Below are 57,535 nucleotides of genomic sequence, written 5' to 3' on the forward strand. Positions count from 1 at the left end.
CAAAAAAGGTCTAATCATTTTGATTAGGCCTTTTTTTTATCTTGTTTTGTTTGGATAGAACGGTTAGAACTTCTTCAAATTCAAGTAAACCCTGCATAAGAAGCTAAAATTAAAAACGTTTGTTTCCACACACGAGTCATGTGGAGTGTATCTCGCAACTCATTTTAAAAGAAGACAACTAACCCTTTGGGCGTTGCCTTTTTACGTTTTTTGCAATGGATTAACGAAGCTGTATTGAATACGGACACTACCGTCATGCTCACAAGTGACCTTTTCAACGAGTGAGTGCAGGTGTAGTTCTTTAAGAAGTTGGTTCTTTTTTACGTTTAATTTGTTCAATAACGAATTCATAAAACTGTCTTCTCGCATAGAATTGAATAGAGCTTTGAGATCTTCAAGGATAATGTGCTTTAACTCTTTTTCTTTTACAGCAACGTTGTTTACACAAAAGGTTTCACCATGTCTAATGTTGCCGCCGCAACGATAGCCTTTTTGATTAGGTTTGAACCACATACCTTTTTGACACTCTTCACAGTACAGTACATTTGTGAATAAATGCTTCTTAGGGGCAGTTGCGGTTCTTGTTCGGGTTGCCATCATCTCTTGAACAGCTTTAAACGTTTCTTTTGGAATGATCGCTTCATGTGTATCTTCCATAATAATTAAGTCCTCTGGGTTTATTTCACGCCTTTTGGCAGATGTAACTGTTATCGTCTCTGTTTTGCTTTGAACAAGGTCGCCACAGTAGTGATTGTTATTTAAGAGCACTTTAATACTTGAAGCGTGCCACAAAGGTGAAGCATTTGATTTATTAGCCACTTGAGAAGGAGTAGGAACTTTCTCCGAAGTTAAGTCTCTAGCAATGGAATCCATACCCTTTCCGCTTAAATATTCCTCAAAGATACGTTTAACAATTTTAGGTGTATCGTCATTTCTTAACTTTTAGTATACCTTCTTCCGATAGATAACCGTACGGAGGATTTGAACCGACAAATAGACCACGTTGCGCTTTGACTCTTTTTGCTTGTTTGTTACGACGACTGCTGTTTGCTGATTCGTTTTCATATAACCAAGCAAACAAACCGAAGTTTTGAACGTTCCCTGTTAAAGTATTTATTGAGTTATCTAAACACACAATATGGACGTTGCTAAACTAACAAATATCTCTTAGTTCATACGAGAGCCTTCCATTACGAGCTAAACGAGATAACTCTTTTGCCAAGATTACATCGAACCCGAACAGATGGTACGGTGCGATGGGCAAGTTGTCCGTTGAACACTCGGAAGATTATTTTAGACCCATGATAACCCTCGGTGCCACAGAATATAAAAACATAAGTTGTATCGTTGTTCGGACCATAGAAGGTCTTTCTCCAAGCAGATCTTTTTCTGCCAAGTCCCACGTAAACCGGCTCCCGAGCTCGAGACCGTCTAGGATTCGATCCCCGGCTTCTAGAAAATCGGGGCCCCATTCCTTTCGGCCCTTGAAGATGCCACCCAGCCAGCTACGGCCCTTGTGTGCCAGTGGGGATCCGAAACTGGCATTAGGTTCTTTAGACGGCTACGCCTCTTTGAATAGGCTGGGAGCCAGGAACGGATGATCAACATCCCCGTTGAATGGACGATGGCATCAAACTCTTCGTCTCTTCTCCTCCAAAGCAAAATATACTACTAATTACTACGTCCGGATTCGTCAGTTGCTCTGCTTGAAATGGCGTTATAGATGTCGTTTCATTCCCATGTACCAACAAATGGTATTCTGCGTGTTAAAGGAGTTTCCATGGAAAAGCTCTTCTAATATCCACGCTGATAAAGGCACCGGATCGATCCGGTGCCTTTATCTTATGCTTTTATCGACTATATCTCATTGGCGCCTGATCATTAGCCGCAACTTTCAGAACATCGTTTGCCACCTGTCTGCCTAAAGCTAAACCGACATCGATGTCAGAACGAAAGTGGACTCCGACCAACAAGCGGGAGAAGCCCGATTCTAGAGCCTTCGCTTCTATGACGTCCGCATCCTGCGGGAAGAATTGCTTTAAAACGCCGCTGGCTGCCCCGGCCACGCATGAATGACCGGACGGGTATGCGGGATGCTGTGGAACAGCAATGGCAGCCGTCAAATTTGGATCAAGGTCCGTAGGCTGAGGCCTGAGATAATCATACTTATTATTCCAGCAGGCGATCGTTGCAATGTTCACCGCTTCACTTACACTTACGAGCGCATGAATCCGGGCAGAAGCAGGGGGGCTTATCTTGTATAATTTCCCCATGTCATCGGTCAAATCATCCCAATGGGTTAAAGGACCTTTCTGACCGCTAACCCAGTAATTGATTATATCCAAGTCGCTCTGCGTCCGATTGGCTGCCATCTGCTCCAACTCGGCAAGCTCATTCTTGGTTTGTTGGCTGTCGTTGGCTGGCGGATCGGGGACCCTATAAGTCACGAATTTGCAACGCAAGGCGCTCGTGACGCCTACTAACATACTTTCGCGCTCTTAGGGCAGCACCCTCACGAAACCGAACATGCGATCATTGACAAAATGGGGAAAGACCCCGCAGATCACCAGATACGTTCCCGGTTTGGCGAAATGCACTACTTCCACACGGTCGCGTGGTTGCAGGCTCGGATCCAGTCCTCTGTATATTCTTCTATTGGGATCGTTGATCAGCAGCGGCGCTGGTACCGCCGTCGGAGGAACAGTTAATGACGTATTGATGTCCTCAGGCTGAGTCCCATCATCGTAAACGTTTATGATATGGAACCCTGCGACGATGAAATTGACCGTGCCACCCGCCTTAATAGTGGCTACATTGGGTATCAATTCGTGATGGTTCGCTGTTGCCGGTGAGACGTTGGGGAATCTGTCGACAGGCGTCATCCACTCGCCGAAGCTGACGGTGGCATTGCTGAGCGGGCTGTTGGAAGCATTCTTTGGACTCAAAATAACATCCTCTCCTTTGAATATTGGATAATAAAGCATGCTACATTTGTATGAAGTACCGCATGTACTTTATTCCTTGAAACAATGTCTGTTTCTGAAGCAGATGATTTCGAAAGAAATTTATTGCCAATCTGATACTCGGACTTAACAAATTGTATGTGGTGGAAGTGGAAGATAATAAAGGTATTTTAGGTGAGCAAAATTTCTACTCAGTTTGATTCGTGGAATGACATGCAACAAAAAGCAGTTTTTGAATGGACCGCTGATAAGTTAGGATTCTAAAATAATAAATCATTTTTCATTAGAGCAGGACCAAAAAGTTTAAATTGGTTTTGCTCTTTTTTGTGATAGTTAATTATTAATAGCCTATTAGTTTATAAAGGTATACTTTTAGGACATATCTTAACTTTGGAGAGTTTGAGCAAGGATCAACTCCATTTAATAAAAGTCAATTATGATAAATGGTTTAATGCAAGTTTATCTTTAATGTTAATTAGCAGCCTTTAGGCTGTTTTTTCTTTAGAAATAGTTATTATACTTTATGTGGTAACTATTTCTTGTTTTTTTATAAATGGTGTTGTTGTCTAACAATTATAACTCACTGTATAGTAAGTTATAATTATACGATGGTAAAATTCAACGTCTATTGAAGTAACGAGTTTAGTTCAAGAACAAATTGTGGTAAATTATAAAAAATATTACTTGGAGGTATAAATTGTGAGAACAATGCAAGCACATTCAACATTTAAATTAATAGAAGCAAATGAGGTACCTTATAGTGAGGCAAACGGAGGACCTAAACTAACAAAGGGAAACTTTGAAATGGAATATATCGGAGAGCTTCAAGGTAAAGGTGAGTTACAAGAGATAAAATGTTATATGACAGATGGTTCAGCCACAGTGTATGGATTTGAACGAATTACAGGTAATATTGGTGATAAAGTAGGGAGTTTTGTTTTGGAGCACGTCGGGAAATACGAAAATGGTGTACTCACATCGAAGAGGACTGTTGTAAAAGGTTCTGGAACGGGAGAATTAACTGGTGTCTTAGGTGATATAAATTTTGAGTCTGGAAGTGCTGAAGAGTTCAAAATCACCTTAAATTACTATTTTGAGTAAGAACTTCCTTTATTGTAACGGGATGCGTTAATAAAATTATGATTTGCAATGTTGCACATAGCTTACTATTAAAGCAAAAAAAAGCTCTTCGGAAAAGTTTGAAATGAGAGATAAAAAGTAGCGGGAACAAACTATTTCTACTAGGAGTGTTGAAAGGATTAAAAACAAGAAATACCTTTACTGATCGATAGCTATCTTTTTAGTTATCATTATCCACAATTTGCCATTCCCACATGGTAGGCCATTAGCCGAGGCTATTTTGGTAAGTCTAAATGTCCTATATCGTTTTTTGGGAGGATTCCATTATGTGGGGATTTTTTCTCTCCTTCTAGTAATCGTTAGTTTGTTCTTACTGTCAAGCTCGTTGAAAAAATATAGAGGGCGATTTGTTCTCATCGGATTTGTAGTTATAATGGGTGGTCCAGTCTTTTTAGTTAGTATCTTTCAACAAACAGTGGCAACGGGCATTTATGCTATTTCTTATGATCGCCAGGCAAGTAACCTGTAATTTTACGATGTTTGACGATGAAACATTAGTAGGTTCTTGTAAGCTTCCATTTGTAAATCATAGTAGAAAACCAGTTGAATTCACAGTTGAGTTTTATGATCAATTTCGTTTTGAGGATGCCCCCCAATGCTCACTCTAATGAATCATCACGGGATACATGAAATTACTCTTTCTGGGAAGCAAAGAAAAACTGTTTTTCTAGAAACCGAGATTGACATCTTAACATTGGAAAACCATATTTGGGGCGGAACAGCTAACAGCGTTAACATCATTCTGAAGTCTGGGAAAAGTAGATTTCTAGCATATCAACAACTTCCCATTTTGTTTTTCATATTATTACTGCTAAGAATTTATTTTTTTTCATTATTACCACCTCATTAGATAACCTTCCCAAAAATAGAGTAATTATCTAATTGTGCTAAACTGCATCGTTAACACAATAAACAATAGGAGCTGCCATCGACAACTCCTTGTTCCACTTTTGAATCCGTTTGTTTAAATCCTTTTCTTCACAAGCAGTTATTCCTGGACTAGTTTACTATTTTATAACTCTCAGGAAGGGGAATAAGTTTTAATATTCCAGTAGGGTGCAAAGCTTATTGCATTAACGGGAGCTTTAATTCATGGGAGAGCGATGAAGACCGATTAGTACCAAAAAAAGGTCGCTTACTATTATTACATAGTAAAGCGACAAATAAGATATTTCTATATTCAAAAACAGTAATGAATCAATTGACTAGAATTCAGTTATTAATTTCGGATAAGGTAATCAAACGCTCCTAAAGCAGCAGTCGCCCCAGATCCCATTGAAATAATGATTTGATTATAAGCACTATCTGTACAATCACCTGCAGCAAACAATCCAGGTACAGTAGTAGATCCATGCTTATCGACAATGATCTCACCAATACGATTACGTTTAACAATTCCTTCTAACCAATCCGTATTTGGTACAAGCCCGATTTGGACAAACACACCTTGTAAATCGATATGTTTTTCTACTTCTGTGTCACGTTCAATATACGTAATTCCGTTTACACTATCTGTACCGGTAATTTCTTTTGTTTGAACGTTTTTCAAAACAGTTACGTTAGGAAGACTGTAGAGTCGCTTTTGCAATACATCATCAGCTTTTAGCTCCGGCATAAACTCAAGAACAGTCACATGCTTTACAATGCCAGCAAGATCAATGGCTGCCTCAATACCAGAATTACCACCGCCGATAACGGCTACATGTTTCCCTTCAAACAATGGCCCATCACAATGAGGGCAGTAGGCTACCCCTTTATTTTTGAACTCGTGCTCACCAGGGACACCAACATTACGCCATCTGGCACCTGTTGATATGATGACGCTTTTACTCTTTAGAACAGCACCATTTTCGAGCTCAAGTTCAAAAAGATCCTTTTTCTCTATACTTTTGGCACGTTGCAGATTCATGACATCAATATCGTAATCCTTTACATGCTCTTCAAGGCTGGCCGCAAGTTTTTGTCCCTCTGTTTGTTTCGTACCGATAAAGTTCTCAATCGTCATCGTATCTAGTACTTGACCACCGAAACGTTCGGCAACTATCCCTGTACGGATTCCTTTTCGAGAGGCATAAATGGCTGCACTTGCACCGGCTGGACCGCCTCCAACAACAAGGACATCATACGGATCTTTATTAGAAAGCTCAGATGCATCCGGACCAGTACCCATTTTGGTAAGGATTTCTTCGAGTGTCATACGGCCACCGCCAAAGAATTCAGCATTTAAATAGACAGCTGGTACGGACATGACATTCTTGCTATCGACTTCATCTTTGTATGCTGCCCCATCAATCATCGTGTGAGTAATGCCGGGGTTAAGAACACTCATCGTGTTTAATGCTTGTACCACGTCAGGGCAGTTATGACAGCTTAAGCTGACATACGTTTCAAAGTGATATTCACCGCTAATGTTTTTTATTTGATCAATTAACTGCTGATCAACTTTAGGTGGTCTGCCACTAACTTGCAGGAGAGCTAACACTAATGAAGTAAACTCGTGCCCCAATGGAACACCTGCAAAGATAACACCTGTATCTTCCCCGGCTCGGTTCACACTAAAACTTGGTGTTCTTGTCAGTTCTGCTTCCTGAACAGTAATGTTTGGTGACATAGAAGCCAGCTCGTTGACGAGAGCCAGCATCTCAGTAGATGTTTTATCGGAACCTGCACTAACTTTAAGTACTACATCGCCTTCCATTAATTGAAGGTATTGGTTTAATTGCGCCTTAATATCTGCGTCAAGCACCATTTATCGCACTCCTTAGATTTTTCCGACAAGGTCAATACTTGGCTTAAGTGTTTCGCCGCCTTCTTGCCATTTAGCAGGGCAAACCTCGCCTGGATTATTTCGAACGTATTGTGCTGCTTTAACTTTGTTAACTAGAATACTTGCATCACGTCCGATGCCTCCTGCATTTATTTCAACAGCTTGGATAACACCATCTGGATCGATGATAAACGTACCACGGTCAGCAAGGCCTGACTCTTCGTTTAATACTTCGAAATTACGAGAAATCTTTTGCGAAGGGTCACCGATCATCGCATACGTAATTTTTCCGATTGCTTCTGAGTGATCGTGCCATGCTTTGTGAGTAAAGTGAGTATCTGTTGAAATAGAGTACACTTCAACTCCTAGTTCCTGTAGAGCAGCATATTCGTTTTGTAGATCCTCAAGTTCAGTAGGGCACACGAATGTGAAGTCTGCTGGATAAAAGCAAAAAATACTCCACTGACCTTTTAGGTCTTCGCTCGTAACATCGATAAACTCACCGTTTTTGTAAGCTTTTGCGTTGAATGGTAATACTTCTTGTCCAATTAATGCCATAATTCATCTTCCTCCTAAATGTTATATAGAATTTTACGATTTTAAACTAAATGATAATTCCCAATGCACAGGAACAAGAACTGATTTGCTCCTGTGCTTCGGTATTAGCGTTGACATGAATATATTACCATTATAAAAAAATCTTATCAAGAAATTAAGAAAAACTTATATAATTTCATAATTAATATAAATAATAGAAATAAAAAAGTGAACTGTTTTAATCGTTCAGTTCACTTGAAGACTATAATTGGATTATCACTTTTTACGTATCAAAAGGAGGCTGCCTATATATCAAACCGGATCTTAACTATGAATTAGCATATGTCATGACAAAATGTAAGACAGTTTCCTTGTCCGTCGGGTTGCTATATGCGTGTTTTCTACCACCATCAAACTTGATCGAATCGTATTGATATAAGTGATAGAAATCATCGTCTATTTGTATTTTTAATTCACCTTCCATCACCGTTACATATTCGATTACACCTGACTGATGAGCACCGGGAGAGTACGTACTATTCGGCTTTAAAAAAGCTCGGTGAATTTCCAACGACCCATAATTGGCGGCATCGAACATTGGTTCAAGGGTACATGCTTCATTCGTGCTCAATATTTTATTGCCTTTGTTTTTTCGTGAAATAATGACTTCTTGTTTCTCTTGAAGTAACGCTGAGATTGGGATGGTTAAGCCATTTGCAATTTTCCAAATGACTGTGAGGGATGGGTTCCCTTCACCTCTTTCTATATTGCCTAACGTTAATTTGCTAACGCCAGTGATATTGGCTAAATCTTGAAGACTCATCCCTTTTTCTTTTCTTATTTTCCGAAGTGTTTCCCCAATTTGTTTCGCTATTTTTTCTGCATCATTAAAGTTTGTCATTACGTAGCCCCCTCTATATTATGTTATACCATGATGATTGGATAAAAAATAATAAAATTACGATAATTTTCATCCCTTTTTCTACTTTTCTGATATAATATAATAATTCAAAAATATATTTTATTATACTAAGAGTTTAGAAGGATGTGTGATAGATGAAGGAAATAGGTATCGGCATCTTAGCATCAGTCTTTTTTGCGGTTACATTTATTTTAAATCGCTCGATGGAGTTGGCAGGAGGAAGTTGGTTTTGGAGTTCGTCATTGCGATTTGTTTTTATGCTGCCATTTTTATTTCTAATCGTTCTTTATAGAAGAAATGCAAGGCAAGTCATTGAGGAAATGAGAAAACATCCGTTTCAATGGTTATGCTGGAGTTTTTTCGGGTTTGTCTTGTTTTACGGTCCTTTAACCTATGCAGCCGCTTATGGTCCAGGCTGGTTAGTGGCTGGGACGTGGCAATTAACGATTGTTGCGGGGGTTTTACTTGGCCCTTTGTTTTATCAAACTATCCAAACGAAAGAAGGACCATTAAAAGTAAGAAATAAGCTGCAAACGAGAGCGCTTTTCATTTCGTTTCTTATTTTATGTGGGGTAGCTCTGATCCAGGTTCAGAACGCTAACCAATTAACATTAACTGAAGTCATGGTTGGTGTGTTACCCGTTATGATTGCAGCATTTGCTTATCCATTAGGAAACCGCAAAATGATGGAAGTGTGCGGGGGGAGGTTGGATACGTTTCAAAGGGTATTTGGTATGACATTAGCAAGTATGCCATTTTGGATCGTCATTGGTGCTTTTGGATTTATTAAGGTAGGCGCCCCTTCATCGGATCAATTGCTGCAAACATTCATCGTTGCGATTAGTTCAGGGGTTATTGCAACAACGCTATTCTTTATTGCGACCGATCGTGTCAGGGGGCATCAAGGGAAGTTAGCGGCTGTAGAGGCTACACAATCAACGCAAGTGTTGTTTGTTATTATCGGTGAGGTTGTTTTGTTATCAACACCGTGGCCGAGTGGCTTAGCGATGGCAGGTATTATGATCATTGTAATCGGGATGCTCCTTCACAGCTATTTTACGCAAAAGATCAGTATGAAGCGAAATGTCAATGTGCTTTCACTAAAACGTAAAGAGCAGAATATGTGAGAGAGTTTAGAGTTGAAAAATAAAAAGGGATATTGCGTTTCGCAATATCCCTTTTAGCTTACTTTATAACTAACTCTAAACTCTAAATTCTCAACTATTATTGTTCATCGTTAAATAAGATTTTGCAATCCCGCGAACTTCAGGTGTCCATCTTCGTTTTGAAGTTGCTAATGCTTTGTCGACATTTTCGATGCCTTCTTCATCCCACATACTTAGGAGCATCGCGGATTCTTTGTGGTTGGTAAATTCTTTAATTTTAGCCATCGCTTCGTTTGCATCATTTCCAGTAGCTTGAACAATAAATTTATCGCCGATGCTTGCTGTTAAGAATACTCCCATAATTCCAAGAACACTCTTAGCATTATATTTTCCGTTGTTCTTTAGTAGATAAATCTCACTCTCGAACGTACTGTTTAACCTTACAAACTCAAGAATTTTACGGACAGTGAACCCTTTTGGAAAGTAAAATACCTCACTCTTCACCATGTTAAGTTCCTCCATTCGTTTTATAGTAAGATCTATCTTTATCTGTAGTATAGAGAATAAAAACCGTTCATCTCAATAAATTTGATACATTATATACCAAACTAACTGAAAGTATTGTTAGAAAATATGACATAGTCTGGTGCGATGTTGACGTTTGAGGCTAATTTTTTTTGTGTAAATTTATAATTCATACAAAAAAAATTAGCCTCAAACGTCAACGCAATAAATTATCTTATAGAAGCAATGATAAAACTGTGTTAGCTTTCCTTACATGATTATAGAAACTGAAAATTCAAAATGTATAATAAAAACTAAGTTAACATTAGTTGTTAGTTAAAGTAACGCTAATAAAAGTACAATAACATTTTGAAAGGGGAGCATTACAGATGGATACGATATTTTTAATGAACAACCTTTGGGTCATGGTTTGTGCCGTGTTGGTACTGCTAATGCAAGGAGGATTTATTTTACTTGAAGCGGGTTCGACTCGAATGAAAAATGCCGGTCATATTGCTGGTAAGACAATTTTTACAGTAGGGATTGCTTCTATCGTGTTTTGGGCTGTTGGATATGGATTTATATATGGTGAAAGTAATGGTTTTATCGGTTTTTCAGACTTTTTCTTTGGAGATTTTACAACAATGTTTGATGGGTTGGCAGGATCAGTTGATTTCTTCTTTCAATTAGTATTTGCAGCAATTGCCTTAACGATTGCATTTGGGGGCTTTGCTGAACGAGCAAAGTTATCAGCATACTTAATCTTCGCAGTATTGTTCTCAGCGTTTGTTTATCCGGTCGTTGCACACTGGATTTGGGGAGGCGGATGGTTAGGTGGTTTAGGTAAACAAGACTTTGCTGGTTCAACAGTTGTCCATTTAACTGGAGCGATGGCAGCACTTGCAGCAACACTTATTTTAAAGCCAAGATTAGGTAAGTACAATAAAGACGGTTCTGCCAATGATTTAGCAGGTCATAACCAAGTCTATACAGCTTTAGGTGTGCTCGTTCTATGGGTAGGTTGGTTTGGATTTAACGCAGGTAGTACATTTGGAGTAGCAGATGCCTTCTTTGGATATGTAGCATTAAATACACAATTAGCTGCAGCGGCAGGAGCGATCGGAGCGTTACTTGTGGCATGGGCGATCCTAGGGAAAGCAGATGTTCCAACTATGCTAAATGGAGCTCTTGCAGGACTAGTAGCGATTACGGCATCGTGTGCATTTGTAGCACCTTGGGCAGCAGTCATTATCGGTTTAATTGGTGGTTTAATTGTATTCTTTAGTATGAAATTTTTCGATAAAGCAAAAATTGATGATCCAATCTTCGCATTATCTGTTCACGGTGTAGCCGGGGTTTGGGGTACTCTTTCAACAGGATTTTTTGCAACACCAGAACTTGCAGCAATGAATGGTGGTCTTCCAGGGTTATTTTACGGTGGTGGAATAACACAATTAGGAGTTCAATCAATTGGTGTTGTAGCCTCAGGAATCTATGCGTTTGTCGTATCCTTCATCATTCTGCTAGGCATGAAAGCAGTGATGAACGGAATACGTGTCACAGAAGAGGAAGAAGTTATTGGATTAGACTTAAGCGAACATGGAAGCTATGGCTATCCAGAAAGCATGCCAACTCATAAAGAGAAAACAGGTGCATAAGAAATGGGTTTAATTCACCCTCTATCAAAAGCAATTATTAATCGATATTCAACTTATCATGAATTAATAGAATGGCGCAGACAAAATATTAGTAAAGTTGCTTTGATTCATGAGAAGCTTAATGAATTTCATGATATGTTAATTCAACGAGCAGTAGAGGTAGCTGTAAGAAAAATAGAGAGTGAGCGGGGCCCTGCACCTGCTCGCTTTACCTTCTTTATGATGGGAAGTGCTGCCAGGTTTGAACAGTCGGTTTGGAGCGATCAGGACCATGGAATGATTTATGGACAATGTGATGATGAAGGGAAACAATACTTTCAATCATTAGGAGAAGAAATCACGTTTGGACTTACTCAAGTAGGGTATGAGCCGTGTGATGGAAAAGTCATGTCATCAAACCCTAAGTGGTGTAAATCATTGAATGAATGGAAAGAACAACTGAAAGGTTGGATGGAAGAAGAAAGCTGGGAATCAATTCGCTATTTGTTAACTTTCTTCGATTCCAGAAGTTTTTTGGGAGAAGAACACTTTTTGAAAGAGTTAAAGGATTTGATTTTCTCTCATATTGATGAACATCCCTATTTGATGAGGAGAATGCTCGAGAACGTAGGTCATACGAGGAGGGGGATTGGGGTATTTGGACAATTTTTAGTGGAAACACACGGGAAACACTCGGGGTGTATTCATGTGAAAAATCGAATACTGTTTCCTTATGTTAATTCATTACGGCTTCTCGCACTGAAAGAAAAAATTGAACAACCGCAGACAGTACTCAGGTTTGACGAACTACCCTCTTACTATCAACAAATTAAAAAGTATAAACCGGCCTTTAGTAAGCTGTTGAGCTTACGGTTGAAATTTCAGCAACACGAGGAGAGTTATGAAACGATTCACTATTTGAAAGTAAGTCACTTAAGTCATCAAGAAAAAAAGGATTTAAAAGATATTACAAGATCAGGGTATAAGCTATACCAGGAAACGAAGAAGTTGATTGAAAAAGGGTGTCCAAAATGGTCATGAATCATATGGTTCAATTGATGAAACAGTTATCGGGCAAGATTGGCTCGAATGTGTATACTGCCGTTCAAGGGCAGACAGGAGCGGCACAGGTTGCATTTTTACGGCAATTACAACGTGAAATTAAAAAAGAGAACGTTCTGGAAAAACCATTAGATGAATTAAATGTTGTTGTATTTGATTTAGAAACAACAGGTTTTTTTCCAAACAAAGGTGATCAGATTTTGTCAATTGGTGCTGTGAAAATGTGTGGTGAGGTTGTCATCGAGGATGAAAGTTTCTATTCATTAGTCTATAGCGAAAAAGAGCCTTCAGAGGAAATTACTCAGTTAACAGGGATAACTCCTAAGGATGTTCAAGATGCTCCAAAGCTGAAGGACGTATTGGAACAATTTTATAAATTTGTTAACAGCGATACGTTGGTTGCTCACCATGCACATCATGAAAAATCATTCATGCAGCATGCAACTTGGACGATGTTACGGACTCATTTTCAGCATCGAGTTCTTGATACCTCATTTTTAACAAAAGTCGTGAATCCGGGGTTGGATTTGGTAACTTTAGATGATTGGTTGAATCATTTTGGAATTGAATGTAACGGAAGGCATCATGCTTTGCAGGATGCATTAATGACCGCAAAGCTGTGGTCAAAAAATATTTATGAAGCGAAGGAAAAAGGCTTTTCACACTTAACGGATGTTTACACCCATATCGCAAAAATGAGATAACAATTTGAAATGATTGTTTATTGAAGGAGGGGTGAGGGGGTGAAAAAGGAATTACAACGGGACATTGCCGTTTTTCCGATTAGTGTTGTTGAGGAAATGACGGATTTAACAGCCAGGCAAATTCGTTACTATGAGGATCAAGGGTTAATCACACCGGCCCGAAATGAAGGAAATCAACGAATATTTTCTTTAAATGATATTGATCGTTTTTTGGAAATTAAATCCCTAATAAATAAAGGTTTAAACATTGCTGGAGTGAAGACGGTTTTGTCCTCTAGAACCGATAAAGAGAATGCCTTACCAACTGAAAACGAAACAAGACTTAAACTTTCTGAGGAAGAATGGAGACAAATAGCAGAAATTGTTCAAAGAAAAATGAACAAATAGAATAGAAAATTTGAGCGGATTCCTGAATGAAGGGCCGCTTTATTTAGTTTGTTCGAAATCCGAAATGTTCTTTATAAACTAACAATTGATATACTCAATACTAGAAAATAATGTATAATAGATGTATTATTACACTAATAACCATATGAACTTTATGAACTTTATGACCAAAAAGGACAATGATAGAAGTCTAAAGGTTGAGAGAAAGTGGTGGAGCGAGATGTCTTTTCAAGAGTGCCTGAATAGTGGTAATGAAATAGTTGTAAATACTTGGCTAAGAAAAGTTGACAAGGCATACCCAAATCAATATAACCTAGTGGAATTACATAATAAAGGGTATATATATTTTGATTTATTAAAAGATCTTCATATTCCATTAGAAACACATCCATCATTTGATGTTGTTTCAGAGGTAGCTCGTTACCATGTGACAAAGCATACCCCATTTGAAAACGTTTTACACATTACTCAACTTTGGCGGGAAAGTTTTGTTGAGTATATTTATGATGGTTATGATGTACTGTTGTCATCATCTTATGAAAGTAACAAGGAATCAATTTTGCAATTACACAAACGAATAGATGATGTCCAACGATATATGAGCAGGGTCTATTGGGAAAATGCCTCATCACTGATCGAAAAACGGGATCGGATGATTAATGAACTTCATACTGACCGGCTTAATATTTTAGGGAAAATGGCGGCATCAATGGCTCATGAACTAAAGAATCCGCTTTTTGCTATTGAAGGTTTTATGAAGTTAATTCGCCAAGAAATCATTCCAATGTCACAAAAGAATATTGAACGGTATATGGATATTGTTGAACAGGAATTTGAAGGCTTATACGGACAGATTTCCAGCTTTTTAAGTTTTTCCAAAAATGAAACTGTAGATGGTGAGCCGTTTGTTCAGTGTGATTTGAAACAATTGATTGACTCTGCCATTAATTTGGTTCGTCCCAGAATGCTTGATGAAAATATTAATATTCAAGTGTTATGTGGTAAGAACCCATCAATCTCACTGCAAAAAACAGCCATTCAGCAAGTGTTAATAAATTTAATTCATAATAGTGCTGATGCACTAAAAGATGTTTCATATCCTAAGTTCATTAAGCTTGAAAGTAAAGAAGAGGGCGACTATTCTTATATTCAGGTGACTGATAATGGACCAGGGATCCCTGAGGAAATTAAAAAGACGATATTTGATCCATTTGTTACTGGGAAAAAGCAGGGTACAGGTCTTGGTCTTTCGATCTGCAAACAAATTATGGAGAAAAATAACGGACAATTGTCATTTTCATCTGTCGAAGGTGAAACCGTTTTCACACTTGCCTTTCTAAAAAATAAATCAGAGATGGAACTAGAGCAAAAAAATTACTGTATATAATAAAAACCCCTAGTTATTTCTATAACAAGGGATTTTTTATTCAACTATACGCTTTGCACTTATAAATAATTTTTTCCACTTTTTCTTAAATGGTGTAACAGCAACCTTGCCATGGCTTCGGGAAGTATGAAGAAGTTTGTTTTGCCCAATGTAGACTGCTACGTGACCAATTTTTTCGCTTCCCTTACGATGCCGTCTTCTTTTTGTCGTGAAAAATACTAGGTCGCCCTTCTTAAGTGAATGCCGTGGTATCGTCTGGCCAACACGATATTGCTGTCTTGATGTTCTAGGTAAGTTTATACCATTCAATCGATAGATATGTTGGACAAAGGAGCTGCAGTCAAAAGTCTTTGTTTGAAACGGCGAAGCACCGAATTGATATGGTGTACCTATATACGATAATCCACTAATAATAATTTTTGTTGTTTTCATGTTTTGCTCCTGGTTATTTAGAATATGAAGAAATTGTGCACAAAAGGAGCTGCAGCTAGGCATGAGTTCTCGAACATTCTCTCTTCTAATTTCATAGTATGTAATAGTGAAGATTAATGCTTGGACATATGCTGACGGTAAGTGACCATTTATCAAATGATTTGATATAAGAAAGCCACCATATCACAGATGATATGATGGCTTTGTTCATATATTTTGGTAATATGCTTAATTGGCTAATGATTTATTAGACTGTTTCTTGTAGTACACGTGGAAACAGAATGTTGTTTTCTAAATGAATGTGTTCAAATAGATCAGATTCTAATTCCTCAAGGCGATTAAATGTTAATGTGTATGTTCTGCAAGCGCCAGGTGGTAGCAGATAATCATTTGTAATTTCTCGTAATTCTTTTAGAATTGCACCAGCATCGTCATGCTCGCTTTCAAGGGCATCAATCACGCGGGATGCATTAGCTAAGTTTTCTGCCGTTCGCTCTTCATCAAATTTCTTAATAAGAGGGAAGGATTGATTCTCTTCTTTGATTAGATGTTGTTCCAGCTCAGTTTTTAAATCATGATAAAGTTGGTGAACACGTAATAATTCTGGATGGCTATCGCCGTGAACGCGAGCAATTTTTGTTACATACATGCTTAGCTCAGGAAGCTCTTCCGTTAAATAAGCGTGATGCTTATTTACAATATGATCAATTAATTCGCTATAGCCGACCTCATCCCACTTCACTACATTTTGACTATATGCTTCAGCATCATAATAGGCTTGATTTAACTTTGCAAGCACTTCTTCCTCATTTAATTTTCTTTCTTCAATTGCTTCGCTTAAAGCTCTATTTCCACCGCAGCAAAAATCAATGCGATAAGATTTTAAAATATCACTCGCTTTTGGTAATTTTGTAACAATATCACTTACTTTTGATGTACTGAAAAATACTGGTCCCATCATTTGTTGCCTCCATTTCATATAAGAGTCTAACCAAAATATATCGAATATCCTATTGAATGTCGGTGATAAGAATCACAGTTAAACATAGAACGAACATTGTTAATATGAAAAATGTTCATTGTATAGGAAAAAACTTTTATATCATAATAAGAAAGCGTGAAGATTTAAGTTGGGGGATAGGACATGGAAGAAAAGAAGACGTGGGATTTGATTTCGATTGCATCAATTCCACTTGTGATGACATTAGGGAATTCGATGTTAATTCCTGTTTTGCCAGCTATTCAAAGTGAATTAAATATTTCTTCACTACAAGTAAGCATGATTATTACGATCTATTCTATTGTCGCGATTATTCTTATACCGATTGCTGGTTTTTTATCTGATCGAATCGGCAGAAAAAAAGTCATTATTCCAAGCTTGGTAATTGCCGGAATAGGTGGGTTAGTATCGGGATGGGCATCGTGGCAATTAGAAGAAGCATATACAGTTATTTTAGTCGGAAGGTTTTTACAGGGAATCGGGGCAGCCGGTGCATCACCGATTGTCCTGCCTTTAGTAGGTGATATTTTTAAACAAGAAAGTGATGTGAGTGCAGGATTAGGGGTGATTGAAACGTCAAACACATTTGGTAAAGTTGTCAGTCCTATTTTGGGTGCAGCTCTCGCCACTGTTGTCTGGTTTCTTCCGTTCTTTGCATTCCCCGTCTTTTGCCTAATCTCGATTGGGATGATGTTTTTTTTAGTGAAATCACCATCCAAGATGGAAAAGCCAAAAGCATTTAAAGATTTTGTACAATCGATTAAGATGATCTTTCATAAAGATGGTCGCTGGTTGTATTCAATATTTGCAATTGGCTGTATTTGTATGTTTGTTATTTTCGGTGTCTTGTTTTACTTATCAACAATGCTTGAAGATGAACATGGGATCGATGGGATTAAAAAAGGGATTATTCTTGCTATTCCATTAGCAGCTCTTTGTTTGTCTTCCTATATTACTGGAAAAGGAATTGGTGAAGAAAAACAACGGATGAAATGGGTTATTTTTCTTGGATTGATTGTGCTGACGATCTCAAACTTCTCAATTGGCTTTTCGAGAGATATCTATGTACTGCTGACTGCTCTTTTTGCAAGTGGTATCGGCATCGGTGCTGCCCTCCCAAGCTTAGATGCTCTTGTAACGAACGGAATTGAAAAAGAACAGAGAGGAACGATTACTTCCATTTTTAGCAGTATGCGATTTGTAGGAGTTGCTTCAGGGCCTCCATTATTTGCCATATTAATGAAGTTTTCTCATGAGGTGTTATTTTTCACGGTGACATTTGTATGTATTGTTGCTGCTTTAATTAGTTTATTTGCCATAAAGCCACCGGAAGAAAGTTACGAATAATTGGACAAATGTTCCGGTTCTTTACTAAAATAGAGGTAGGCGAATGTGCAAAGGGAATTGAATGATAAAAAATAAACTAGTTGGAGTTCAAAAGATGATGAATACACTAGCATTTCCTGATTATTATAACAATACAGTACGATTATCGTTATCAGTTGCCCCATTTTCAACTGAACCAAAACATGTGTGGATTATTTGTCGTTATAACAACCAGTGGCTCTTAACATCTCATCCTAGACGAGGTCTTGAATTTCCCGGCGGAAAAGTTGAAGATGGAGAAACTCCAGAGGAGGCTGCAGTCCGCGAAGTATATGAAGAAACAGGTGGGATCGTTCGTTCATTACATTATATCGGGCAATATGAAGTGCATGGACAAGCTGATCAGCTGATTAAAAATATTTATTTTGCGGAAATAGAAGAGATTGATCGTAAAATTAACTATCTTGAAACGGATGGTCCAAGACTTATTCCCGAAATGCCTGATAATATCAAACATGACCCGACATACAGTTTTATCATGAAAGACGATGTTTTAACGGTTAGTCTAGAGGAAATTAAACAGCGGTTTAATGCAATGTTTACCGTTTAGTCATTTGTCTATAAGTGAACCGTTGAAGATACTTCTCCAACGGTTCATTCTTTTTGTGATTAATGATGTTTAATAAGTTTACGTTCGAGCCATTCGACCCCTTGGTACATGACAGTGGCAAGAACCGCAATAACTAGCAGACTCATTAATACGAGGGTGAAGTTAAAGACTTGGAATCCGTAAATAATCATATAGCCTAGCCCTTGTTTAGAGACGAGAAATTCTCCGACAATCACCCCTACCCATGACAAACCAACATTAACTTTCAGTGTTGAAATAATTGTTGGAAAAGACGCAGGTAAAATAACGTGTAAAAATGATTGTTTTTTTGTACCGCCAAACGTTTGAATGACCTTTAAATAATTTGGATCGACCTCTTTAAAGGCAGTGTAGACGACAATCGTTGTAATAATAACGGAAATCAAAGCGCCCATTGCAATGATTGACGTATATCCCGGTCCGAGTCCTACAATGAGGATTGGACCAAGAGCGATTTTTGGCATCGAATTGAGAACGACAAGATAAGGATCAAGTACCCTTGATAAAAACGGTGACCACCATAATGTAGCAGCAAGTATTGTTCCAATCATCGTACCTAACAGAAAACCTAAGACGGTTTCAAAGAGGGTAACATACGTATGGCTTAGCAGACTGCCATCTGCTGCTTTTTCTAAAAAAAGTTTCCACACTCTTGATGGGGTACTGAATAATAAAGGATCAACCCATCTTTTTGTTCCGGCAACCTCCCAAGCTGCAAAGAAGAAGATAAGAATGCTTAATTGACTTACTCGAACTTTAAGCTTATCGGACTTCAGCTTATTTAAATATTCCTGATGTTTATTTATAATCTCTTTGTTCAAGGCTCTCCAACTCCTTCCATATCGTTTGAAAGAGTCGATTAAAGTCAGGATGATTACGAGCATCAAACGGGGTAAGTTTTTTTAACGATGTAGGAACGGCAAAGGTTTTGGCAATCCGTCCTGGATTTGCTCCCAACAATACAATCCGATCCGACATGGCAATGGCTTCACCAATATCATGGGTTACGAGTATAGCGGTTTTTTGATGTTCTTTTAATGTTGTAAATACGAGATCCTCGAGCTTTAACTTTGTTTGATAATCAAGAGCGGAAAAAGGTTCATCAAGCAAGAGGATTTTTGGCTGGGTTGCCAGCATTCTGACCAGTGCTACACGTTGCCGCATTCCACCAGATAATTGACTTGGATAATGGTCTTTTTTATCAGCCAAATCCATATCGGCTAATAAAGATAGGGCATAACTCTGACTTTGTTCAGTAAGAGCCTTCATTGTTTTTAAACCAAACGTAATATTATCTTTAATTGTTAACCACGGAAACAGATAGTCTTGCTGCAGCATGTAGCCAATTTTTGCGTTCGGCTTTGTTATTCGTTGCTGTTCAACAGTAATCTTACCCGTTGTGGGCTGCAGGAGTCCGGCGACTAAGGAAAGTAGTGTTGTTTTTCCGCAGCCGCTAGGGCCGAGGAGGGAAACAAATTCTCCCTCCTCAACCGCTAGTGAAATGTCTTCAAGGGCGGTCGTTGCAGATTTTTTTGTAAAATACGTCATACAAACATCATCTATAGTAAGAAATGTCACAACTCATTGCCTCCCTTATACAAATTTTTCTTCTTATAGGCTTATTGTCTGATTACACTTTCAGCAATTTCTGTATTGACGAGAATTGAGTAATCGATCCGCTTTGGAAGCTCACCAGCCTGATCCATAATATCCTGTAAATTATTCCAAGCAGATTCTTTTAATAGTGGTTCTGTAGCATAGGACCCTTGGCTCTTATAACGATCAACAACCTGTTCAATCACCTCGATTGGTGTATCATCAAAGAATGGCTTAATTGATTGTGCGATTTGTTCAACTGAGCTTGTTTCTACCCACTGTTGGCCTTTATAAAGTGCTTTTGTAAAACGTTCAACAAGATCTTTGTTTTTCTTTAGATAACTTTCTTTTGCCATAAATACGGTATAAGGGACTTCGCCAGATTCTTCTCCGAATGAAGCGACGATATGACCGATTCCTTCATTTTCAAAAAGTGTTGCTTGTGGTTCAAATAACTGAACATAATCACCAGTACCAGAAGCAAAGGCACTCGGGATATTGCCAAAGTCAATATGTTGAAGGAGATTTAAGTCGTTATGCGGATTAATTCCATGCAGTTTGAGTACATGTTCACCAACCATTTGCGGCATACCGCCTTTACGTTGTCCAAGGAATGTACTTCCTTTCAATTGATCCCATGAAAAGTCTTCAACTTTTTCCCGTGAAACAAGAAATGTGCCGTCAGTTTGAGTAAGTTGTGCAAAATTAATTGCTGGATCATTTGCCTCTTGGGCATGGACATAGATTGACGTTTCAGCACCAACTAAAGCAATATCCGCTCCACCTGAAAGTAAAGAGGTCATTGTCTTATCGCCACCCCAAGCTGTTGTTAGCTCTAGGTTTATTCCTTCCTCCTCAAAAAAGCCTTCAGAAATAGCTACATATTGTGGAGCATAAAAAATAGATCGTGTCACTTCTGCAACCCGTATTTCATCACCTTTATTTTTGGAAGAGCAACCGACAATGGCAGCCATCGTTACTAGCAGGATAAACAAAAGTGATAATGCCTTACCTATACTTTTCATCTGAATCCCACCTTAATTTTTATATTTGTTATTGTTGTGATAGTGTATGAACAGAGATGAAAATGTGTGTTAGCCTAAAATGAGTTAAAAGTTAAAAGTTAAAAGTTGAAAGTTAAGGGGGGATCTTTTTGGAGGGAGAGATCATTCTTAAAAAACGAATTCCTTCACCACATCCAAAAATTTTGTTGTTTGAAGTAACGTATGTCAGTCAGGGGTTAAAAGTAAAGGGATTACTTGCTGAACCGCAATGGGCAGAACAATTTCCTGGATTTCTTTATTTACGCGGGGGGATAAAAAATGTGGGCATGGTACGGATAGCGCGGATTATTCAATTTGCCTCAGAAGGCTTCGTTGTAATGGCACCTTACTATCGTGGAAATAAAGGGGGAGAGGGGAGAGAGGATTTTGCCGGGGAAGACCGCAATGATGCATATTCAGCCTTTCAATTGCTAGAAGTGCATCCGAAAGTCATCACATCGCAAATTCATGTTTTTGGTTTCTCGCGAGGTGGCGTAATGGCCTTATTCACAGGGATGAAATTTCCGATCATTCAATCGGTCGTTTGTTGGGGCGGGGTGTCAGATATGTTTTTATGCTACGAAGAGCGTGTTGATTTACGTAAGATGCTAAAGCGTGTCATTGGAGGAACCCCAAATAAAATGAAAGACCAATATGAATGGCGGACACCGTTACAAAACATCGAAGAGATTACAATGCCGGTCTTACTCATACATGGAGCCAAAGATAAGAATGTCAGTGTCGAGCATACATATCGTTTAGAAAAAGCATTAAATGAAAATGGAAAAGACGTAACGACCTGGATTTTCGAAGATTACGATCACTTTTTCCCATTAGCAGAGAATCGAAAAGTGGTGGAGGAGTTGTGTGAGTGGTTGAGGAAAGGCAATTTATAATTAATAATTTATAATTAATAATTGTTTGATGGTAAAGAAGATTTAGAGTATGGCTTCGAAGTTCTAAAAAAAAAAGAGTCTCGTTATTGAGACTCTTTTAATTATTAATTATTAATTTTTAATTAAACACGTGGTCCTGCGTTTTTGATTTCGTCTGATACGTTGTCAAACTTCGTGAAGTTTTCTTTGAATTGTAATGCAAGCTCAGTTGCTTTTTGGTCGTAATCTTCTGGGTTAGCCCATGTTTGCTTAGGTAATAGTACTTCATCAGGTACACCTGGGCAATGTTGTGGTACATGTAAACCGAAGATCGGATCAACAACAGTTTCAACGTTGTTAAGTTCGCCTTGAAGTGCCGCTTGAACCATTGCACGAGTGTAAGAAAGGTTCATACGTTTACCTTCACCGTAAGCACCACCAGACCAACCAGTGTTCACTAAGAATACTTGAGCATCATGCTGTGTAATTTTTTCTCCAAGCATTTCAGCATAACGGTATGCATGAAGAGGTAAGAACGGTGAACCGAAACATGTTGAGAATGTTGCTTCAGGTGATGTAATACCACGCTCAGTACCAGCTAATTTACTAGTATAACCTGATAAGAAGTGATACATCGCTTGTTCTTTTGTTAATTTACTGATTGGAGGTAAAACTCCGAAAGCATCAGCAGTTAAGAAAATAATTGTGTTTGGATGTCCGGCAACACTTGGAATGACAGCATTTGGAATTGCGTCAATAGGATATGCAGCACGGGTATTTTCAGTTAATGAAACGTCGTCATAATCAGCTAATCCAGTTTTGTCATCAATTACGACATTTTCTAATACAGATCCAAAGCGGATAGCGTCCCAAATTTGCGGTTCTTTTTCATATGTTAAGTTTACGCACTTTGCGTAACAGCCGCCTTCAATATTAAATACACCAGTAGGGGACCAGCCATGCTCGTCATCACCAATTAAGTTACGGTTAGGATCAGCAGAAAGTGTTGTTTTACCTGTCCCTGAAAGACCGAAGAATAAAGCAACATCACCTTCGTGGCCAACGTTAGCAGAGCAGTGCATTGAAAGAATATCTTGCTCTGGTAACAGGTAGTTCATGATTGAGAAGATCGATTTCTTAATCTCACCGGCATATTCAGTACCACCAATAAGAACCGTACGCTTCTCGAATGAAATAATAATAAATGTTTCTGATTTTGTTCCATCGATTTCAGGATTTGCTTTAAATCCTGGTGCAGAAATAACTGTGAATTCTGCTTTATGATTTTCAAGCTCTTCTTGAGTTGGACGAATAAATAATTGATGAGCAAATAGATTATGCCAAGCAAACTCATTAATGACTTGAATTGGTAGTTGATAGTTTTTATCTCCACCTGCATATGCTTGAGTAACAAAGATTTCATCACGTTCTTTTAAGTAGTTAAGAACCTTTTTATATAGATTTTCAAAAACCTGAGAGCTAATTGGCTGGTTAACGGAACCCCAATTGATTTTATCGCGTACTGAAAGTTCATCTACTATAAATTTATCTTTAGGTGAACGACCTGTATATTTTCCAGTTGTTGCAAGAAGGGCTCCAGTAGCAGTTAGCTTTCCTTCTTTTCTCATTAAAGATTTTTCAACTAATTGAGATATTGGAAGATTTAAATTTGTATTCTTCCCATTTAAAAGATGATCTAATTCAGTATCAAAGCTGATAGTACTCATTCGCAACAAAACCCTTCCTTAGTTAATTTATATATGTTTATCATATGCATTCGATTTGTTGTTTGATTTAAAAATAGTATAACACATTATTTTAATTAGTCTATACTAATGATCAATTTTTTTCATTTTGTTTATAATGATTACAGAACAAGACCAACTATGATGAATAGCTTCATTATTATAATGTACTAATTAAGCCAAATAAATCTTTTACTAAACCTTAATAAAAAAACGTAAATTTCAGACATTTCTTCTGGCAATTTCATAGTTTCATTTTTTGCCAAAGCCGCATAGGATATGTTAGGAAAAAGAGGAGCTGATCTTAATGTTAGAATTTGGCATGTTTGATTTAGCGACTATAGCAGCCGTCGTTGCAGCCCTTGTTACAGTTGTAGGGAATGCTTTTAATATTGATAAAAAATATCGCGCCTTGCTTGCAGTAGGCTTTGCTTGCATTATTATCTTTGTTCCGCAAGAATGGAGCAATCAAGTACTAACTGCTCTCGTTATTGGTCTCACCGCTAGTGGTGTGTATAGTCAAGTGAAACCGAGAGAGTTTGAGGAAAAGTTACCGAATGAAACACAACAGCAATCGACAACAAACCGTCATGATGATACGCCGTACTGATGTTGAAAGTTGAAAGTTAAAGGATCTCGATTTTCGAGATCCTTTTTTATGTCTATGCTTTGAAGACCACAATACCCTCCTCTAAATCCACAAAATCAACTTTTAACTTTTAACCAACTCTAAAATAGAAAAAGTTGACATCTTTTTCTAACTGCGATATGATATGACGCGAACGGATACTCTTATCCCGAGTCGGTGGAGGGACAGGCCCGAAGAAACCCAGCAACCAACACCTGATGGTGAAAAGGTGCTAACCTGCAAGACAGATGTCTTGAATGATAAGAGGCGAAAGGCAATCGAGTAAACACCTTTTCCTCCAATTGGAAAAGGGTTTTTTTAATGTCGGCGAAGCATACTACAACTAAGGCATTAATATATAAATGAAGGTCTTTACGTTTAACTCACGTAGGTGTGAGGGAAATGAGTACCGTATCAATTTTTGGCATATCCTAATGAATAGATATGCAAGGGAGGTACATATAAAATGGCAGAAATGAAAACTCGACGATTATTTACGTCGGAATCAGTAACTGAAGGACATCCAGATAAAATTTGTGATCAAATTTCAGATGCAATCCTCGATGCGATTTTAACAAATGATCCAAATGCTCGTGTTGCTTGTGAAACGTCTGTAACGACGGGGCTTGTACTAGTAGCTGGAGAAATCTCAACATCTACGTATGTCGATATTCCCAAAATTGTTCGTGAAACCGTGAAGGGTATTGGCTATACTCGCGCAAAATATGGATTTGACTATGAAACGTGTGCAGTATTAACTTCGATTGATGAGCAATCTCCTGATATAGCTCAAGGTGTAGACCGGGCATTAGAAGCACGTGAAGGGCAAATGACTGAAGCGGAAATTGATGCAATTGGAGCTGGTGACCAAGGTCTTATGTTTGGTTATGCGGATAATCAAACACCTGATTTAATGCCATTACCAATTTCTTTAGCTCATAAATTAGCGCGTCGTTTAACAGAAGTACGTAAAGAAGAGATTCTTCCTTACTTACGACCTGATGGCAAAACACAAGTAACAGTAGAGTACGATGAAAATGGGCAACCGCTGCGTATCGATACAATTGTTATTTCAACGCAACATCATCCTGAAATTACGCTTGAGCAAATTCAACGTAATATAAAAGAACATGTTATTCTACCAGTGGTACCTAAACAGTTAATTGATGAAGATACAAAATATTTTATCAATCCGACTGGACGTTTTGTCATTGGTGGTCCACAAGGTGATGCAGGACTTACAGGTCGTAAAATTATTGTTGATACGTACGGTGGATACGCTCGTCACGGCGGCGGGGCATTCTCTGGTAAGGATGCAACAAAAGTTGACCGTTCAGCAGCATATGCCGCTCGTTATGTAGCGAAAAATATTGTTGCCGCTGGCCTTGCAGACCGTTGTGAAGTTCAACTTGCTTATGCGATTGGTGTTGCGAAGCCTGTATCGATTTCAGTTGATACATTTGGAACAGGCAAAGTGTCTGAAGAGGTTCTAGTGGAAGTTATCCGCAGTAACTTTGATCTTCGCCCTGCTGGAATTATTAAAATGTTGAACTTGCGTCGCCCGATTTTTAAGCAAACAGCAGCATACGGCCATTTTGGACGTACTGATGTTGACTTGCCATGGGAGCGTACTGATAAAGCGGAAGCATTGAAACAACAGGCGTTGTCTTAATCATAGAAAAAAGTTGAAAGTTAAAACTTAATAGGGTTTGTAATCTCTTAGAAGAAACAAACATAACAAAAAGCAAAGGTCACCGGCCTTTGCTTTTTGTTTCAACTTTCAACATTCAACTTATAATAACTTTCATGACTATACTCATATACTAAGTAGTAGAGGATGTTACTTATTTTGAAGCGACTTGTAATATTGTCCCTTCTCAACATACTCTCTTCTTACACGTGCCATATCTTTTAGATCAGCTTCATTTAAATCTCTCACCACTTTTGCCGGACGACCGAATGCCATCGAATTTGGTGGTATTTTCATTCCTTGAGGAACGAGGCTGCCTGCACCAATAAATGCTCCTTCACCTACTTCTGCACCGTCTAATACGATTGAACCCATTCCGATTAAGGCATTTTTTCGAATGGTGCAGCTATGAAGGACGACCTGGTGGCCAACTGTCACATCATCTTCTAAAATTAACGGGTAAGCTGGGCTTTGATGTAGGGTAGAATTATCTTGTACATTCACTCGGTCTCCAATAATCGTTGGTGAAACGTCGCCACGAATAACAGTATTAAACCAAATGCTTGATTCTTCACCAATTGTTACATCGCCAGTAATCGTTACATAATCAGCGATAAATGCACTATCAGCAATTTTAGGTGTTTTTCCTTTATATGGGTATACCATGTTTTCATCCATCCTTTTGTCTATATGTTTTACATTAGTTTAGCAAAAATTACATATTGTGAGTAGTGTTGGACATTTTCAATGAATGAAGTTTGTAATTAAAGGGGGAAAATAGAAATATGTGGAAGTGGGAAAGTGATGATCCAAGAGGGGTATTTATTATTGTTCATGGTGCAGGTGAATATCATGTCCGATATGAATGGTTAAAAACTAAACTAGTAAATGAAGGTTTTCACGTGATTCTCGGTGATTTGCCAGGGCAAGGGAAAACAAGAGGAATAAGAGGGCACATTAAAACGTTTGATCAGTATATTGAAACGATTGAAAGTTGGTATGAAGAAGCAAAGAAATACAAATTACCCATTTTTTTATTAGGACACAGTATGGGTGGATTGTCTGTGATTAGAACATTGATGGAAAAAAAATTAGCGATTAAAGCTGCCATCCTTTCGTCACCTTGCTTAGGTCTCGTGAATCCCCCTGGAAAAGCAAAAGGGGCATTTGTTAAAGCTTTAAATATCGTAACTCCTTCTGTTCGCTTTAACTCTGGACTGCCACCGGGATCAGGGACAAGGAGTGAAGAGATGCGACAAAGAGATTTAAAAGACCCACTCTTAGTTAAAAAAGTGTCTGTTCGCTGGTATGCAGAACTTTCGAAAGCAATGAAACTTAGTCATCAGCATGTAGAAAAGTTTCCGAACGTACCATTACTCGTACTGCAAGGCGGAGAAGATTTAATTGTAAAAAAAGAGGAGGTTAAAAACTGGTTTAATCATTTACGTATCGACGAAAAAATGTATAAAGAATGGCCAGGACTCTATCACGAAGTATTCAATGAGCCAGAGCAGGAAAAAGTATTCCAATATCTACGCTACTTTGTTGATTTACAACTTCATCAATTTTAAATTTTCAAAAAAGGGGGTGAGTTGTTGAAGGTACCAAATCGTCCGTTATCATTAATGATGGGGATTTATCGTCAAGTATTGCCTGCTGTACATGAGTATTTATATCAATGGAAAGAAAAAGCACGTTTAATTCCTAATGAAGAGCTCCGTTCACAAGCATTAATGAGCATTGAGACAAAGACCTTTCATTGTGAAGGTGGAGGTGTCTACGGCTTATTAGCTGGAAAGGAGTTACCTAAGGTTATTGAATTTATTGTTGCTTATCAAACGATTAGTGATTATTTAGATAATTTATGTGACCGAAGTACATCGCTTAATCCAACAGATTTTCGTGCGTTACATGCTTCAATGCTCCATGCATTAAAGCCGGGTGCACAAACAGAAAATTATTATCGCTACCGTAATGATCAAAATGATGGTGGTTATTTAGAAAAACTTGTTAAGACATGTCAATCTATACTTATGACTCTTCCTTCCTATGAAAAAATTGCCCCTGCACTGCTTGAATTGGCTCAATATTACTGTGATTTACAAGTACATAAGCACGTGAGTTATGAAGAGAGGGTACCACGCTTAGAAGCATGGTTTCAAGAATATGAAGACAATTTGCCGAAGATGAACTGGTATGAATTTTCTGCTTGTACAGGTTCTACACTAGGTATCTTTTGTCTTGTTGCCTATGCAACGGCAGAAACTCTCTCAAATGAAGATGTAGCAAAAGTAAAAGATGGATATTTTCCATGGGTTCAAGGTTTACATATTCTATTGGATTATTTTATTGATCAGGAAGAAGACCGTTTAGGCGGTGACTTGAATTTCTGTTTTTACTATAGAGATAGAGCCCATTTAGTTGAGCGGTTAGAACATTTTACAGAAAAAGCAGATGAAAGCATTCGCAACTTACCGGACGCAAGCTTTCACTATATGATCAATAAAGGTTTACTCGGGATCTATTTAGCAGATGAAAAAGTCCGTAGTCAAAAGGAAGTTAGAAAGATTGCTAAGCGAATTCTTCGACTTGGAGGAGGAGCAACATTATTTTTTTATTTTAATGGCTGGTTGTACAGAAGAAAAAAAAGTAGCTAAAGGGCAGAGCGATTTCTGCCAGTTAGCTACTTTTTATTAACTGATCATCTTTTAAAACCACATCTAATTTTCCGGTTTCAGGGCAAATGACTAATCCGTGCACAGGAACTCCTTCAGGAAGAAGCGGGTGATTTTTCACCATATTGACACTATGACGTACGCTTTCCTCAACACACTTAAATCCAGTTAACCATTTTTTCGTATCAATACCTGAGAACTCAAGTGTATCGAGCTTCTCCTGCGAGACTCCACGCTCTTTTACTTTCTCTAAGATCGAACTGGACTCAAGACCAGCCATTCCGCAGCCGTGGTGGCCGATAATACAAACTTCATCAGCTTTTAGCTCATAAATAGCAACTAGTATACTGCGCATTATACTTCCAAATGGGTGAGAGATAATAGCACCAGCATTTTTTATAATTTTGACATCTCCGTTTTTTACATTCATTGAACGTGGGAGTAATTCTACTAATCGTGTGTCCATGCATGTTAAGATGACCATTTTCTTGTCAGGGAATTTCGTTGTACGATATTGTTCGTATTTTCGTTCGCGGACAAATTCTTCATTGAATTCCAAAATTTCATCAATAATTGACATACAGTCCCTCCGTTTACTGCCATGTTGGCAATTTCTCCATCCCATGATATTCTCTCTGTGAAATTTTATATTTTTTAAAAATTTAAAAAATACCTTAATTTATTTTTATGTCAATCATCGAGCAATGTCAAGTGACGATTATCTTTTTTCAACAGCAATAATAAATGGAGGATTATTTGTTTGATTAATAAATTGATAGTTTAATACATGAACCAACTTTTGATCGAGTGACGTTACATAGTCAAGTAATTGGTCACGCTCTATTTGTCCTTCAGGATGACCGTGGTAAATGACAAGTACGAGAATACCTTCCGGAGCCATCATCTCTATAATTTGCTCCACGGCAGAAATCGTTGAGACTGGTGTTGTCACAATTTCTTTATTGCCTCCTGGTAAATAACCGAGATTAAAGATCGCGCCCTTTATTTTTCCATGATAAGGAGAAGGGATGAGCGACTTGGCTTGGTCATGACTAGTTTGGAATAATGTAACTTGGTCAGAAAATCCTTCATTTGTTAAACGCTCTTTTGTATTGGCAATCGCCTGTTCCTGGATATCGAATCCAAAAACACGGCCATTGTCTCCAACTATTTTTGCAAGATAAAGCGTATCGTGACCATTTCCTACAGTTCCGTCAATCGCAATGTCTCCTTCTGAAACAGCTGCGTCAATAAGTTGTCTTGCAAAGGGTAAGATTCCTTTTAGTTTCATAATTGATCGATCACTTCTTTTTGATAAAATTTGCCTTGCCAGCTGTTGCGTCGCTTCAATTCTGCTTCAATTCCATTTAGAATTTCCCACTTTTTCATGCTCCACATTGGTCCAATTAAGAGGTCAGCAGGTCCGTCTCCTGTTAGACGGTGAATAATCATATGTGGAGGGATGAACTCAAGCTGGTCGACAACGAGGTTAATGTACGTATCCATGTCCATGAATTGAAGAAGTCCTTTTTCGTATTGCTTCACCATTGGTGTTCGCTTCAACAAATGGAGCAAGTGAATTTTCACACCTTGAACATCTAATTTTGCCACTTCTTTCGCAGTTTCAAGCATCATCTCAGGGGTTTCCGTTGGCAGCCCGTTAATGATATGAGAACAGATACGGATATTATGCTTTCTTAATTTTTCAACACCTTCTTTATAACAATTAAAATCATGGGCACGATTAATAAGTTGGGCAGTTTTTTCATGAACTGTCTGTAACCCTAATTCAACCCATAAATATGTCCTTTCATTTAACTCGGCTAAATATTCAACAACATCATCAGGCAAACAATCTGGGCGAGTTGCGATCGATAAACCGACAACACCATCTTGTTCAAGAATTACTTCATACATTTCTTTTAGTTGTTCGACAGGTGCATATGTGTTGGTATACGCTTGAAAATAACCGAGATATCTCCCGTTGGGCCATTTTTGATGCATTTTCTCTTTGATCGTATTGAATTGCGTAATTAAATCATCTTTGCGGTCACCGGCAAAGTCACCAGACCCTCGTTCGCTGCAAAATGTACAGCCGCCGCTTGCGACCTTCCCATCACGGTTTGGACAATCGAATCCAGCATCTAAAGGGATTTTAAAGATCTTTTCACCGAACTGTTGTCGTAAATGGTGGCTCCAGGAGTGATAGCGTTTATCGCCGAATAGTAAAGGAACAGTTTCTTGTTCGCAAGTCATAGTAAGCTCCTTTCATGGAAATGTAAAATGTAAAATTGAAAGAACAAAACCTTCTTATACAGAGACTTTTTCTGTATTGTTCTTTACGATTGATTGAACAATGTCGATCACTTTGTCTATCTGGTTTCGATTAACATCATAATGAGTCGTAAATCGAATTGTGTAGGGTCCAAAGGAGACTGCAAGGACGCCTTCTTTTTTTAATAGCTCGATAAATTGGGCAGAAGTTAAACCGAGCTGTTCCACATTTACTAAGACAATGTTTGTTTCAAGTTTATTTTCGAGCGTTATTCCATCACAGTCACGTAGTCCTTGAGCAAGAATTTGAGCATGCTCATGATCGATAGCTAAACGCTCGACCATTGTTTCTAAGGCAATCAGTGCAGGAGCGGCTAGTATTCCAGCTTGACGTAGTCCGCCCCCTAGACGTTTTCGCCATTTTCTTGCCTTATCTACAAATGACTGGCTTCCGGCAATTAGAGAGCCAACTGGCGCACCGAGCCCCTTTGATAAGCAAACTTGCACAGTATCTGTTTGGGCAGCAAACTCGTGAACTGGTGTATTCGTTGCAACAGCGGCATTAAATAATCTTGCTCCATCTAGATGTACTGGGATGTTGTGTTCTTGTGCCACTTTATAAATTGTTGCCATATTCGATAAAGGAATAATCGCACCACCAGCACGGTTATGCGTATTTTCTAAGCAAATTAACCCTGTTTCCGGAAAATGAATATCTTCTGTCCGTACTGCCTCTTCAATAGCTGTTGGATTCATGGCGCCACGCACGCTTTCGATCGTTCTCGTTTGCACTCCTGCAAATGCCGATATCGCTCCGCCTTCATAATAGAAAATATGGGAATCCTTTTCTAAAATTACTTCATCTCCACGCTTACAATGGGTTAAAACAGCAATTTGGTTCCCTTGTGTACCGCTCGTTACAAATAATGCAGCTTCTTTTCCTAAAAGTTCCGCAGCTTTTTCCTCTAATCTATTTAAAGTTGGATCTTCTATATAGACATCATCACCAACTTCAGCTTCAAACATTGCTTTACGCATTTCAGCGGTTGGCTTTGTCACTGTATCACTTCGTAAATCAATCACTATTCCCGACTCCTTTCAGACAATATTCTACAAGTCTTTAACTTTATCATGGTATCACAAAACTTCATATTAAACATGTAGTTCTCATTTCCATTTTGTTGATAAAAGTATCGTTAAAGTTTAATGTTCATTTTTGGCTCGTTTAATCGAAAGTATTGAAAGACCTCGTAAAGAGAACATAACTTTTCTCTTTACGAGGTCTTTCAATACTTTCGAACCTTTCAGTACCTGAAAGGCGTGTGAATGAATAATTCACACGAACGAGCCAAAAATGAACATTAAACTTTAACTAAGTTTTAAAAGTAAGAGTTATTTTTGAATGATTATGCGTATTTTTTTAAAAAAAATTGGCTAAAATGTGTTAAGAGTCTTGACATAATATCGACAAATTTCATACAATACCAATTAATGAAACATTTTTTGAAAGACTGTTCAGTCGGTTTGTGTAGATGTGAACAATAGTGAAATTTTGGTAAAAGCAATGATGAGGAATAGTAATGGAATTTCGTGTTTAGAGAGTTGACGGTTGGTGCAAGTCAATCATTGGAATCCATGAACTCGCCTTTAAGTTGCAAGGGTGAACATTGAGTAACTCTTGCCGTACTCCGCGTTAAGGAACTAGAGTGAGTGTAGAATTTCTGCACTAATTTTGGGTGGTACCGCGGGAAATATCAATTTGTGATCAACCTCTCGTCCCTAACGATAACGCTAGGGGTGGGAGGTTTTTATATTTAAAAAACAAATTTAGAATTTAGAATGTATAATGTAGAATTGTTTGGGCGAAATCGTGGAAGTTTTTAAATAAACTTCTTAGGAATTGCTAGCAAGTAATTCTAAATTCTAAATTCTAAATTCTAAATTAAGTCTTGGAGGGTTTACATATGGCGTTTTCTCATAAGGAGATTGAATTGAAATGGCAGAAGTACTGGGATGAAAACAAAACATTTAAAACGGATGAGGATTACACGAAAGAAAAGTTTTATGCGCTTGATATGTTTCCGTATCCATCAGGTGCTGGTTTACACGTAGGGCACCCTGAAGGGTATACTGCAACAGATATTTTATCTCGTATGAAGAGAATGCAAGGGTATAACGTTCTTCATCCAATGGGTTGGGATGCATTTGGACTGCCTGCAGAGCAGTATGCCCTAGATACAGGGAAGCACCCTCGTGAATTTACGCAACTAAACATTGATAATTTCCGTCGTCAAATTAAATCATTAGGATTTTCATATGACTGGGATCGTGAAGTCGATACAACAGATCCAAAGTATTACAAGTGGACGCAATGGATTTTCTTACAACTCTATAAAAAGGGACTCGCTTATGTTGATGAAGTGGCTGTAAACTGGTGTCCGGCCCTTGGAACAGTTCTTGCAAATGAAGAGGTTATTGACGGAAAAAGTGAGCGTGGGGGACACCCGGTAGAACGACGTCCAATGAAGCAATGGATATTGAAAATTACTGAATATGCTGATCGTTTACTAGAGGATCTTGAAGAATTAGATTGGCCTGAAAGTATTAAAGATATGCAACGCAACTGGATTGGCCGCTCTGAAGGTGCTGAAGTTGTCTTTGACGTAGACGGCCATGATGAAAAGATTACGGTATTTACAACACGACCTGATACATTATTTGGCGCTACATATGCTGTTCTTGCACCTGAACATAAGCTTGTTGACAAAATTGCAACAGCAGAGCAAAAAGAAGCGGTTGAAGCATATAAGAAAAAAGTAGCAACGAAAAGTGATTTAGAGCGTACCGAGTTAGCAAAAGAAAAAACAGGGGTATTTACAGGGGCGTATGTCATTAACCCTGTAAGTAATGAAAAGTTACCGATTTGGATTGCAGACTATGTATTAGTAAGCTATGGATCAGGGGCAATTATGGCTGTACCTGCTCATGATGAGCGTGACTATGAATTTGCAAAAACATTTGATCTTCCAATTACTGAAGTCGTTTCAGGCGGAAATATTGCGGAAGAGGCTTACACTGGTGATGGCACATTAGTAAACTCGGGATTCCTGAATGGTTTAAACAAACAACAAGCCATTTCAAAAATGATTGACTGGCTAGAAGAGAATGGCAAAGGTAATAAAAAGATTACGTATCGTCTTCGTGATTGGCTCTTCAGTCGTCAGCGTTACTGGGGTGAGCCGATTCCAATTATCCATTTAGAAGATGGTACGATGAAACCAGTTCCAGAGGAAGAGTTACCGCTGGTTCTTCCGGAAATGGATGAAATTAAGCCATCAGGAACAGGGGAATCACCGCTTGCCAATGATGAAGAATGGCTCAATATTATTGATAAGGAAACAGGATTAAAAGGCCGCCGTGAAACAAACACAATGCCGCAATGGGCAGGCAGCTGCTGGTATTACCTGCGTTACATTGACCCGCATAATGACAACGCACTGGCTGATCGTGAAAAATTAAAGCATTGGCTACCGGTTGATATTTATATTGGTGGGGCAGAGCATGCTGTTCTTCACTTACTGTATGCAAGATTCTGGCATAAAGTCCTTTATGATTTAGGTATCGTACCGACAAAAGAGCCGTTCCAAAAGCTTTATAACCAAGGAATGATTCTTGGCGAAAACAATGAGAAAATGAGTAAATCAAAAGGTAATGTTGTCAACCCTGATGATATTATTGAAAGTCATGGTGCGGATACATTACGTTTATATGAAATGTTCATGGGACCGCTTGATGCTTCGATTGCATGGTCAGAAAACGGCCTTGATGGGGCGCGTCGCTTCCTAGATCGTATTTGGCGTTTATTCGTAACAGATGAAGGTACATTAAACCCAGCAATCACAGCGGACAATGGTGACGATGCGTTTGTTAGAGTGTATCACCAAACAGTGAAGAAAGTGTCTGAAGATTTTGCAGGTCTCCGCTTTAACGTAGGAATTTCCCAATTAATGGTCTTTATCAATGAAGGTTACAAACAAAAGCAGTTGCCAAAAGAAATGATGGAAGGCTTTGTGAAGCTCATTGCTCCAGTTGCCCCGCATATTGCTGAAGAACTGTGGGAGAAGCTAGGTCACACAACGACGATTTCCTATGAGGCATGGCCTGCATTTGATGAAAGTTACCTTGTGGAAGATGAAATTGAAATTGTTGTTCAATTAAATGGTAAGGTGAAGGCAAAGCTTGTTATTCCTAAGGATGCTTCAAAGGACCAAATGGAGGCCATCGCAATGGCTGATGATAAGGTGAAAGCAGAGCTTGACGGAAAAACAATTCGCAAAGTGATTGCTGTTCCTGGCAAACTAGTTAATATTGTTGCAAACTAATAAAGAGAAAATTTTGAAAAACACCCCGAATGCTAGAAATACTAAAAATTCGGGGTGCTTTTTCTTTTGTGTATAAAAATTATAAAAATCAGAAATATTAAACAACAGACTGTGTATAAAACTGTGGATAACTATGATTATTGTGGATATACTTGTGTGTAACTATAATATTTACCCACAGTGCAATAAAAATATCGTAAAAAACCTTTAAATACGACAAAAAATATTCACAACTTGTACATATTTTTATCCACAGGTTGTGTACAAGATTGTTGATTATTGTGACATTACTTGCATGCCCGCAGAGTGCCCAGCTGTATACCCTGTTGAAAACGCAACTGTAATATTAAAACCGCCAGTATAACCATGAATATCAAGGACTTCTCCACAGAAATAGAGGCCAGCTTTTTTCTTCGATTCCATTCTCTGTGGAAAAATCTCCTTCACAGATACCCCGCCACCAGTAACGAAAGCGTCTTCGATTGATAATGTTCCATTTGCGGAAAGTGTGAAGTTCTTAAGACTGCTGGCGAACTGCCGTATCGCCTCATGAGAAAGGTTTGGATAAATCGTTGTTGGATCTAGGTTAATCTTATCAAGTAAAAAAGTGAGTAGTCGTTCTGGCACATAGCCTTTTAGAACATTTTTAATCGATTTTTTTGGTTCTGCTTCGGCCATTTTTTTCACTTCTTGAAAAATCATGTCCTCAGATTTTGCTGGCAAGATATCAATATTCATGATGATACTGTCTGTGGAAAACTTTTGTAAAGCTTTCACAACAAATTGACTGCAGCGTAATACCGCAGGACCTGAAATACCAAAGTGGGTGAAAATCATATCGCCTTCATGAGTGATAATCGTTTTTCCTTTAGGATTGATTACTGATAATTCTATATTGCGAAGTGATAGCCCCTGTAATGTCTTTTTCTTAATAAACTCTTCATTAGAGGTAATCGGAACTTCAGTCGGATAGAGCTCTGTAATTGTATGCCCTGCTTTTTTTGCCCAAGGATATCCGTCACCGGTAGAGCCGGTGTGTGGAACACTCTTGCCGCCAACAGCGACAATGATGGCTTTGGCATTGATGTTATCCCCATTTTTCAATGTTACCCCCAATACTTTTTCATCATCATAACGTAATGTTTCCACAGCTGTATTTGTCTTGATCGTTACCCCTAGTTCCCGAACTTTATTAAGAAGCGTATCAACGACCGTTTTTGCTTTATCACTTACTGGGAACATTCGGCCGCGGTCTTCTTCTTTTAACTTAATTCCAAGACCTTCAAAAAATCGAATAATATCCTCATTATTAAATGTCGCGAATGGACTGTGCATAAAGCGGCCGTTCCCGGGAATATGCTTAATCAGTTCATTGACATCCATTCGATTTGTGACATTACATCTGCCACCCCCTGAGATTGCTAGTTTTCTGCCTAATTTATCACCTTTATCAATTAAAAGGACCTTTGCTCCTTGCTCTGCAGCAGCAATTGAAGCCATTAATCCAGAAGGACCTCCACCGATAACAATCACGTCAATATTTTTCATTTCTTACCACCAACTTCTAAAATAGTTACACTTATTAAGATAGCATGCTCACCTTCAAAAGGAAAATAAACCTCATGGGAGAATTTTCTAGGTTTTTTTTGTTAAAATAATGAAAGAAAGAGTAAGGAGCTGGTAGTTTTGGTAAAAAAGTATGAACCGACGATATCGGAAGGGGTTTATCCAAGTGATGGAGGATGGTCAAAGGATAATGGCCGGGATATTTTAATTCTATCGATCCCTGAGTTTGCTGATCTAATGAATATCGAGTATAACAGTTATCATTATGCATGGCTGTACGATAAAAATCTCAATGCGTATATTTTTTGCTTTCGACTTGATCATGGTGAGGAAAGAGCCGTTATTTTCCATGCTGAACATGCAGGAGTTCTATTAACAGAAGAAATGGCATATCAGTCATTTCAGATAGCGATTACAGATGCTTCATTTGAAAATCTAACAGAAAAGACAAGTTATTTACTTTTGAATGAAATTGAATTACAGCGGGAGTTAGCTGCTGGGTGGTAAAAATAAATAAATGAGGTGAGCAAAAATGTTAGTTAGAATGGGTATAAAAACAACAAAAAGAGATGAAATGATCGATATTACATCTGAGATACTGCAAGCGATTAATGAGCAGCATGTTGAAAATGGGATTGCTGTTGTTTATTGTCCTCATACAACGGCCGGAATTACGATTAATGAAAATGCAGATCCAGATGTGAAACGCGATATGATTAGAAGGTTTGATGAAATTTACCCATGGTATCACCAAGAGGACCGTCATGCAGAAGGGAATACTGCCGCACATTTAAAAGCAAGTACGGTCGGTTCCTCGCAAATGGTTATTATTCAGGAAGGAGAGCTTGTTTTAGGTACGTGGCAAGGGATTTACTTTTGTGAATTCGATGGGCCGAGAAACAGAAATTTTTACGTTAAAATTATACAGGACTAGGACTTGCATTTTTCTAATTCTTTTAATTGAAGTCCTTTTATATCCTACATCAGATAATTTGTGGTAAAATGCTTAAGGAATTTAGAATTTAGAATTAAGAATTAAGAATTTAGAATTGGCTCTAGCTAGTCAACGAAGTATTTGACATCATTGAAACTCTTACAAATAATTCTACATTCTAAATTCTCAATTCTAAATTAATATAAAGAAGGTAGGATTATGTCCGATTCAAAATTAGTAAGAGGCACGTTAATTCTAACGGCTGCCATTTTTATTTCAAAAATTTTGGGATTAATTTATATATTCCCGTTTAAAGCGATTGTCGGCTTAGAAGGATTGGCATTATATAGTTATGGATATATCCCTTATACTGTATTGTTAAGTGTTGCGACATTAGGGGTACCATTAGCTGTTTCAAAGTTTGTCTCTAAATATAATGCATTAGGAGACTATCATACCGGAAGACGATTGTTTAAATCTGGTCTTGTTGTGATGTCTGTGACCGGGGTCATTGCCTTCCTCATCCTTTTCTCATTAGCACCACTGATTGCAAATTATGTGATTGATGGGAAGGAGTTGCATGGCAATACGATAGAGGATGTTATTTTTACGATTCGGATGGTGAGTACGGCTTTACTTGTTGTGCCGATTATGTCACTGATCCGCGGTTATTTTCAAGGCTTTCAATCAATGGGGCCTACAGCCGTTTCACAGGTTGTTGAACAAATTGTCCGTATTGTTTTTATTTTGCTGTTAACATTTATAATTGTGAAAGTGTATGAAGGCAGTTTAGGAATTGCTGTTGGGTTTGCGACATTCGGTGCTTTTGTTGGTGCACTTGGCGGTTTGGCTGTCTTGCTAATTTATTGGTACAAGCGAAAAAGTGGTTTGGATCAACAACTGCAGCAGAGTACTGTTGACAACAAAATCCCACTGTCTAAAATGTACCGTGAACTTATTTCCTATGCTCTGCCACTATCCTTTGTAGGATTGGCGATACCACTATACCAGTTAATCGATATGTCAACGTTTAATAAAGCACTAATGAATATAGGTTACAGTCAAATTGAAGCAGAAAATGCATTTGGGGCATTTACACAGGCTGCTCATAAATTAATCTTAATTCCTGTAGCACTGGCAACTGCCTTTTCATTAACATTGTTGCCTACGATAACGAAATCATTTATTGAGGATAATTTTAAGAAACTGCAAACGCAAATAACACAAACGTATCAGATTATTTTATTTCTAACTGTACCAGCAGCAATCGGTCTTTCCATACTGGCCTATCCTGCGTATGGAACGTTATATGGTTTAGAAGATATGGATGTTGGTGCAAACATTTTACGTTACTATGCTCCAGTGGCGATTTTCTTTTCGTTATTTACAGTAACTGCCGCTATATTACAAGGATTGAATCAGCAAAAATTTGCCGTAATTTCCTTGATAGCAGGATTAGTGATGAAACTAGCATGTAACAGCTTACTCATTGGGCAAATGGGGGCAACTGGTGCTGCTGTAGCAACGGGTGTTGGATATGTAACGTCGATTGTCATTAACGTTTGGGCGATAGGGAAATATGCAAACTATCAATATAAGTTTATCGTCAAGCGTTTTTTCTTAATTATGATTTTTGCTTTATGTATGACGATCATTGTTATTGTAACGAATATAGGGATTCAAGCGCAGTTCCCATTAACGAATCGCTTGAATGCAACGATAAGTTTAATCATCTCAGTTCTAATTGGGGCTGGTTTCTATATGTATGTTAGTATTCGTTCGCACTTAGCCGGACAAATTTTAGGAAACCGGTTTAAGTTTTTAAAGCGGAAAAGGAAAAAAGAAGGTTCATAATGGAACCTTCTTTCTTTTGCCTTAAAAGTCATCTTCAGTAGTCCAGCCACCAAATCCTAATCGCTGTTCAACACGACGAAGACGGCGGTTTAAACGATTTAAACGGCGTGTATTTTGTTCTACTTGTCTTTCTAACCGTTCAACACGACGCTCTAATCTTCTATCTGCTCCAGGACCACCCGGGAAACCAGGACCACCAGGGAAACCCGGTCCACCGCCAGGTCCTCCAGGAAAGCCAGGGAAACCAGGAAAACCTTGTCTGTAATAGTCTAATTCGTTGTTATACATATGATAAGATCGCTCCTTACTCTAGGTTAATTACTTACGTTTTTAGTCTATGTAAGAAGGGGGCGGAATGGATGGGTGAGGGCCCAGGGAATTAAAAATGTAAAATTTAAAATGTAAAATGGGTTTAGAGTTTAGAGTTAAAAGTTGAAAGTTAGTTGAACAAAAAAACTCCAGCTGGGGCTGGAGTTTTTGGGTTAGCTTTCTTGTAATTTTCTGATGCGTTCTTCAAGTGGTGGGTGACTTGCAAATAAGGAGGCTTTTTTGGCACCACTGATTTTCATTGATGCATAAGCTGTGTCGTCTTCTTTAATAAGATTTGTCGTGCGTTGGAGTGATTGCAGGGCGTGGATCATTTTGTCTTTTCCAGCAAGATCAGCTCCGCCTTTGTCTGCGTGATACTCACGGTAACGCGAGTAGGCCATGACAAGAATACTTCCTAAGATTGAGAAAACAATTTGGAAGACAATAATCGCAACGAAATGAACAATATGAGCGATTTCTTCACGTACAAATCGTGCTACGACAAATGCAGCGATACGAGCAAAGAAAACAACAAATGTATTGATAATACCTTGTACAAGGGTCATCGTCACCATGTCACCATTGGTAATATGTGCGACTTCATGGGCAACAACACCTTCAACAGCATCTTCATCCATTGTTTGTAATAGTCCTCTCGAAACGGCAACAAGTGAACGCTTCTTACTCGGTCCTGTAGCAAAGGCATTTACCTCATTAGATTCATAGATACCAACTTCTGGCATATGAGTTAATCCAGCACTGCGAGATAAACGATGGACCATTTCTACTAATCTAGCTTCTTCAGAATTTAAGTGGCCTTTGTTTGGATCTAATACACGTACTTTCATCATCCATTTGGCAATGATGCGTGAAAGGGCCAATGATATAAATGAACCGGAAAAACCAACGATAGCTGAGAAAACAAGCAATGATGCTAAGTCAATCGTACCCGCTTGAAGATTCGTTCCAGTAGTAACTCCAAATACAGTCATGGCGATCATAATTGTTGTTAATACTAAGATGTTTACGCCAATAAATAATAAAATTCTTTTACCCATTTTCCATATCAACCTCCTAAAATGATCATTCAATATATAATTTTATCTCATTTTCATGCATAAATACAACTATTATGATCAAGATAATGAAGATTGATAGATAAATATGCCTAACTCTTTATTATTCTCGTTTCTGAATTCATCTCTCTTCCTCTCTATTATTCGGTTTGTTATAATAGAAGTTAGATTCATTTTTAAAAACAAATAATTAGAAGGCTTACATTTATATGGAGGGGCCATGAAAAATATGATCACCAAAAATAATGACTGGATTTTAATAATAAGTACTCTATTATTGTGTGCTTTCGGCCTTATAATGGTATATAGTTCCAGTTATGTGTTGGCTTATGATAAGTTTGATAATTATCGTTATTTTTTTGATCGACAATTACAATGGCTTGTGCTTTCATTACTAATGTTTTTTTTCCTTATGTTTTTTCCATATCGGGTTTATAAAAAGCTTTCCCCGCTCATTATTTTATTATCGATATTTGCGCTTATATTAGTATTAATTCCTGGAATCGGGATTGAGCGAAACTTCTCACAACGTTGGATTGGGATAGGACCATTGACGATTCAGCCTTCTGAACTCGTAAAGCTAGGAATGATCATTTATCTTGCACAAGTGTATTCACAAAAGCAAGCGTATATTGGGGACTTTACTCGTGGTGTTATGCCGCCGCTCATTATTGTTGGCTTTGTGTTTTCATTAATTATTTTGCAACCGGATTTAGGGACCGCGACTTCGATTTTACTAGTAGCAGGACTGATGGTGTTTTGTTCAGGTGCACGTATGATTCACTTAATCGGACTTGGTTTGGTTGGTGGCTCAGTCTTTACGATTTTAGCAATCTCTGCACCATATCGCTTGGAGCGGTTAACGTCATTTAGCGATCCGTTTGATGATGTTTATGGTTCAGGACATCAATTAATTAATTCTTATATTGCGATTGCCCATGGGGGATTGTCAGGGACTGGATTTGGACAAAGTGTTCAAAAGTTGCTCTATTTACCTGAGCCACATACTGACTTTATATTAGCTGTGATCTCCGAAGAGTTAGGGATATTTGGTGTCTTATTTGTATTCGGATGCTTATCGATTATTTTCTTTCGGGGTATTGTGATTGGAACACGTTGTAAAGATGCCTTTGGCAGCTTATTAGCGTTTGGAATTGTTTTTCAGTTGGCAATTCAAGTTGTTTTTAATGTTGGAGCGGTCTCAGGATTACTGCCAATTACAGGGATAACGTTACCGCTTGTAAGCTACGGGGGCTCGTCGCTGCTCATTACGATGATGTCCATCGCCATTTTGGCTAATATTTCAAAATATAACATGATACAAAGAGCGAAGAAAACAACTGCAGAAAATGTACCTCTATGATTACATCAAGTACATAGAGGTTTTTTTCTTTACTAATAATTTCTTTTGTTAACACAAATGAACTATGCTAACATAAGTAAGGTTACAATTAATAATTAAAAATTAATAATTAATAATTATTAAAGTATGTTTCAATTGATCTAGGTAAAGAAAACTACAGTGAATTTACTAAAACAATTATAAATTATTAATTCTAAATTGCTTTTCGTCGGAGGAACAAACATGGAGGAGCGGAAATCATATTTTCAACAATTAGACTATACGCTGTTGTTTTTGTTGTTTTTATTAATGTGTATTAGTTTATTAGCGATATATAGTGGTTCGGGTCAGTATTTTTCCAGTGATCCAACCTATTTTGTAAAAAGACAGATTATTTGGTTTATCATTGGTGTTTTTCTCATGGTTTGCGCGATGCTCATTGATTATGATCTGTTTAAAAGCTTTTCAATCCCGTTATATATAATAGGCATTGTGCTGTTACTTGCTGTAAAGTTTTTTGGAATAGAAAAAAATGGTTCCCAACGGTGGATCGGGCATGAACAGTACTTTTTGTTTCAGCCTTCAGAATTTGTTAAAATCTTTGTCGTTATTATCCTTGCTCATTTGGTTTATCGAATGACAATGGAACAGAGGGAAAAGAGCTTTAGAGACGACTGCATTGTTGTTGGTAAAGTATTTGCTGTTGGTTTTCCACCATTTTTCCTAATTCTTGATCAGCCAGATCTTGGTACAGCGTTAGTTATAGCTAGCATCATGCTAACAATGGTCCTTATGTCAGGGGTTACATGGCGAATGATCGGTGCAATCGGTCTTAGTGGTATTGCCGGTATCCTCGGTTTAATATGGCTTCATAATCATAATTTTGCTCTTTTTAGCAAAATTATTAAAGCTCACCAAATGGAACGTATTTATGGTTGGTTAATGCCGCGTGAATTTCAGGATGGATATGGATATCAGTTAGTTCAAGCGATGCGAGGGATTGGATCAGGTCAATTGTATGGCAGTGGCTATATGCAAGGGGTGCAATCACAAAGTGATCGAGTCCCGGAAATTCATACTGACTTTATTTTCACAATCATTGGGGAAGAATTTGGATTTATTGGAGCGACGATCTTAATTATTATTTATTTTCTTTTGTTCTATCGAATGATTTTAATTGCCTTTAGCTGTAATAACTTATTTGGCAGTTATTTAGTTGCCGGTGTCATAGGTTTACTTGTCTTTCAAATTTTCCAAAACATCTCAATGACTATTGGCTTAATGCCGATTACTGGTCTGGCATTGCCGTTTGTCAGTTATGGTGGTAGTGCCCTATTGACGAACATGATTGCTATTGGAATTGTCCTTAATGTTAATATAAGGACACGACACTATATGTTCGGTACAGAGGAGTAATAAAATTCAGTGAATGACGGAGGTAAATGATGCGTATTGACAAACTACTGGCAAATAGTGGCTATGGAACGAGAAAAGAAGTAAAACAACTGTTAAAAAAAGGAGTAGTTTGTGTTGAAGGAGTTCCTGTAAAGGATGGAAAAACTCATGTGGAACCAACAAATCAAAGCGTAACAGTTCATGGTGAAGAAGTGCATTATCGTGAATTTATCTATTTAATGATGAATAAGCCGCAGGGTGTGATTTCTGCTACAGAAGATACAAGAGATGAGACTGTTATTGACCTTTTAGAAATTGAGGATGCTGTCTTTGAACCATTTCCAATCGGTCGCCTTGATAAGGATACAGAGGGGTTCTTATTAATCAGCAATGATGGAAAACTTGCCCATCAGTTACTGTCACCGAAAAAACATGTACCTAAAACGTATATTGCAACAGTGCGAGGTGAGGTTACAGAAGCTGATGTTGAACGGTTTAAAGTAGGTGTTACGCTAGATGATGGCTATGTAACAAAGCCCGCTGTTCTTGTCATTAAGGAATCCGGTCCCATTTCACAAATTGAACTCACGATTACCGAAGGAAAGTTCCATCAGGTGAAGCGAATGTTTGAAGCTGTTGGAAAAAAGGTTACGTATTTAAAGCGAATAAGTATGGGACCACTGGCTCTAGATGAAACGTTAGAGCTTGGAGAATATCGGGAGTTAACCGATGAGGAAATTGAATTGTTAACGAGCTTATATTAAGCTTGCACCAAAAAAATCCCACAGAAGCTTCTCTGTGGGATTATATTATATAGACGTTTTTTATGTTTATTTATAGTTTTTTGCTTATGATATCTTTGTTTTTTTGTCAGTCACGGCCCAATGACCTCTGCTTGGACTATGAACTAGATTATTAAAGTCTAGCACATTAAGATCTCTTTGGATCGTCCTCTGTGTGATCCCAAATTCTTCAACTAATTCATTCGTTGTGACGGTCCCCCTTTTTTTAATATATAGGTAAATGGACTTGATACGGGTCAGCATACGATCAGTTGAAGGTTTCAAAAAATCACTCCTTAAATTGATTTCTAGAGTAGACCATACTCTAAGATTGTTAGTACAAGACTAAGTTGTGATTGCTTTGTTACTTAACAATTTGTATATCTTATGTTCGATTAGGGGCGAGTATTAACATGAAAATAATTTGTACCTTTTCCAATATTTTCACATTAATTACCTCCTCATGTTTTATTGTACAATAATTCTCTCTTTTTGGCAAAGCCGTGTCGAAAAAAAACATGCCTATGATGATAAATCATAGACATGCATTCCAAAGGTATACTATGCTTTTTACTTATTTTCAAAGCTAAACAGATCTGTTGATAAGTACCGTTCACCAGTGTCACAAGCGATACAAACGACAACATCGTCTTTGGAAAGTCGTTTTGCCACTTCAATGGCTGCAAATGCTGCCGCACCCGATGAAGGACCGACTAAAATCCCTTCTTCTCTAGCTAAGCGTCTGGTAATATCGTATGCTTGTTCATCTTTGATCGCTAGAATTTCCCCGTAGACATTCACGTTTAGGATCGGTGGCACAAATCCAGGGCTTGTTCCTACAAGCTTATGTGGCCCAGGTTTTCCACCAGATAGAACAGGAGAACCAGCTGGCTCGACGACGTGTATTGTTACATCAGGATAGAACTCTTTTAATGCCTCGCCTGTCCCGGTAATTGTTCCACCGGTTCCTGAAGCAGCTACAAAAGCACTTAGTTTTTTGCCCAGTTGGTCCATCGCTTCTTTAATCTCTACAGCAGTCGTGTGGCGATGAGCATCAGGATTGGCGTCATTTTCAAATTGCATCGGCATGAAGCTATTCGGGATTTCCTTCACGAGTTCATGGGCTTTATCAATGGCACCGGGCATTTTTAAATCACCTGGTGTTAAGACAACCTCCGCACCATAAGCTTTTAAAATATTAATCCGTTCTTCAGACATTGTGTCTGGCATAACAAGGATGGCCTTGTAACCACGTGCAGCGGCGTTCATTGCTAACCCTATCCCGGTGTTACCTGAAGTCGGTTCAATAATTGTTGCACCTTCCTTAATTAGTCCATCCTTTTCCGCTTGGATGATCATGTTAAAAGCAGCTCTATCCTTTACACTTCCGCTTGGATTGAACATTTCTAATTTAAAATAGACGGTAGCTCCATTTGGATCGGGGGTATGATTAAGTTTTACAAGTGGAGTATTACCAATTAGTTCAGCAATATTATTAACTACGCGCATGACAACACTTCCTTTATTAATAATTGTATATAGTTTACCATAGGTAATAGCATTAATCCTATCTTTTAAATTGGTTATCATTTTTGACATGAAATTTTGGATAGGTACGATATAATGAGCTGTAAGAATAGTATAAGCGGAATAATCACTTGTTAGTAAAGGAAAAGGGGGAGTAATATGGTTACAAAATATCAAGGAATTTTATTTGATATGGATAATACGATATTATCTTCAAAAATAGATTTTAAGCAAATGAAACAAGACTGTATCTCTGTCTTAGAAAAATATGGAATGCTAGAGTATCTAAATCACTGCAAGCACAGCACGACAGCTCAATTATTAGAGCTTGGAAAAGAAATTGAGCGAAATAAGGGGGAACAAGGAATCGTTCGTGATATGCTAGCTTTAATAGAGAAATGTGAACGAGATGGAATGAAAGATGCAAATTTAGAGAATGGTGCCGTAACAATTGTGGAACAACTAGCTAAAGAAAAAACGGTAATTATTGTGACAAACAATGCCACCGCACCGGCTCGTTATGCTCTGGAGAAGACAGGGATCCTTTCATATTTCAATGATGTGTTTGGACGTGATCGGTTGCAAGCGTTAAAGCCATCCCCACTCTCAATTGAAACAGTACTGTCGTTGTACCCCTCAATCGAAAAATCAAAGTGGGTAATGGTTGGTGATTCTTGGATTGATGGGAAAGCAGCCAATGAAGCTGGGATTGATTTTATAGCCTATCAAAGTAACGAAGACATGTTAAAGGAAAAAAAGGTGACTCCAATCGCAACGATTGATCATCTTGCAAAATTATTAGACCGAAATTGAGGAAATATAATGAATGACGGATAAGAAAAGTAAAGAGGGATGTAGTATGTCAAAAACGCATTATTTTCTAGCTTTGCCCCTTTCAGTAGAGGTTAGACAAACAGTAGCGCACTGGACAAATGAATTAAATCAAAAGTTAGCATTTAAAAGTTGGGTTCATCCAAGCGATTACCATATTACATTATTTTTTTTAGGTGATGCCGAGTTTCAGGTCCTTCAAACATTGAAGCGACAGCTAAAAGCAGTCGTTCAATATCAAGCGCCATTTGAATTACAAATCAATCAATTTGGAGTGTTTGGAAATGAGAGCAGTCCGCGGATTTTTTGGGCTGGTCTTGAAGAAAATGAACATCTGAAATCGTTTCAAAAGGTAGTGGCCGACATATGTCATGAAGCTGGTTTCAGAATCGAAGACCGCCCATATCGACCGCATATTACAATCGCCAGAAAATGGATTGGTGAATCGGCATTCCCTTCGCAATCCGTGAAAGAAATAAACGTTTCTCGGCACGAACAAGTCTCTTGGGCTGTAAAGGAAGCGGTATTGTATCAAACGCACTTGCGCAGAACTCCAAAATACCAACCTTTATCAGTATTTCCATTTCAGTAAAGTTAATTAGTAGCATTGGCTTCGTCTAATTATGTAAAGGCGAAGTCATTTGTGGTTTTGTTTGACTATAAATCGAGAGAAGGGTACGTATGAAAGTCTTGAAAATCATGTTACAAATCGGAATTCTTTATTGCTTTTATCTAATTGGAACATGGATACAAGCCGTGTTCTATTTAATTATTCCAGGCAGTATTATCGGAATGCTTCTCCTGCTATTATTCCTAGCTACAAAAATCGTAAAGACCCAATGGTTAGAATCAGGTGCAAGTCTCCTATTACAGCATATGCCCTTATTATTTCTGCCGGTGACAGTGGGGATATTAAATTATGTTGATGTATTTCGAGGGAAAGGGTTTTTACTAGTTATTATTTGTCTCATAAGTACGCTGATTGTCATGATCAGCTCAGCCTATACAAGTCAGTATCTTGCCAGCCGGAAGGAGGATCATTAAATGGGGTATATTGCGATATCGCTGATTACTATTATTGTAACTCTAGTGATCTATCATTTTTCTAAGAAATTGTATATGAGATTCCAATCACCTTTTTTACTTCCGTTATTAGTTGGTACAATCGCCATCATTCTTTTATTAGTTGTCCTTGATATTTCGTATGAAACGTATATGACGGGAGGACAATGGATTGAAAAACTATTAGGACCTGCTGTTGTTGCGTTGGCCTATCCGCTCTATAAACAGTGGACATTACTGAAGAAATACTTTATCCCAATCATTGCAGGAGTGACGGTTGGTGCAGTTATTGGTGTTACAAGCGGGTTTACGTTTTCGGTTTGGATGGGGATAGAAGAATTAACGGTTTATTCTTTAGTGCCGAAATCAGTTACAACGCCAGTAGCCATGGATATTGCGCATTCCTTAGGCGGCGCTCCGCCACTTGCATCTGTTTTTGTCATGATTGCAGGAATTGGTGGGGTAGTATTTGGACCTACGTTGTTAAAATGGTGTCGGATTCATCATTTTTTAGGAAAAGGGATTGGGTTTGGAAGTGCGTCTCATGCGATAGGTACGTCAAAAGCACTTGAGGATGGTGAGAAGGAAGGGGCAATTAGTTCAATCGCAATGACATTAAGTGCAATTGTCGTCTCAATTATCGGACCAGTAATTGTCTTACTTTTAAAATAGTAGGACAGAGTAAAGTATGCTATATTATAGAAAATGAAGACGTGACTGTTTGTATGGAGGTAGGACTGTGGCCCACTTAATAAAACTAGATGACTATGTCTCTCGCTATCAATTTGATATTTACCGTTACCCTAGTCAATATACGCGGTTAAAAAAAGAGCGTTGGGAACGACTTAAAGGAGAGTGGGAGAATGCTCATCAGCTTCCTAAAGTAGAAAAAGCAATCATTGGTGATCAAGTTGATTGGTCTGAGCAAAAGGAAGGTTTTTTTAAACGGACATTAAATAAATTAAAAAAGATTTCAAAGAAAAATAGATTAGAAGATTCTGCTAATGATGTGGAGTCTTATCGGTTTAAGTTTAAATCTATGGAAGAAGTTAAGAAGGTGTTTCTTGAAGAGTTGTTTGAATTTCAATTAAAATGGGCAAGTTCGTCAGTAGTTGAAATTTCACATATTGATCCTCGTTATTATGTGGATGAACAATTAAAATTCTTTGCGCAGAGAATTCCTGATAATTACTTTCTTTTGTATTGCCCGGTATTTAAAGTGAAAAATGCCCCGGTCGAATTGGATATTATTATAGTTGGACCAACAGAGATATGGTGTATTACAATACTGGAAGGAAGTGAACACAGTATTTTTCAAGGATCATCTGACCGTTTCTGGTTGGAGTTTGTTGGCGAGGAACAAAAACGCTTATTAAGTCCACTTGTTGCAGTGAATCGAATGTCATCGATTATTCAGCCTATCATTAAAGCGGCTGAACTAGAGATACCGATAAAAAGGGCGGTTGTTTCGCCGCAGTGTTTAATCGATTGTCAAACACAAGGGCTGGCAGTACAGTTTATTGATAAGCGGAATTTTCAAGAGTGGGTAGAGAAACTTGTTAAAAACCCAACACCAATAAAGCATGTTCAGTTAAAAGCTGCGCAACTTCTTTTAAGTCATTGTCAAACAACCGGCTATCGCCGCAGTGAGTTTTCCGATGAAAAACATGTTAGTGAATAGCAACGATTGAATTGTTCTTGAAAGAAGGGTATAATAAAGTATTGTGAGTTATAATAAGTTGAAAGTTGAATAAAGCAAAATAAATCCCCTCTAAATTTTTTTATATAGAGGGGATTGTATATGTAAATAAAGAAATCAGTTGAAGGGGAGATACGATGGAATGGAAAAAAAGTGTCGAATCAATGCCCCCTCTAACATCGTATACATGGTTGGTTCGGAAACAATTTGATTGGTGCGGCGGAATGGAATATTCCATAGAACTAAAAGAATTGGAAGGCTGCGTAAGCTATGGGTATACGATTGCAGAGGCAAAAAAAGGTTTACTCGATTCAGTAAAGGTATGGCTAAATGGTCATAACAATACTTTACCGGCGGCAAAGAATGAAACACATATTATTGTCATTGAACCAGATATGCATAAAGAAGAGTTTGATTACATCAATCATTCACTTCAACAATTAAAAGAAACCATCGAAGTAACACAATAATTGTTCCTTCGATGGTTTTTTGTATTTGTGAACAAACCGATTGTGTTTTCTTAGGAGAAGACGATCGTTTTGTTGCCGTGAACGAGAACTTTGTCTTCTGTAAACCAGGCAACTGCTCTAGCTAGTGCAATTCGCTCAACATTTCTGCCGGCAATCTTTAACTGTTCTGGAGTGTAGCGGTGATTTACTCTTAATACATCTTGTTCAATAATCGGACCTTCATCCAAATCATTTGTTACAAAGTGTGCTGTTGCTCCGATTAATTTTACACCACGATCGAAGGCCTTTTGATATGGATTTGCACCGATAAATGCAGGTAAAAATGAATGATGGATATTAATGATCTTCTTTGGAAATTGCTCAACAAAATTTGCAGATAAAATTTGCATGTAACGAGCAAGGACAATAAAGTCAATATTATTTTCTTTAATTAACTGGATCGCAGCATTTTCTGCTTCAAACTTTGATTCTTTCGTAACCGGAATATGGTAAAATGGAAGACCATAAGATTCAACAGCATCACGCAAATCATTATGATTGCTAATTACCATGGCAACATCTACAAGTATTTCTTCTGATTGCCATTTCCATAATAGATCCTGAAGACAATGATCCTCTTTTGAAACAAAGATAGCCATCCTCTTAATTTTCTTTACACTTGAAAAGTTCCATTCCATAGAAAATTGTTCAGCAATTTCAATGAAGCTTTGTTTTATTTTTTCAAAGTCTTCGTCAAAGTTGATAAGATCAAACTCTACTCTCATATAAAACATGCCACCCTGAGGGTCTGTTGTATATTGATCAGATTGGACAATGTTAGCGTGGTTCTCTGCCAAAAAAGTTGAGACAGCAGAAACAATTCCAGGTCTGTCCAAGCATGAAATTAATAGTCGGGCTCTATTTTGATTTCTAAGATTAAATGTCATAATGTAACATCCTCCGAGTTTATCTAATATTTTTACTAATACTCAATATATATAAAATTTCACAAAATAAAAAGAGTTAACTGCATTTATTTTTATATTTATTATAGTTTAATGCTTACGTCTTGTATTTTTTCGTATGATCTTTGTATAATTTACGCTATACTAATAATGGTAGCGGAAATTATGGTGAATTCCATTAATATAATGGATAGGCTCATGAAGAAATGAAGGAATCGAGGGTGACATCGTGGAATTTTTTTTGGGTGATGGTTGGCAGATAAGCCCAGCCGGTGGTGCGACTGGAGAGGCTTATATAGCACAACAAGGAGAGCAAAAGCTGTTTATTAAACGTAACTCATCACCGTTTCTTGCTGTTCTTTCGGCAGAGGGAATTGTCCCAAAGCTGTTATGGACGAAGCGGTTAGAAAATGGTGATGTGATCACAGCGCAACGGTGGGTAAAAGGTCGAGAATTAAAACCTTTTGAGATGCAGGAAGAACCAATCGCCAAGCTTCTAGGGAAAATTCATCGTTCAGTAGAACTCCTCGAAATGTTTAAAAAAATAGGGAATGTCCCGTTGACACCAAGTCATATTATAGAGGATTTATTAAAGCTCCTTATGGTTGGTCCTGTTAGAAACGATCTTGTTGATCAAGCTATGACTTTATTAATGGAACAATATAAAGACATTGAAACGGGTGAAATGGTCGTATGTCATTGTGATGTGAATCATAATAACTGGATTTTAAGCGAGAAAGACGAATTATATCTTATTGACTGGGATGGAGCAAGAGTTGCTGATCGAGCGCTTGATCTAGGGCTTTTGTTATATTGGTACATTCCAAGAGACAAATGGGAAGAGTGGCTTCATAGCTACGGGATACCGTTAACAAATGGGCTATTAAAGAAAATGCATTGGTATGTTGTCTCTGAAACACTCTATGTCATTATTTGGCATAATAAACGAAAACAATATAAAGAAATGAAATATTGGATGGAGTACTTGCATGACTTAGTAAACAATAAATCATAAGGAAAACGGACCCATTGGAAATTTTGGTCCGTTTTTTTATGTGCAATGTTTTGTTGATATTCGAAATGTGACGATTCAGCTACACATATTGGTTGTTGACTCTTATGAAAGGCACATTTGAGCAGTATTTGCTGTTCTTCGCCAACTCTCGGCAATGACAAGTCTGTTTGAGAAATATTTCCTGGGGAATCAGCTAGAATTTTGTATAGTGAACAGTTTTCTTCTGTTACTGCATTATTTCGTTTCTTCAATCATTGTAATCCAATTGTCAAAGACAACGTCATCTTGAACCATACTTGTCCCTTGGTTTGAATATTGTTCGATACTCATTAATGTTTGTTTAAGGTTAGGGTCAATACTTTCATTATTAATTAATGATTCGGTTAAACGTTGAATTTGATTATACTCATCACTCGTGCCGTAATGTTCATACTTTTGATTCTTGAGAATATCAATTAATAGCGAAAGCTGGTGTTGATAATCCATAGCACCTTTCACATCCTTTTTTAAATGAAATCAGTCTTACTATATCGTTAGTTAGGATGTGTACAAAAAAGGAAATTATCCCCTCGATCTAAACGAATCAACAAAAAAAAGCAGACACTTTATATGTCTACTTTGATGATGGATTTCCTCGTATTGCTTCTGGTAATTCCCAGTTCGCGATAGCATTTAGATGTACAGCTGTTACATATTGATCGTATTCAAGGTTTTTAAAGATTTTTTCAGCAATTTTTTGCCGGTGCTGTGGGGAAGTGAATTTCATTTTTTTTGTTGTTTTTAGTAATTGCTCCAGTTCTACGAATAATCGTCCATAATATGGCTGTAATAAAGCTTTGTATTTTTTGTAGTTTGTTTCGTCTACATGGTATAAATAAAACATTTTATTGAGTAGATACAATCCCAATTCATGATTGTACGGGCTTACTTTTTTAAGACTAGGCAGTGTTGTGGGAGTTTTCAAAATGTCGTTCATAATTTCTGCTTCCCGTTGAATGATTCGGTAACTCTTCCTGATCAGGCGTTTTCCTATAACAATGTCTTCTAACGTTTGCTGAAGATCATCGATAAAAACTTTTATAAGTTCCGGGGTTTGGTGAAGATAAAGATAACGTTTGAACTTCTCTCGGTCAAATAAGTGAATTCGCTCTAATTCCGTAGCAATAGCCATATCCATAATTTCATTTGAATATTCTTTTATATCCTTTGTTCCTGCAATAATAATTGCTCTATGACTGTCAAACAATGTTGAAGTTGCTTCACCATATGTAGCAGCAATAGGATGGAGGTTGCCACTAATAATTGTAATTGGCAACTTTGCTTGAGCTTGTAAAAAACTCTCATATGTTTTTTCGGAAATAAATAATTCAAGACTTTCTCCATAATTTGTTACATAATAGGGGATTGTATAACTGAAAACAGGTTGTGGTTGGTTTAGCATACGAACACTCCATTTACAAAGGTATAGTTAAACGATAGCAAAATTTTAACAATAAGGAAAGTTAGTCGTGAACTTATCGTTACCTTGGGTCATAAATTGTAGAAAAACATTGTTATATGTCTATTTGACGCTTACGCTTTTTTACTTTTCATGGTAAAATATCTACGGTTAACAGTAAGAGGGGGAGAGGAATTTGTCAATATTCACAGATGAAATTATTGAGCAAATTTATCTGGATACAAAAAATAGTGTAAATGATGTAGTGATTAATAAAATTGAATTAAAACAGGAAATTTTAATGTTTGACTCAGCTATGCAGCATGTGAAAGATCATCCATGGAGAGAAACGAAAGTAACGAAAGCAATCAAAGATACGACAAGCCGTTTATATAAAAATATCCATAAATCCTTTGTTGGCCCTGATCCAGAAGAAGATTATAAAGATGTCATTGTCTGGTCTGTTGCTGATAAGCTTTATGTGACAGCTGCAATCGACCATAACCCTGATCTTAGCGTGAAGTGGGATGTTGTCGTGTATGATCAAGAGCAAGAAATTTGAAAATGAACCTTAGAAGAGGAAGTGAGTCGTTTGCGTTTGCGAAATAAACCAGGGGCAAAGCAAGAAATTCTGGCAAATCCTGATGTTGTGATTGCTAACCCTGAAGAATATCGTGGAAAATGGTCCGCAATATTTGGGAATTCAAATCCCATCCATATCGAAGTAGGTACAGGAAAAGGAAAATTTGTAACGGAGATGGGACAAGCTCATCCATCGATCAATTATATAGGGATTGAAAAGTATGATAGTGTCATTATTACAGCGATGGAACGTGTCAAAGAAAGTGGAGTACAAAATGTCAAATTGCTAAATGAAGACGTTAGCAATTTAGCTGAATATTTCGCTGATGAGGAAATATCACGCGTATATATTAATTTTACTGATCCGTGGCCGAAGAATCGCCACGAAAAACGCAGACTTACGTATAAAGACTTTGTCTCGTTATATGAGAAAGTACTAATAGAACAAGGCGAAATTCACTTTAAAACGGATAATCAAGGATTATTCGAATACTCTCTTCATAGTTTCTCAAAGTATGGTCTAATATTAAATAACGTAAGTCTGGATCTTCATAATAGTGATTATGAAGGCAATATTATGACAGAATACGAGCAGAAGTTTTCAGGAAAAGGAATGCGCATTTATCGCCTTGAGGCACAGTTTCGCCCAAAAGGGTAAAGAGAATTAATAAAAGGACAAGAGAGCACTTCAATATGAAAGGCTCTCTTGTTGTTTGTTATCAATTAATTTGACTGCGAAGTTAACTCTAAAATTGTTCCAGTAGCGGCATCGACGACAAAATCAAATTGAACATCTTCTTGACCTTGTGTGCTAGAAATTCCCCCGCGGTAAACGGTATATTCTAGTTGATCCTTTGTTAATGTTTCTGGAATCATATGAATCCATGACCCATCAATTGTTACACGAGTTTTTAATTTCTCTTTAACAATTCGTAATGCTTTTTCAGGGGAGACTGTTTCTTTCGTGATGCTTGAACGTACGACAAGACCAGCAATAAAACCGATACCGATTCCAAATGCAATTCGTTTTAAGCCCATAGCTCTTCCGCCTTTCACCTAACGTAATGATACTCTTAGTATACAAAAGAATAATCCAATTTCCAAACCTTTCCCTTTTGTTTGGACGTTTGATTTGTTATGATATTAATGATTATTTTGAGGGTTCGTAATTCCCACCCCTCAGAAAACAAAACTAGGGAGCGTGAAATCTATAAACTTGTCATTGGTGCAAGACTCCCAGGACGAAATGGGAGCTTTTTTCCTGTCTAGCTCCGGCGCCTGTGTTTTTCTTGTTTCGCGTCTATCCCCATAATGGAATATCATCTTAGGAAGGGGAAATTCAAGTGGAATTTCAAATACCAAAAAAAGTAGAAAAAATTGATGAAGATATACAGCGTCACGAATTAAAATATCATCACAAACGTGTCGGCATAACTAAAGAATTTACGTTTGATGCGGCACACCACCTTCATTGTTATGATGGAAAGTGCAAAAACCTCCATGGTCATACGTATAAATTGGTCATTACAATAAGTGGTTATGTGAATGATATCGGAATTTCAGTTGATTTTGGTGACGTAAAAAGAATATATAATGAAGTAGTAAAAGCACAGCTTGATCATCGCTATCTAAATGAAGTTCTGCCTAATATGAATACAACAGCAGAAAATATGATTGTCTGGATTTGGGAAGAGCTGGATAAGCGTCTTGTTGAAGAAGGACTAAAGAAACTAGGTCATCGAATTGAAGAATTAGTTCTCTATGAAACACCTACGAGTTATGCAACGATGAAAAGAGAATGGATGGAAATTGATGAGTAATTGGACGGAATTTAAAGAATCAGATTACTTAGACTGGAAGCTGCCCATGGTTGAAATCTTTGAAACGGTTGAAGGTGAAGGAAGTGCTGCCGGTCTGCCAACGATTTTTGTACGTGTTTTTCATTGTAATCTCCGTTGTACTTGGTGTGATACACCATACAGCTATGCACCGGCAAAGCCTGAGTATGAAGCAACCATTGCTGAAATTATTGATCGAATTAAGCAATATTCGAGTAGACGAATTTGTTTTACAGGTGGAGAACCGCTAATTCATGGCGAAAAATCGGCAGCCTTGCTGTTAGCGATGGCTCACCTAGAACATATTGTTGATATTCATGTTGAAACGAATGGTGCGATTGACCTGGAGCCATTTACAAAACTTCGTGAGGACATCCCGGCTCTAAACAAGAAAGTCCGCTATGTGATGGACTTTAAGTTGCCAGGTTCAGATGAAATGGATAGGATGATCGTAACGAATTTTAACTTTTTGGGTGAAAAGGATGAAATAAAATTTGTAATAGCTGATGACGAAGACTTTCAGGCAGCAGTGATTGTTGTCCGGAGCAATGTTAAAAAAGGACAAGTTCTCTTTAGTCCAGTTTGGGAGACTATGCCGCCTAAGAAACTCGTTGGAAAAGTGTTAGCTGAGAAACTCGTTGATGTAAAAGTAAGCTTGCAGTTACACAAAATTATTTGGGATCCAGAAGAAAGAGGGGTATAGCGATGAAGAAAGCTGTTGTTGTGTTAAGTGGGGGCTTGGATAGTACAACATGTATGGGAATTGCTAAAGAGCAAGGGTATGACCTTTACCCGATTACCTTTCAATATGGTCAGCGTCATGATCGGGAAGTTGAGCAGGCGCGAAAAATTGGTCAATACTATAAGGTAAAGGATCACCGTTTTGTTGATATTAGTTTTCTTAATCAAATTGGCGGCAGTGCCCTAACGGATCAATCGATTGAAGTCCCTACAGAGGGTGAAGGAGACGAAATTCCAGCTACTTATGTACCGGCTAGAAATATGATTTTCCTCGCCTTAGCCAGTGCTTATGCTGAAGTCATTGGGGCTGAAGCAATTTATATAGGTGTATCAGCTGTGGATTATAGTGGGTACCCTGATTGTCGTCCAGAATTTATTGAGAGTATGAACAAAACTGTGCAATTGGCGACAAAGGCTGGAGCGACAGGGAATACATTAAAAATTGAAACGCCACTTATTGATTTAACGAAATCAGAAACTGTAAAAGAAGGCTTGCGCTTAGAGGTTCCATATCACCTGACTACTTCTTGTTACCTGGGTGATGAAGAAGCTTGTGGAAAGTGCGACAGCTGTCAGTTGCGTATTAAAGGATTTAAAGAGGCAAACTCCAAGGATCCAATACCTTATCAAATTCCAATTGAATGGTTCTAAATATAAGAGCAGTCAACTATATCTAGAGAGTTGGCTGCTTTTTATTTA

The 57,535-nt window shown here is 37.9% G+C and carries 62 protein-coding genes, 1 riboswitch and 1 other annotated feature; of the genes, 34 read left to right on the forward strand and 28 right to left on the reverse strand.

Going from position 1 to position 57,535, the window contains the following annotated elements; all coding sequences use genetic code 11:
* Positions 1–201 precede the first annotated feature (201 nt).
* From ACJ2A9_RS19940 to ACJ2A9_RS19955, 4 genes are all read right to left on the reverse strand, one after another.
* Positions 202–915, reverse strand: coding sequence for a recombinase family protein (locus tag ACJ2A9_RS19940; RefSeq protein ID WP_441423510.1), 714 nt, complete (start codon positions 913–915; stop codon positions 202–204).
* Positions 916–928: 13 nt separating this feature from the next.
* Entirely contained in the window at positions 929–1,135 is a 207-nt protein-coding gene (locus ACJ2A9_RS19945; protein ID WP_441423450.1) for a hypothetical protein, read from the reverse strand.
* Positions 1,136–1,850: 715 nt separating this feature from the next.
* Positions 1,851–2,486, reverse strand: coding sequence for a vanadium-dependent haloperoxidase (locus ACJ2A9_RS19950; protein ID WP_441423451.1), 636 nt, complete (start codon positions 2,484–2,486; stop codon positions 1,851–1,853).
* A 12-nt stretch (positions 2,487–2,498) separates the two neighbouring features.
* The gene (locus ACJ2A9_RS19955; protein WP_441423452.1) at positions 2,499–2,945 is read right to left on the reverse strand and encodes a hypothetical protein; all 447 of its coding nucleotides are present in this window, start codon (positions 2,943–2,945) and stop codon (positions 2,499–2,501) included.
* A 726-nt stretch (positions 2,946–3,671) separates the two neighbouring features.
* Here ACJ2A9_RS19955 and ACJ2A9_RS19960 point away from each other — a divergent pair.
* Positions 3,672–4,064 (forward strand): DUF3224 domain-containing protein, encoded by a 393-nt coding sequence (locus tag ACJ2A9_RS19960; protein ID WP_441423511.1) that lies wholly within the window; start codon positions 3,672–3,674, stop codon positions 4,062–4,064.
* 307 nt (positions 4,065–4,371) lie between these two features.
* Positions 4,372–4,572 carry a hypothetical protein gene (locus tag ACJ2A9_RS19965; protein WP_441423453.1) on the forward strand — a complete coding sequence of 67 codons (201 nt, stop codon included), beginning with the start codon at positions 4,372–4,374 and terminating at the stop codon, positions 4,570–4,572.
* Positions 4,573–5,322: 750 nt separating this feature from the next.
* Here ACJ2A9_RS19965 and ahpF read toward each other — a convergent pair.
* The 3 genes from ahpF to ACJ2A9_RS19980 all read right to left on the reverse strand — a co-directional run bounded on the left by ahpF (position 5,323) and on the right by ACJ2A9_RS19980 (position 8,308).
* Positions 5,323–6,852, reverse strand: coding sequence for an alkyl hydroperoxide reductase subunit F (ahpF, locus tag ACJ2A9_RS19970; protein ID WP_441423454.1), 1,530 nt, complete (start codon positions 6,850–6,852; stop codon positions 5,323–5,325).
* A gap of 12 nt (positions 6,853–6,864) precedes the next feature.
* On the reverse strand, positions 6,865–7,428 hold the full coding sequence (ahpC, locus tag ACJ2A9_RS19975; protein WP_441423455.1) for an alkyl hydroperoxide reductase subunit C: 564 nt from the start codon (positions 7,426–7,428) through the stop codon (positions 6,865–6,867).
* 307 nt (positions 7,429–7,735) lie between these two features.
* Positions 7,736–8,308 (reverse strand): helix-turn-helix domain-containing protein, encoded by a 573-nt coding sequence (locus ACJ2A9_RS19980; RefSeq protein WP_441423456.1) that lies wholly within the window; start codon positions 8,306–8,308, stop codon positions 7,736–7,738.
* A 155-nt stretch (positions 8,309–8,463) separates the two neighbouring features.
* Between ACJ2A9_RS19980 and ACJ2A9_RS19985 the strand changes: the two genes are divergently transcribed.
* Entirely contained in the window at positions 8,464–9,456 is a 993-nt protein-coding gene (locus tag ACJ2A9_RS19985) for a DMT family transporter (RefSeq protein ID WP_441423457.1), read from the forward strand.
* Between the two features lie 90 nt (positions 9,457–9,546).
* On the opposite strand, the gene ACJ2A9_RS19990 is transcribed toward ACJ2A9_RS19985, so the two are convergent.
* On the reverse strand, positions 9,547–9,942 hold the full coding sequence (locus ACJ2A9_RS19990) for an HPr family phosphocarrier protein (protein WP_441423458.1): 396 nt from the start codon (positions 9,940–9,942) through the stop codon (positions 9,547–9,549).
* A gap of 386 nt (positions 9,943–10,328) precedes the next feature.
* On the opposite strand from ACJ2A9_RS19990, the gene ACJ2A9_RS19995 reads away from it, so the two are divergent.
* The 5 genes from ACJ2A9_RS19995 to ACJ2A9_RS20015 all read left to right on the forward strand — a co-directional run bounded on the left by ACJ2A9_RS19995 (position 10,329) and on the right by ACJ2A9_RS20015 (position 15,116).
* Positions 10,329–11,597 (forward strand): ammonium transporter, encoded by a 1,269-nt coding sequence (locus tag ACJ2A9_RS19995; RefSeq protein WP_441423459.1) that lies wholly within the window; start codon positions 10,329–10,331, stop codon positions 11,595–11,597.
* Between the two features lie 3 nt (positions 11,598–11,600).
* Positions 11,601–12,617, forward strand: a complete 1,017-nt coding sequence (locus ACJ2A9_RS20000) for a DUF294 nucleotidyltransferase-like domain-containing protein (protein WP_441423460.1) — start codon at positions 11,601–11,603, stop codon at positions 12,615–12,617.
* On the forward strand, positions 12,608–13,342 hold the full coding sequence (locus ACJ2A9_RS20005) for an exonuclease domain-containing protein (protein WP_441423461.1): 735 nt from the start codon (positions 12,608–12,610) through the stop codon (positions 13,340–13,342). The genes ACJ2A9_RS20000 and ACJ2A9_RS20005 overlap by 10 nt, the downstream gene beginning before the upstream one ends.
* A 96-nt stretch (positions 13,343–13,438) precedes the next feature.
* The gene (locus tag ACJ2A9_RS20010) at positions 13,439–13,729 is read left to right on the forward strand and encodes a MerR family transcriptional regulator (protein ID WP_441423512.1); all 291 of its coding nucleotides are present in this window, start codon (positions 13,439–13,441) and stop codon (positions 13,727–13,729) included.
* Positions 13,730–13,949: 220 nt separating this feature from the next.
* Positions 13,950–15,116, forward strand: coding sequence for a sensor histidine kinase (locus ACJ2A9_RS20015; protein ID WP_441423462.1), 1,167 nt, complete (start codon positions 13,950–13,952; stop codon positions 15,114–15,116).
* Positions 15,117–15,152: 36 nt separating this feature from the next.
* Here the strand turns inward: ACJ2A9_RS20015 and ACJ2A9_RS20020 are convergent, their stop codons facing one another.
* A complete protein-coding gene (locus ACJ2A9_RS20020) occupies positions 15,153–15,548 on the reverse strand; it encodes a C40 family peptidase (RefSeq protein WP_441423463.1) in 396 nt (131 codons plus the stop codon).
* Positions 15,549–15,795: 247 nt separating this feature from the next.
* Positions 15,796–16,506, reverse strand: coding sequence for an iron-sulfur cluster repair di-iron protein (gene ric / locus ACJ2A9_RS20025; RefSeq protein ID WP_441423464.1), 711 nt, complete (start codon positions 16,504–16,506; stop codon positions 15,796–15,798).
* Positions 16,507–16,692: 186 nt separating this feature from the next.
* On the opposite strand from ric, the gene ACJ2A9_RS20030 reads away from it, so the two are divergent.
* Both ACJ2A9_RS20030 and ytkD read left to right on the forward strand, forming a co-directional pair.
* A complete protein-coding gene (locus ACJ2A9_RS20030; protein WP_441423465.1) occupies positions 16,693–17,895 on the forward strand; it encodes an MFS transporter in 1,203 nt (400 codons plus the stop codon).
* A 94-nt stretch (positions 17,896–17,989) separates the two neighbouring features.
* Positions 17,990–18,484 (forward strand): RNA deprotection pyrophosphohydrolase, encoded by a 495-nt coding sequence (ytkD, locus tag ACJ2A9_RS20035; protein ID WP_441423466.1) that lies wholly within the window; start codon positions 17,990–17,992, stop codon positions 18,482–18,484.
* Between the two features lie 59 nt (positions 18,485–18,543).
* On the opposite strand, the gene ACJ2A9_RS20040 is transcribed toward ytkD, so the two are convergent.
* From ACJ2A9_RS20040 to ACJ2A9_RS20050, 3 genes are read right to left on the reverse strand one after another with little or no spacing between them, the layout of a single operon-like run.
* A complete protein-coding gene (locus tag ACJ2A9_RS20040; RefSeq protein WP_441423467.1) occupies positions 18,544–19,344 on the reverse strand; it encodes an ABC transporter permease in 801 nt (266 codons plus the stop codon).
* Positions 19,322–20,101 (reverse strand): ABC transporter ATP-binding protein, encoded by a 780-nt coding sequence (locus ACJ2A9_RS20045; RefSeq protein ID WP_441423468.1) that lies wholly within the window; start codon positions 20,099–20,101, stop codon positions 19,322–19,324. The genes ACJ2A9_RS20040 and ACJ2A9_RS20045 overlap by 23 nt, the downstream gene beginning before the upstream one ends.
* 41 nt (positions 20,102–20,142) lie before the next feature.
* A complete protein-coding gene (locus ACJ2A9_RS20050; protein WP_441423469.1) occupies positions 20,143–21,144 on the reverse strand; it encodes an ABC transporter substrate-binding protein in 1,002 nt (333 codons plus the stop codon).
* A gap of 128 nt (positions 21,145–21,272) precedes the next feature.
* On the opposite strand from ACJ2A9_RS20050, the gene ACJ2A9_RS20055 reads away from it, so the two are divergent.
* Positions 21,273–22,058, forward strand: coding sequence for an alpha/beta hydrolase family protein (locus tag ACJ2A9_RS20055; RefSeq protein ID WP_441423470.1), 786 nt, complete (start codon positions 21,273–21,275; stop codon positions 22,056–22,058).
* Positions 22,059–22,180: 122 nt separating this feature from the next.
* On the opposite strand, the gene pckA is transcribed toward ACJ2A9_RS20055, so the two are convergent.
* The gene (gene pckA / locus ACJ2A9_RS20060) at positions 22,181–23,764 is read right to left on the reverse strand and encodes a phosphoenolpyruvate carboxykinase (ATP) (RefSeq protein WP_441423513.1); all 1,584 of its coding nucleotides are present in this window, start codon (positions 23,762–23,764) and stop codon (positions 22,181–22,183) included.
* A gap of 325 nt (positions 23,765–24,089) precedes the next feature.
* Between pckA and ACJ2A9_RS20065 the strand changes: the two genes are divergently transcribed.
* Together ACJ2A9_RS20065 and metK are read left to right on the forward strand one after the other, a co-directional pair.
* Positions 24,090–24,392, forward strand: coding sequence for a hypothetical protein (locus ACJ2A9_RS20065; RefSeq protein ID WP_441423471.1), 303 nt, complete (start codon positions 24,090–24,092; stop codon positions 24,390–24,392).
* A gap of 179 nt (positions 24,393–24,571) precedes the next feature.
* A riboswitch (SAM riboswitch) is annotated at positions 24,572–24,677 on the forward strand.
* 208 nt (positions 24,678–24,885) lie between these two features.
* The gene (gene metK, locus ACJ2A9_RS20070) at positions 24,886–26,082 is read left to right on the forward strand and encodes a methionine adenosyltransferase (RefSeq protein ID WP_441423514.1); all 1,197 of its coding nucleotides are present in this window, start codon (positions 24,886–24,888) and stop codon (positions 26,080–26,082) included.
* A 168-nt stretch (positions 26,083–26,250) separates the two neighbouring features.
* Here the strand turns inward: metK and ACJ2A9_RS20075 are convergent, their stop codons facing one another.
* A complete protein-coding gene (locus ACJ2A9_RS20075; RefSeq protein ID WP_441423472.1) occupies positions 26,251–26,766 on the reverse strand; it encodes a gamma carbonic anhydrase in 516 nt (171 codons plus the stop codon).
* Between the two features lie 119 nt (positions 26,767–26,885).
* Here ACJ2A9_RS20075 and ACJ2A9_RS20080 point away from each other — a divergent pair, with 119 nt between their 5' ends.
* Positions 26,886–27,671, forward strand: a complete 786-nt coding sequence (locus ACJ2A9_RS20080; RefSeq protein WP_441423473.1) for an alpha/beta fold hydrolase — start codon at positions 26,886–26,888, stop codon at positions 27,669–27,671.
* 24 nt (positions 27,672–27,695) lie between these two features.
* Entirely contained in the window at positions 27,696–28,757 is a 1,062-nt protein-coding gene (locus tag ACJ2A9_RS20085; RefSeq protein WP_441423474.1) for a tetraprenyl-beta-curcumene synthase family protein, read from the forward strand.
* 22 nt (positions 28,758–28,779) lie between these two features.
* Here ACJ2A9_RS20085 and ACJ2A9_RS20090 read toward each other — a convergent pair whose 3' ends face one another.
* The 4 genes from ACJ2A9_RS20090 to ltaE form a co-directional block, all read right to left on the reverse strand.
* Positions 28,780–29,355, reverse strand: coding sequence for a beta-class carbonic anhydrase (locus ACJ2A9_RS20090; protein WP_441423475.1), 576 nt, complete (start codon positions 29,353–29,355; stop codon positions 28,780–28,782).
* Between the two features lie 138 nt (positions 29,356–29,493).
* A complete protein-coding gene (locus tag ACJ2A9_RS20095; protein ID WP_441423476.1) occupies positions 29,494–30,066 on the reverse strand; it encodes a class I SAM-dependent methyltransferase in 573 nt (190 codons plus the stop codon).
* On the reverse strand, positions 30,063–31,031 hold the full coding sequence (locus ACJ2A9_RS20100; protein WP_441423477.1) for a TIGR01212 family radical SAM protein: 969 nt from the start codon (positions 31,029–31,031) through the stop codon (positions 30,063–30,065). The genes ACJ2A9_RS20095 and ACJ2A9_RS20100 overlap by 4 nt, the downstream gene beginning before the upstream one ends.
* A 54-nt stretch (positions 31,032–31,085) precedes the next feature.
* On the reverse strand, positions 31,086–32,132 hold the full coding sequence (gene ltaE / locus ACJ2A9_RS20105) for a low-specificity L-threonine aldolase (RefSeq protein ID WP_441423478.1): 1,047 nt from the start codon (positions 32,130–32,132) through the stop codon (positions 31,086–31,088).
* Positions 32,133–32,604: 472 nt separating this feature from the next.
* Positions 32,605–32,833, forward strand: a binding site (T-box leader).
* A 180-nt stretch (positions 32,834–33,013) separates the two neighbouring features.
* On the opposite strand from ltaE, the gene leuS reads away from it, so the two are divergent.
* Positions 33,014–35,431 carry a leucine--tRNA ligase gene (leuS, locus tag ACJ2A9_RS20110; RefSeq protein ID WP_441423479.1) on the forward strand — a complete coding sequence of 806 codons (2,418 nt, stop codon included), beginning with the start codon at positions 33,014–33,016 and terminating at the stop codon, positions 35,429–35,431.
* A 276-nt stretch (positions 35,432–35,707) separates the two neighbouring features.
* Here leuS and ACJ2A9_RS20115 read toward each other — a convergent pair whose 3' ends face one another.
* Positions 35,708–36,979 (reverse strand): NAD(P)/FAD-dependent oxidoreductase, encoded by a 1,272-nt coding sequence (locus tag ACJ2A9_RS20115; protein WP_441423480.1) that lies wholly within the window; start codon positions 36,977–36,979, stop codon positions 35,708–35,710.
* 138 nt (positions 36,980–37,117) lie between these two features.
* Between ACJ2A9_RS20115 and ACJ2A9_RS20120 the strand changes: the two genes are divergently transcribed.
* The 3 genes from ACJ2A9_RS20120 to ACJ2A9_RS20130 all read left to right on the forward strand — a co-directional run bounded on the left by ACJ2A9_RS20120 (position 37,118) and on the right by ACJ2A9_RS20130 (position 39,785).
* A complete protein-coding gene (locus ACJ2A9_RS20120; protein ID WP_441423481.1) occupies positions 37,118–37,504 on the forward strand; it encodes a hypothetical protein in 387 nt (128 codons plus the stop codon).
* 25 nt (positions 37,505–37,529) lie between these two features.
* A complete protein-coding gene (locus tag ACJ2A9_RS20125) occupies positions 37,530–37,931 on the forward strand; it encodes a secondary thiamine-phosphate synthase enzyme YjbQ (protein ID WP_441423482.1) in 402 nt (133 codons plus the stop codon).
* Between the two features lie 219 nt (positions 37,932–38,150).
* On the forward strand, positions 38,151–39,785 hold the full coding sequence (locus ACJ2A9_RS20130) for a putative polysaccharide biosynthesis protein (protein ID WP_441423483.1): 1,635 nt from the start codon (positions 38,151–38,153) through the stop codon (positions 39,783–39,785).
* A 21-nt stretch (positions 39,786–39,806) separates the two neighbouring features.
* Here ACJ2A9_RS20130 and ACJ2A9_RS20135 read toward each other — a convergent pair whose 3' ends face one another.
* Entirely contained in the window at positions 39,807–40,073 is a 267-nt protein-coding gene (locus ACJ2A9_RS20135) for a hypothetical protein (RefSeq protein WP_441423484.1), read from the reverse strand.
* A gap of 194 nt (positions 40,074–40,267) precedes the next feature.
* On the reverse strand, positions 40,268–41,152 hold the full coding sequence (gene htpX, locus ACJ2A9_RS20140) for a protease HtpX (protein WP_441423485.1): 885 nt from the start codon (positions 41,150–41,152) through the stop codon (positions 40,268–40,270).
* 238 nt (positions 41,153–41,390) lie between these two features.
* On the opposite strand from htpX, the gene ftsW reads away from it, so the two are divergent.
* The 3 genes from ftsW (at position 41,391) to ACJ2A9_RS20155 (ending at position 44,671) form a co-directional block, all read left to right on the forward strand.
* On the forward strand, positions 41,391–42,533 hold the full coding sequence (gene ftsW / locus ACJ2A9_RS20145; RefSeq protein WP_441423486.1) for a putative lipid II flippase FtsW: 1,143 nt from the start codon (positions 41,391–41,393) through the stop codon (positions 42,531–42,533).
* A 222-nt stretch (positions 42,534–42,755) separates the two neighbouring features.
* Complete coding sequence (gene rodA / locus ACJ2A9_RS20150) at positions 42,756–43,928, forward strand: rod shape-determining protein RodA (RefSeq protein ID WP_441423487.1); 1,173 nt, start codon at positions 42,756–42,758, stop codon at positions 43,926–43,928.
* 29 nt (positions 43,929–43,957) lie between these two features.
* Entirely contained in the window at positions 43,958–44,671 is a 714-nt protein-coding gene (locus tag ACJ2A9_RS20155; RefSeq protein ID WP_441423488.1) for a pseudouridine synthase, read from the forward strand.
* Between the two features lie 84 nt (positions 44,672–44,755).
* Here the strand turns inward: ACJ2A9_RS20155 and ACJ2A9_RS20160 are convergent, their stop codons facing one another.
* Complete coding sequence (locus ACJ2A9_RS20160) at positions 44,756–44,974, reverse strand: DeoR family transcriptional regulator (protein ID WP_441423489.1); 219 nt, start codon at positions 44,972–44,974, stop codon at positions 44,756–44,758.
* Between the two features lie 285 nt (positions 44,975–45,259).
* Entirely contained in the window at positions 45,260–46,198 is a 939-nt protein-coding gene (gene cysK, locus ACJ2A9_RS20165; RefSeq protein ID WP_441423490.1) for a cysteine synthase A, read from the reverse strand.
* Positions 46,199–46,375: 177 nt separating this feature from the next.
* Here cysK and ACJ2A9_RS20170 point away from each other — a divergent pair, with 177 nt between their 5' ends.
* The 6 genes from ACJ2A9_RS20170 (at position 46,376) to ACJ2A9_RS20195 (ending at position 50,278) form a co-directional block, all read left to right on the forward strand.
* Positions 46,376–47,029 carry an HAD family hydrolase gene (locus ACJ2A9_RS20170; RefSeq protein ID WP_441423491.1) on the forward strand — a complete coding sequence of 218 codons (654 nt, stop codon included), beginning with the start codon at positions 46,376–46,378 and terminating at the stop codon, positions 47,027–47,029.
* A 46-nt stretch (positions 47,030–47,075) separates the two neighbouring features.
* Complete coding sequence (thpR, locus tag ACJ2A9_RS20175; protein ID WP_441423492.1) at positions 47,076–47,639, forward strand: RNA 2',3'-cyclic phosphodiesterase; 564 nt, start codon at positions 47,076–47,078, stop codon at positions 47,637–47,639.
* A gap of 89 nt (positions 47,640–47,728) precedes the next feature.
* The gene (locus ACJ2A9_RS20180; protein WP_441423493.1) at positions 47,729–48,091 is read left to right on the forward strand and encodes a CidA/LrgA family protein; all 363 of its coding nucleotides are present in this window, start codon (positions 47,729–47,731) and stop codon (positions 48,089–48,091) included.
* Complete coding sequence (locus tag ACJ2A9_RS20185; protein WP_441423494.1) at positions 48,092–48,781, forward strand: LrgB family protein; 690 nt, start codon at positions 48,092–48,094, stop codon at positions 48,779–48,781.
* A gap of 67 nt (positions 48,782–48,848) precedes the next feature.
* Complete coding sequence (locus ACJ2A9_RS20190; RefSeq protein ID WP_441423495.1) at positions 48,849–49,790, forward strand: nuclease-related domain-containing protein; 942 nt, start codon at positions 48,849–48,851, stop codon at positions 49,788–49,790.
* A 155-nt stretch (positions 49,791–49,945) separates the two neighbouring features.
* Complete coding sequence (locus tag ACJ2A9_RS20195) at positions 49,946–50,278, forward strand: type II toxin-antitoxin system HicB family antitoxin (RefSeq protein WP_441423496.1); 333 nt, start codon at positions 49,946–49,948, stop codon at positions 50,276–50,278.
* A gap of 50 nt (positions 50,279–50,328) precedes the next feature.
* Here the strand turns inward: ACJ2A9_RS20195 and purU are convergent, their stop codons facing one another.
* On the reverse strand, positions 50,329–51,204 hold the full coding sequence (purU, locus tag ACJ2A9_RS20200) for a formyltetrahydrofolate deformylase (RefSeq protein ID WP_441423497.1): 876 nt from the start codon (positions 51,202–51,204) through the stop codon (positions 50,329–50,331).
* Positions 51,205–51,451: 247 nt separating this feature from the next.
* Between purU and ACJ2A9_RS20205 the strand changes: the two genes are divergently transcribed.
* The gene (locus ACJ2A9_RS20205) at positions 51,452–52,237 is read left to right on the forward strand and encodes a phosphotransferase (protein ID WP_441423498.1); all 786 of its coding nucleotides are present in this window, start codon (positions 51,452–51,454) and stop codon (positions 52,235–52,237) included.
* Positions 52,238–52,471: 234 nt separating this feature from the next.
* Here ACJ2A9_RS20205 and ACJ2A9_RS20210 read toward each other — a convergent pair whose 3' ends face one another.
* Both ACJ2A9_RS20210 and ACJ2A9_RS20215 read right to left on the reverse strand, forming a co-directional pair.
* A complete protein-coding gene (locus ACJ2A9_RS20210; RefSeq protein WP_441423499.1) occupies positions 52,472–52,723 on the reverse strand; it encodes a YtzH-like family protein in 252 nt (83 codons plus the stop codon).
* Between the two features lie 127 nt (positions 52,724–52,850).
* Positions 52,851–53,678 (reverse strand): hypothetical protein, encoded by an 828-nt coding sequence (locus ACJ2A9_RS20215; protein ID WP_441423500.1) that lies wholly within the window; start codon positions 53,676–53,678, stop codon positions 52,851–52,853.
* A 193-nt stretch (positions 53,679–53,871) separates the two neighbouring features.
* Between ACJ2A9_RS20215 and ACJ2A9_RS20220 the strand changes: the two genes are divergently transcribed.
* Positions 53,872–54,237 carry a hypothetical protein gene (locus ACJ2A9_RS20220; protein WP_441423501.1) on the forward strand — a complete coding sequence of 122 codons (366 nt, stop codon included), beginning with the start codon at positions 53,872–53,874 and terminating at the stop codon, positions 54,235–54,237.
* Between the two features lie 30 nt (positions 54,238–54,267).
* On the forward strand, positions 54,268–54,915 hold the full coding sequence (gene trmB, locus ACJ2A9_RS20225) for a tRNA (guanosine(46)-N7)-methyltransferase TrmB (RefSeq protein ID WP_441423502.1): 648 nt from the start codon (positions 54,268–54,270) through the stop codon (positions 54,913–54,915).
* A gap of 65 nt (positions 54,916–54,980) precedes the next feature.
* Here trmB and ACJ2A9_RS20230 read toward each other — a convergent pair whose 3' ends face one another.
* Positions 54,981–55,295 carry a PepSY domain-containing protein gene (locus ACJ2A9_RS20230; protein WP_441423503.1) on the reverse strand — a complete coding sequence of 105 codons (315 nt, stop codon included), beginning with the start codon at positions 55,293–55,295 and terminating at the stop codon, positions 54,981–54,983.
* Between the two features lie 305 nt (positions 55,296–55,600).
* Between ACJ2A9_RS20230 and queD the strand changes: the two genes are divergently transcribed.
* Genes queD through queC form a run of 3 tightly spaced genes read left to right on the forward strand, consistent with a single transcriptional unit; the run spans position 55,601 to position 57,487 of the window.
* Entirely contained in the window at positions 55,601–56,077 is a 477-nt protein-coding gene (gene queD / locus ACJ2A9_RS20235; protein ID WP_441423504.1) for a 6-carboxytetrahydropterin synthase QueD, read from the forward strand.
* Complete coding sequence (locus ACJ2A9_RS20240) at positions 56,070–56,798, forward strand: 7-carboxy-7-deazaguanine synthase QueE (RefSeq protein ID WP_441423505.1); 729 nt, start codon at positions 56,070–56,072, stop codon at positions 56,796–56,798. Before queD ends, ACJ2A9_RS20240 begins: the two co-directional genes overlap by 8 nt.
* Positions 56,799–56,800: 2 nt before the next feature.
* Complete coding sequence (gene queC, locus ACJ2A9_RS20245) at positions 56,801–57,487, forward strand: 7-cyano-7-deazaguanine synthase QueC (RefSeq protein ID WP_441423506.1); 687 nt, start codon at positions 56,801–56,803, stop codon at positions 57,485–57,487.
* The last annotated feature ends 48 nt before the right edge of the window (positions 57,488–57,535 follow it).

This window comes from Anaerobacillus sp. MEB173 (assembly GCF_052119505.1).
In the GTDB taxonomy this organism is placed as follows: domain Bacteria; phylum Bacillota; class Bacilli; order Bacillales; family JBJMAU01; genus JBJMAU01.

Bases quoted from the DNA above. Each gene is read 5' to 3' on its own strand.
- ACJ2A9_RS19950 (WP_441423451.1), bottom strand. From the start codon at position 2,486: ATGTTAGTAGGCGTCACGAGCGCCTTGCGTTGCAAATTCGTGACTTAT.
- ACJ2A9_RS19960 (WP_441423511.1), top strand. From the start codon at position 3,672: ATGCAAGCACATTCAACATTTAAATTAATAGAAGCAAATGAGGTACCT.
- ahpF (WP_441423454.1), bottom strand. From the start codon at position 6,852: ATGGTGCTTGACGCAGATATTAAGGCGCAATTAAACCAATACCTTCAA.
- ahpC (WP_441423455.1), bottom strand. From the start codon at position 7,428: ATGGCATTAATTGGACAAGAAGTATTACCATTCAACGCAAAAGCTTAC.
- ACJ2A9_RS19980 (WP_441423456.1), bottom strand. From the start codon at position 8,308: ATGACAAACTTTAATGATGCAGAAAAAATAGCGAAACAAATTGGGGAA.
- ACJ2A9_RS19985 (WP_441423457.1), top strand. From the start codon at position 8,464: ATGAAGGAAATAGGTATCGGCATCTTAGCATCAGTCTTTTTTGCGGTT.
- ACJ2A9_RS19990 (WP_441423458.1), bottom strand. From the start codon at position 9,942: ATGGTGAAGAGTGAGGTATTTTACTTTCCAAAAGGGTTCACTGTCCGT.
- ACJ2A9_RS19995 (WP_441423459.1), top strand. From the start codon at position 10,329: ATGGATACGATATTTTTAATGAACAACCTTTGGGTCATGGTTTGTGCC.
- ACJ2A9_RS20000 (WP_441423460.1), top strand. From the start codon at position 11,601: ATGGGTTTAATTCACCCTCTATCAAAAGCAATTATTAATCGATATTCA.
- ACJ2A9_RS20005 (WP_441423461.1), top strand. From the start codon at position 12,608: ATGGTCATGAATCATATGGTTCAATTGATGAAACAGTTATCGGGCAAG.
- ACJ2A9_RS20010 (WP_441423512.1), top strand. From the start codon at position 13,439: ATGACGGATTTAACAGCCAGGCAAATTCGTTACTATGAGGATCAAGGG.
- ACJ2A9_RS20015 (WP_441423462.1), top strand. From the start codon at position 13,950: ATGTCTTTTCAAGAGTGCCTGAATAGTGGTAATGAAATAGTTGTAAAT.
- ACJ2A9_RS20020 (WP_441423463.1), bottom strand. From the start codon at position 15,548: ATGAAAACAACAAAAATTATTATTAGTGGATTATCGTATATAGGTACA.
- ric (WP_441423464.1), bottom strand. From the start codon at position 16,506: ATGGGACCAGTATTTTTCAGTACATCAAAAGTAAGTGATATTGTTACA.
- ACJ2A9_RS20030 (WP_441423465.1), top strand. From the start codon at position 16,693: ATGGAAGAAAAGAAGACGTGGGATTTGATTTCGATTGCATCAATTCCA.
- ytkD (WP_441423466.1), top strand. From the start codon at position 17,990: ATGATGAATACACTAGCATTTCCTGATTATTATAACAATACAGTACGA.
- ACJ2A9_RS20050 (WP_441423469.1), bottom strand. From the start codon at position 21,144: ATGAAAAGTATAGGTAAGGCATTATCACTTTTGTTTATCCTGCTAGTA.
- pckA (WP_441423513.1), bottom strand. From the start codon at position 23,764: ATGAGTACTATCAGCTTTGATACTGAATTAGATCATCTTTTAAATGGG.
- ACJ2A9_RS20065 (WP_441423471.1), top strand. From the start codon at position 24,090: ATGTTAGAATTTGGCATGTTTGATTTAGCGACTATAGCAGCCGTCGTT.
- metK (WP_441423514.1), top strand. From the start codon at position 24,886: ATGAAAACTCGACGATTATTTACGTCGGAATCAGTAACTGAAGGACAT.
- ACJ2A9_RS20075 (WP_441423472.1), bottom strand. From the start codon at position 26,766: ATGGTATACCCATATAAAGGAAAAACACCTAAAATTGCTGATAGTGCA.
- ACJ2A9_RS20080 (WP_441423473.1), top strand. From the start codon at position 26,886: ATGTGGAAGTGGGAAAGTGATGATCCAAGAGGGGTATTTATTATTGTT.
- ACJ2A9_RS20090 (WP_441423475.1), bottom strand. From the start codon at position 29,355: ATGTCAATTATTGATGAAATTTTGGAATTCAATGAAGAATTTGTCCGC.
- ACJ2A9_RS20095 (WP_441423476.1), bottom strand. From the start codon at position 30,066: ATGAAACTAAAAGGAATCTTACCCTTTGCAAGACAACTTATTGACGCA.
- ACJ2A9_RS20100 (WP_441423477.1), bottom strand. From the start codon at position 31,031: ATGACTTGCGAACAAGAAACTGTTCCTTTACTATTCGGCGATAAACGC.
- leuS (WP_441423479.1), top strand. From the start codon at position 33,014: ATGGCGTTTTCTCATAAGGAGATTGAATTGAAATGGCAGAAGTACTGG.
- ACJ2A9_RS20115 (WP_441423480.1), bottom strand. From the start codon at position 36,979: ATGAAAAATATTGACGTGATTGTTATCGGTGGAGGTCCTTCTGGATTA.
- ACJ2A9_RS20125 (WP_441423482.1), top strand. From the start codon at position 37,530: ATGTTAGTTAGAATGGGTATAAAAACAACAAAAAGAGATGAAATGATC.
- ACJ2A9_RS20130 (WP_441423483.1), top strand. From the start codon at position 38,151: ATGTCCGATTCAAAATTAGTAAGAGGCACGTTAATTCTAACGGCTGCC.
- ACJ2A9_RS20135 (WP_441423484.1), bottom strand. From the start codon at position 40,073: ATGTATAACAACGAATTAGACTATTACAGACAAGGTTTTCCTGGTTTC.
- htpX (WP_441423485.1), bottom strand. From the start codon at position 41,152: ATGGGTAAAAGAATTTTATTATTTATTGGCGTAAACATCTTAGTATTA.
- ftsW (WP_441423486.1), top strand. From the start codon at position 41,391: ATGAAAAATATGATCACCAAAAATAATGACTGGATTTTAATAATAAGT.
- rodA (WP_441423487.1), top strand. From the start codon at position 42,756: ATGGAGGAGCGGAAATCATATTTTCAACAATTAGACTATACGCTGTTG.
- ACJ2A9_RS20155 (WP_441423488.1), top strand. From the start codon at position 43,958: ATGCGTATTGACAAACTACTGGCAAATAGTGGCTATGGAACGAGAAAA.
- cysK (WP_441423490.1), bottom strand. From the start codon at position 46,198: ATGCGCGTAGTTAATAATATTGCTGAACTAATTGGTAATACTCCACTT.
- ACJ2A9_RS20170 (WP_441423491.1), top strand. From the start codon at position 46,376: ATGGTTACAAAATATCAAGGAATTTTATTTGATATGGATAATACGATA.
- thpR (WP_441423492.1), top strand. From the start codon at position 47,076: ATGTCAAAAACGCATTATTTTCTAGCTTTGCCCCTTTCAGTAGAGGTT.
- ACJ2A9_RS20180 (WP_441423493.1), top strand. From the start codon at position 47,729: ATGAAAGTCTTGAAAATCATGTTACAAATCGGAATTCTTTATTGCTTT.
- ACJ2A9_RS20185 (WP_441423494.1), top strand. From the start codon at position 48,092: ATGGGGTATATTGCGATATCGCTGATTACTATTATTGTAACTCTAGTG.
- ACJ2A9_RS20195 (WP_441423496.1), top strand. From the start codon at position 49,946: ATGGAATGGAAAAAAAGTGTCGAATCAATGCCCCCTCTAACATCGTAT.
- purU (WP_441423497.1), bottom strand. From the start codon at position 51,204: ATGACATTTAATCTTAGAAATCAAAATAGAGCCCGACTATTAATTTCA.
- ACJ2A9_RS20210 (WP_441423499.1), bottom strand. From the start codon at position 52,723: ATGGATTATCAACACCAGCTTTCGCTATTAATTGATATTCTCAAGAAT.
- ACJ2A9_RS20215 (WP_441423500.1), bottom strand. From the start codon at position 53,678: ATGCTAAACCAACCACAACCTGTTTTCAGTTATACAATCCCCTATTAT.
- ACJ2A9_RS20230 (WP_441423503.1), bottom strand. From the start codon at position 55,295: ATGGGCTTAAAACGAATTGCATTTGGAATCGGTATCGGTTTTATTGCT.
- ACJ2A9_RS20240 (WP_441423505.1), top strand. From the start codon at position 56,070: ATGAGTAATTGGACGGAATTTAAAGAATCAGATTACTTAGACTGGAAG.
- queC (WP_441423506.1), top strand. From the start codon at position 56,801: ATGAAGAAAGCTGTTGTTGTGTTAAGTGGGGGCTTGGATAGTACAACA.